The organism is Phocaeicola massiliensis B84634 = Timone 84634 = DSM 17679 = JCM 13223 (assembly GCF_000382445.1).
Lineage (GTDB): Bacteria > Bacteroidota > Bacteroidia > Bacteroidales > Bacteroidaceae > Phocaeicola > Phocaeicola massiliensis.
The window spans coordinates 231,746-287,940 of the sequence record NZ_KB905473.1 but is presented as its reverse complement, the minus strand read 5'-3'; the positions used below and the strand labels follow the sequence as shown (position 1 = coordinate 287,940).

General features: G+C 40.3%; 47 protein-coding genes and 1 pseudogene. 19 read left to right on the top strand and 29 right to left on the bottom strand.

Going from position 1 to position 56,195, the window contains the following annotated elements:
• The first annotated feature begins 99 nt into the window (after window positions 1–99).
• Both HMPREF1534_RS05015 and HMPREF1534_RS05020 read left to right on the top strand, forming a co-directional pair.
• Window positions 100–2,421 (top strand): hybrid sensor histidine kinase/response regulator, encoded by a 2,322-nt coding sequence (locus HMPREF1534_RS05015; RefSeq protein WP_005942698.1) that lies wholly within the window; start codon window positions 100–102, stop codon window positions 2,419–2,421.
• Window positions 2,402–3,721, top strand: coding sequence for a sigma-54-dependent transcriptional regulator (locus tag HMPREF1534_RS05020; RefSeq protein ID WP_005942696.1), 1,320 nt, complete (start codon window positions 2,402–2,404; stop codon window positions 3,719–3,721). Before HMPREF1534_RS05015 ends, HMPREF1534_RS05020 begins: the two co-directional genes overlap by 20 nt.
• Before the next feature lie 186 nt (window positions 3,722–3,907).
• Here HMPREF1534_RS05020 and HMPREF1534_RS05025 read toward each other — a convergent pair whose 3' ends face one another.
• Window positions 3,908–4,255: a hypothetical protein gene (locus HMPREF1534_RS05025; RefSeq protein ID WP_005942693.1), complete on the bottom strand. Its 348-nt coding sequence runs from the start codon at window positions 4,253–4,255 to the stop codon at window positions 3,908–3,910.
• Window positions 4,256–4,350: 95 nt separating this feature from the next.
• On the opposite strand from HMPREF1534_RS05025, the gene HMPREF1534_RS05030 reads away from it, so the two are divergent.
• The 10 genes from HMPREF1534_RS05030 to HMPREF1534_RS05075 all read left to right on the top strand — a co-directional run bounded on the left by HMPREF1534_RS05030 (window position 4,351) and on the right by HMPREF1534_RS05075 (window position 12,986).
• Window positions 4,351–6,183, top strand: a complete 1,833-nt coding sequence (locus HMPREF1534_RS05030) for a DUF3945 domain-containing protein (RefSeq protein WP_005942690.1) — start codon at window positions 4,351–4,353, stop codon at window positions 6,181–6,183.
• 53 nt (window positions 6,184–6,236) lie between these two features.
• Window positions 6,237–6,512, top strand: coding sequence for a DUF4099 domain-containing protein (locus tag HMPREF1534_RS05035; protein ID WP_005942686.1), 276 nt, complete (start codon window positions 6,237–6,239; stop codon window positions 6,510–6,512).
• A gap of 72 nt (window positions 6,513–6,584) precedes the next feature.
• The gene (locus HMPREF1534_RS05040; protein ID WP_005942683.1) at window positions 6,585–8,357 is read left to right on the top strand and encodes a DNA topoisomerase; all 1,773 of its coding nucleotides are present in this window, start codon (window positions 6,585–6,587) and stop codon (window positions 8,355–8,357) included.
• 299 nt (window positions 8,358–8,656) lie between these two features.
• Window positions 8,657–8,869, top strand: a complete 213-nt coding sequence (locus tag HMPREF1534_RS05045; RefSeq protein WP_005942681.1) for a hypothetical protein — start codon at window positions 8,657–8,659, stop codon at window positions 8,867–8,869.
• Between the two features lie 18 nt (window positions 8,870–8,887).
• A complete protein-coding gene (locus HMPREF1534_RS05050; RefSeq protein ID WP_005942679.1) occupies window positions 8,888–9,097 on the top strand; it encodes a hypothetical protein in 210 nt (69 codons plus the stop codon).
• A 19-nt stretch (window positions 9,098–9,116) separates the two neighbouring features.
• Window positions 9,117–10,097 carry a PRTRC system protein E gene (locus HMPREF1534_RS05055; RefSeq protein WP_005942677.1) on the top strand — a complete coding sequence of 327 codons (981 nt, stop codon included), beginning with the start codon at window positions 9,117–9,119 and terminating at the stop codon, window positions 10,095–10,097.
• A gap of 21 nt (window positions 10,098–10,118) precedes the next feature.
• Window positions 10,119–10,340 carry a PRTRC system protein C gene (locus HMPREF1534_RS05060; protein ID WP_005942675.1) on the top strand — a complete coding sequence of 74 codons (222 nt, stop codon included), beginning with the start codon at window positions 10,119–10,121 and terminating at the stop codon, window positions 10,338–10,340.
• Between the two features lie 36 nt (window positions 10,341–10,376).
• Entirely contained in the window at window positions 10,377–11,486 is a 1,110-nt protein-coding gene (locus HMPREF1534_RS05065; RefSeq protein ID WP_005942671.1) for a hypothetical protein, read from the top strand.
• 10 nt (window positions 11,487–11,496) lie between these two features.
• Window positions 11,497–12,198 (top strand): prokaryotic E2 ligase family D protein, encoded by a 702-nt coding sequence (locus tag HMPREF1534_RS05070; RefSeq protein ID WP_005942668.1) that lies wholly within the window; start codon window positions 11,497–11,499, stop codon window positions 12,196–12,198.
• The gene (locus HMPREF1534_RS05075) at window positions 12,195–12,986 is read left to right on the top strand and encodes a PRTRC system ThiF family protein (RefSeq protein WP_005942665.1); all 792 of its coding nucleotides are present in this window, start codon (window positions 12,195–12,197) and stop codon (window positions 12,984–12,986) included. The genes HMPREF1534_RS05070 and HMPREF1534_RS05075 overlap by 4 nt, the downstream gene beginning before the upstream one ends.
• 83 nt (window positions 12,987–13,069) lie before the next feature.
• On the opposite strand, the gene HMPREF1534_RS05080 is transcribed toward HMPREF1534_RS05075, so the two are convergent.
• The 3 genes from HMPREF1534_RS05080 to HMPREF1534_RS05090 form a co-directional block, all read right to left on the bottom strand.
• Entirely contained in the window at window positions 13,070–13,774 is a 705-nt protein-coding gene (locus tag HMPREF1534_RS05080; RefSeq protein WP_005942662.1) for an NYN domain-containing protein, read from the bottom strand.
• Between the two features lie 56 nt (window positions 13,775–13,830).
• On the bottom strand, window positions 13,831–14,124 hold the full coding sequence (locus HMPREF1534_RS05085; protein ID WP_005864565.1) for a helix-turn-helix domain-containing protein: 294 nt from the start codon (window positions 14,122–14,124) through the stop codon (window positions 13,831–13,833).
• 236 nt (window positions 14,125–14,360) lie between these two features.
• Window positions 14,361–15,197 carry a phosphoribosyltransferase gene (locus HMPREF1534_RS05090; protein ID WP_005942659.1) on the bottom strand — a complete coding sequence of 279 codons (837 nt, stop codon included), beginning with the start codon at window positions 15,195–15,197 and terminating at the stop codon, window positions 14,361–14,363.
• Window positions 15,198–15,405: 208 nt separating this feature from the next.
• On the opposite strand from HMPREF1534_RS05090, the gene HMPREF1534_RS05095 reads away from it, so the two are divergent.
• The 3 genes from HMPREF1534_RS05095 to HMPREF1534_RS0119185 all read left to right on the top strand — a co-directional run bounded on the left by HMPREF1534_RS05095 (window position 15,406) and on the right by HMPREF1534_RS0119185 (window position 17,263).
• Complete coding sequence (locus HMPREF1534_RS05095; RefSeq protein WP_005942656.1) at window positions 15,406–15,699, top strand: helix-turn-helix domain-containing protein; 294 nt, start codon at window positions 15,406–15,408, stop codon at window positions 15,697–15,699.
• Entirely contained in the window at window positions 15,696–15,998 is a 303-nt protein-coding gene (locus tag HMPREF1534_RS05100) for a helix-turn-helix domain-containing protein (RefSeq protein WP_005942654.1), read from the top strand. Before HMPREF1534_RS05095 ends, HMPREF1534_RS05100 begins: the two co-directional genes overlap by 4 nt.
• Before the next feature lie 485 nt (window positions 15,999–16,483).
• Window positions 16,484–17,263 carry a DUF4121 family protein gene (locus HMPREF1534_RS0119185; protein WP_026231484.1) on the top strand — a complete coding sequence of 260 codons (780 nt, stop codon included), beginning with the start codon at window positions 16,484–16,486 and terminating at the stop codon, window positions 17,261–17,263.
• 96 nt (window positions 17,264–17,359) lie between these two features.
• On the opposite strand, the gene HMPREF1534_RS05105 is transcribed toward HMPREF1534_RS0119185, so the two are convergent.
• Window positions 17,360–18,223, bottom strand: a complete 864-nt coding sequence (locus HMPREF1534_RS05105) for a toprim domain-containing protein (RefSeq protein ID WP_005942651.1) — start codon at window positions 18,221–18,223, stop codon at window positions 17,360–17,362.
• A 135-nt stretch (window positions 18,224–18,358) separates the two neighbouring features.
• On the bottom strand, window positions 18,359–19,318 hold the full coding sequence (locus tag HMPREF1534_RS05110; protein WP_005942649.1) for a tyrosine-type recombinase/integrase: 960 nt from the start codon (window positions 19,316–19,318) through the stop codon (window positions 18,359–18,361).
• A 2,079-nt stretch (window positions 19,319–21,397) separates the two neighbouring features.
• Between HMPREF1534_RS05110 and HMPREF1534_RS05115 the strand changes: the two genes are divergently transcribed.
• Both HMPREF1534_RS05115 and HMPREF1534_RS05120 read left to right on the top strand, forming a co-directional pair.
• A complete protein-coding gene (locus HMPREF1534_RS05115; RefSeq protein WP_005942646.1) occupies window positions 21,398–22,720 on the top strand; it encodes an AAA family ATPase in 1,323 nt (440 codons plus the stop codon).
• Between the two features lie 18 nt (window positions 22,721–22,738).
• Entirely contained in the window at window positions 22,739–23,614 is an 876-nt protein-coding gene (locus HMPREF1534_RS05120; protein ID WP_005942644.1) for an HNH endonuclease family protein, read from the top strand.
• An 824-nt stretch (window positions 23,615–24,438) separates the two neighbouring features.
• Here HMPREF1534_RS05120 and HMPREF1534_RS05125 read toward each other — a convergent pair.
• The 8 genes from HMPREF1534_RS05125 to HMPREF1534_RS05160 are packed head-to-tail and all read right to left on the bottom strand — an operon-like array spanning window position 24,439 to window position 33,128.
• Entirely contained in the window at window positions 24,439–26,181 is a 1,743-nt protein-coding gene (locus HMPREF1534_RS05125) for an ABC transporter ATP-binding protein (RefSeq protein ID WP_004312237.1), read from the bottom strand.
• Window positions 26,182–26,187: 6 nt separating this feature from the next.
• Window positions 26,188–27,984, bottom strand: a complete 1,797-nt coding sequence (locus tag HMPREF1534_RS05130; RefSeq protein ID WP_004292668.1) for an ABC transporter ATP-binding protein — start codon at window positions 27,982–27,984, stop codon at window positions 26,188–26,190.
• Between the two features lie 7 nt (window positions 27,985–27,991).
• Window positions 27,992–28,687 (bottom strand): methyltransferase family protein, encoded by a 696-nt coding sequence (locus HMPREF1534_RS05135; protein ID WP_005942642.1) that lies wholly within the window; start codon window positions 28,685–28,687, stop codon window positions 27,992–27,994.
• The gene (locus HMPREF1534_RS05140) at window positions 28,684–29,361 is read right to left on the bottom strand and encodes a methyltransferase (protein ID WP_004292663.1); all 678 of its coding nucleotides are present in this window, start codon (window positions 29,359–29,361) and stop codon (window positions 28,684–28,686) included. Before HMPREF1534_RS05140 ends, HMPREF1534_RS05135 begins: the two co-directional genes overlap by 4 nt.
• Window positions 29,358–30,152: a methyltransferase domain-containing protein gene (locus HMPREF1534_RS05145; RefSeq protein ID WP_005942640.1), complete on the bottom strand. Its 795-nt coding sequence runs from the start codon at window positions 30,150–30,152 to the stop codon at window positions 29,358–29,360. The genes HMPREF1534_RS05140 and HMPREF1534_RS05145 overlap by 4 nt, the downstream gene beginning before the upstream one ends.
• Entirely contained in the window at window positions 30,142–30,948 is an 807-nt protein-coding gene (locus HMPREF1534_RS05150; RefSeq protein WP_004292659.1) for a hypothetical protein, read from the bottom strand. Before HMPREF1534_RS05150 ends, HMPREF1534_RS05145 begins: the two co-directional genes overlap by 11 nt.
• Window positions 30,932–32,041 (bottom strand): saccharopine dehydrogenase NADP-binding domain-containing protein, encoded by a 1,110-nt coding sequence (locus HMPREF1534_RS05155; protein ID WP_004292658.1) that lies wholly within the window; start codon window positions 32,039–32,041, stop codon window positions 30,932–30,934. Before HMPREF1534_RS05155 ends, HMPREF1534_RS05150 begins: the two co-directional genes overlap by 17 nt.
• Before the next feature lie 4 nt (window positions 32,042–32,045).
• A complete protein-coding gene (locus tag HMPREF1534_RS05160) occupies window positions 32,046–33,128 on the bottom strand; it encodes a saccharopine dehydrogenase NADP-binding domain-containing protein (RefSeq protein WP_004292655.1) in 1,083 nt (360 codons plus the stop codon).
• A gap of 640 nt (window positions 33,129–33,768) precedes the next feature.
• Here HMPREF1534_RS05160 and HMPREF1534_RS05165 point away from each other — a divergent pair.
• Complete coding sequence (locus HMPREF1534_RS05165) at window positions 33,769–34,983, top strand: transposase (RefSeq protein ID WP_005937638.1); 1,215 nt, start codon at window positions 33,769–33,771, stop codon at window positions 34,981–34,983.
• Between the two features lie 217 nt (window positions 34,984–35,200).
• On the opposite strand, the gene HMPREF1534_RS05170 is transcribed toward HMPREF1534_RS05165, so the two are convergent.
• The 15 genes from HMPREF1534_RS05170 to HMPREF1534_RS20710 form a co-directional block, all read right to left on the bottom strand.
• Window positions 35,201–36,388: a YncE family protein gene (locus HMPREF1534_RS05170; protein ID WP_004292650.1), complete on the bottom strand. Its 1,188-nt coding sequence runs from the start codon at window positions 36,386–36,388 to the stop codon at window positions 35,201–35,203.
• Window positions 36,389–36,426: 38 nt separating this feature from the next.
• Entirely contained in the window at window positions 36,427–38,856 is a 2,430-nt protein-coding gene (locus HMPREF1534_RS05175) for a TonB-dependent receptor (protein ID WP_017140788.1), read from the bottom strand.
• On the bottom strand, window positions 38,838–39,428 hold the full coding sequence (locus tag HMPREF1534_RS05180) for a 4'-phosphopantetheinyl transferase family protein (RefSeq protein WP_004292648.1): 591 nt from the start codon (window positions 39,426–39,428) through the stop codon (window positions 38,838–38,840). Before HMPREF1534_RS05180 ends, HMPREF1534_RS05175 begins: the two co-directional genes overlap by 19 nt.
• Window positions 39,429–39,430: 2 nt before the next feature.
• A complete protein-coding gene (locus HMPREF1534_RS05185; protein WP_005942627.1) occupies window positions 39,431–45,595 on the bottom strand; it encodes a non-ribosomal peptide synthetase in 6,165 nt (2,054 codons plus the stop codon).
• Between the two features lie 464 nt (window positions 45,596–46,059).
• On the bottom strand, window positions 46,060–46,482 hold the full coding sequence (locus HMPREF1534_RS05190) for an integrase (protein ID WP_004312210.1): 423 nt from the start codon (window positions 46,480–46,482) through the stop codon (window positions 46,060–46,062).
• Window positions 46,483–46,509: 27 nt separating this feature from the next.
• Window positions 46,510–47,046, bottom strand: coding sequence for an Ntn hydrolase family protein (locus HMPREF1534_RS05195; RefSeq protein WP_004292644.1), 537 nt, complete (start codon window positions 47,044–47,046; stop codon window positions 46,510–46,512).
• A gap of 6 nt (window positions 47,047–47,052) precedes the next feature.
• Complete coding sequence (locus tag HMPREF1534_RS05200; protein WP_005942623.1) at window positions 47,053–48,285, bottom strand: hypothetical protein; 1,233 nt, start codon at window positions 48,283–48,285, stop codon at window positions 47,053–47,055.
• Window positions 48,282–48,719, bottom strand: a complete 438-nt coding sequence (locus tag HMPREF1534_RS05205) for a plasmid mobilization protein (protein ID WP_004292642.1) — start codon at window positions 48,717–48,719, stop codon at window positions 48,282–48,284. The genes HMPREF1534_RS05200 and HMPREF1534_RS05205 overlap by 4 nt, the downstream gene beginning before the upstream one ends.
• A 141-nt stretch (window positions 48,720–48,860) precedes the next feature.
• Window positions 48,861–49,376 (bottom strand): hypothetical protein, encoded by a 516-nt coding sequence (locus HMPREF1534_RS05210; protein ID WP_005942618.1) that lies wholly within the window; start codon window positions 49,374–49,376, stop codon window positions 48,861–48,863.
• A 111-nt stretch (window positions 49,377–49,487) separates the two neighbouring features.
• Entirely contained in the window at window positions 49,488–49,961 is a 474-nt protein-coding gene (locus tag HMPREF1534_RS05215; RefSeq protein WP_004312208.1) for a hypothetical protein, read from the bottom strand.
• A 30-nt stretch (window positions 49,962–49,991) separates the two neighbouring features.
• Entirely contained in the window at window positions 49,992–50,234 is a 243-nt protein-coding gene (locus HMPREF1534_RS05220; RefSeq protein WP_004292639.1) for a helix-turn-helix domain-containing protein, read from the bottom strand.
• Window positions 50,235–50,352: 118 nt separating this feature from the next.
• Window positions 50,353–51,141 carry an IS21-like element helper ATPase IstB gene (gene istB / locus HMPREF1534_RS05225; RefSeq protein ID WP_005942612.1) on the bottom strand — a complete coding sequence of 263 codons (789 nt, stop codon included), beginning with the start codon at window positions 51,139–51,141 and terminating at the stop codon, window positions 50,353–50,355.
• A gap of 11 nt (window positions 51,142–51,152) precedes the next feature.
• Window positions 51,153–52,718 carry an IS21 family transposase gene (gene istA / locus HMPREF1534_RS05230; protein WP_005942609.1) on the bottom strand — a complete coding sequence of 522 codons (1,566 nt, stop codon included), beginning with the start codon at window positions 52,716–52,718 and terminating at the stop codon, window positions 51,153–51,155.
• A gap of 575 nt (window positions 52,719–53,293) precedes the next feature.
• Window positions 53,294–54,751: a radical SAM/SPASM domain-containing protein gene (locus HMPREF1534_RS05235; RefSeq protein WP_008778690.1), complete on the bottom strand. Its 1,458-nt coding sequence runs from the start codon at window positions 54,749–54,751 to the stop codon at window positions 53,294–53,296.
• An 83-nt stretch (window positions 54,752–54,834) separates the two neighbouring features.
• Window positions 54,835–54,993: a hypothetical protein gene (locus HMPREF1534_RS20710; RefSeq protein WP_005942605.1), complete on the bottom strand. Its 159-nt coding sequence runs from the start codon at window positions 54,991–54,993 to the stop codon at window positions 54,835–54,837.
• 153 nt (window positions 54,994–55,146) lie between these two features.
• Here HMPREF1534_RS20710 and HMPREF1534_RS21035 point away from each other — a divergent pair.
• Window positions 55,147–55,639, top strand: a pseudogene (locus tag HMPREF1534_RS21035) (transposase); the annotation flags it as partial.
• Window positions 55,640–56,195: the final 556 nt, after the last annotated feature.

The window sequence follows — 56,195 nt, the reverse complement described above, 5'->3', positions numbered from 1 at the left end:
TAAAACTAAACTATTTTCTTACGGACATTTTTATTTTATCGGCTGAAAAACAGCCGATAAAATTGTCGTAGCGGAAAATAGAATGGTTACAATAAATTGTTGGGACAATCTTTATGTTCGCAACCTCTTCTCGCCCCAATAGCGGTCGGGTACATCACCAAAATTATAATCATAAGCTGTATTGTATACGCCGGTATCCATGAATGGAAAGAGATGAAGGCCCGGGAAGTGGAAGTCCGGGGAATCAACCGTCAGAAACATGACATGAATGATATATATGTGGAAATGCTTAGCCTTTCTTTATTGTGTGAAACCTTCATGGAATGGAACGAGCAGGATTTTCTTACATTCCGCAAACGGAAACAGCATATTGACAGCTTGTTATATGAATTTAACAACAGCAATCCCAACTCACACATGGACAGTATCCGTACTTTATGGAAAGACAAGGAACTGTATATGCAAAAAATCATATCTCTGGTGCATAAACAGGAAGAGGTCAGTCAGGAAATTGCGGCACAAATTCCGGTTATTGCCAGACAAAGTGAACGGGAAACCAATAAAAGGGGGGGATTGCTGAAGAGGCTGTTCAGAAAACGTGATAAGGCGGATTCCCCCTCCACGGCTTCCATGCTTTATGCACTCAACCAAAAGGTAGTGGGCGAACATCAGGCATATACCCGGGAACTGGCTGAGCAGACGAACTATTTAGCCGGAAAGAACAGAATGTTGAACAGGCAGCTACAGCAGATGATTGTACACATGGACAAGGCGGCAAGAACAGAGCTGAAGAAACGGGAAGATAGGATTGCAAAGGCTGAGAAACAATCATTTGCCGTAGTCATTGGTTTGACGGCATTCATGATACTGTTATTAGTAGGGTCTTATCTGGTTATACACAGGTATATGATACGCATAAACCGCTATAAAAGAAGATTGGAGGATACGGTCCGGCAGTTGAGGCAGACTGTCGTTGAAAACAAGAAGCTGATTGAAGCAAGAAAAAAAATCATGCTGGCGGTGACGCACGATTTACGTTCTCCGCTTGCCACCATCAGCAGCTATGCGGAATTGCTTGCCACGGAGAGGAGGACGTTGAAACGTAAGGAGTATAACCAAAATATACGGCAGGTGGCAGAATATATGGCTTCCATGCTGAATGCCCTGCTGGGATTTTTCCGTTTGGAAAGCGGCAAGGAAAAAGCCAGTCCCGCCCCGTTCAGGTTATGCTCTGTCATTGAAGTATTGGAAACGGATTTCCTGCCGTTGGCGGCAGGAAAGAACTTGTCCTTAAACATGGAAAGTGCCGGGGATGCGGTTGTTGTCGGGGATAAAAAAAGAATAATCCAGATAGGGAGCAACCTGTTGTCAAATGCGATTAAATTTACAGAACAGGGAACGGTGACATTACGTACGCGATTTGAAAAAGGGATATTGGCGCTTACGGTGGAAGATACCGGAACCGGTATGGATGACGAGGAGCAGGCGCGTATTTTTACGGCATTCGAACGGCTTCCCAACGCGATTGCGGAAGAAGGGGTCGGCCTTGGGCTTTCAATAGTCAAAAGCCTGGTCGAGTTGCTGGAAGGCAGGATAGAGCTGACAAGCCGGAAAGGTGTAGGCAGCCGTTTTACTGTCTACTTGCCCTTGCCTGTGGCAGAGGAAAGTGTGAACGGCAACGACAAGGACAGGATTCCCATACAGCCGTTTACGGTTCTGGTATTGGACAATGACACCGTCTTGTTGGCTGCGATCAGGGAAATGTTCGCGCATCATGGAGTCACTTGTACGGTATGTGAGAATACACGTGACTTGATGGAACATGTACGTTGCCAAAGCTATGACCTGTTGATTACGGATTTGAAAATGCCACAGATGAACGGGTTTGAGGTGCTGAAACTCCTGCGCATGGCAAAAGTGGGAAATTCAAGGAGCATTCCGGTCATAGCGGCAACCGCTTCGGGGAGCTGCAAGGCGGAAGACCTGCGTGAGGCGGGGTTTTCGGCTTGTTTGAAAAAACCGTTTTCGGCTGAGGAATTGTTGCAGGTATGCGCAGAATGCTTAGGAAACGAAAGGCAGTTGGAACAAATTGATTTCCATACTCTGTTGGAGCATGGAGACAAAAAGGCGATGCTTGATACCTTGATTGAGGAAACCGCAAAGGATATGGAGGCGGTGGCTGAGAGTGCGGAAAAGAATGATCACGAGGCACTGAAGGAGTGGGTACACCATCTGACATGCTCATGGGAGATTATTCATGCCGGTAAACCGCTACGTGAATTGTTTGCGCTGCTTCAGGGTTCCGGGGAGCTTTCGGTTGAAGAATTGAAACGGACTGTTCAAAAAGTATTGGATAAAGGAAAAGAAATAATTTATTTGGCACAACAGGCAAAGAAAATCTATGAAAGTGATTGTTATTGAGGATAATATCTTGTTCTGTGACTATATCTGTAGTCTTTTGCAAAAGGCGGACTTTAAGACAATGAAGGCACACGGGCTGGCACAGGCAAAAAAAATGATTAGGGGTTCCATCCATGAGGATGATATGGTATTGGCGGATTTAAGGTTGCCGGACGGGGAAAGTACCGCCTTGTTGAAATGGATGAGGGATAACGGGTACATGCATCCGTTCATAATGATGACCAACTATGAGGAGATACATTCTGCCGTCCATGCCATGAAATTAGGTGCGGAGGATTTTATCCTCAAACCACTGGTTGAAGACAAGCTGTTACCCGCCATAAGAAAGATAAAAGCGGCAAACGATACTTTTTCCAAAGTGATTTACGAACGCAGGAGTGCCTCTTTTTGCGAATTGAACCAATATATCCACCTGGTTGCACCAACAGACATGACAGTGTTGATACTGGGGAACACGGGAACCGGAAAAGAACATCTGGCAAATAAGATACACAGGAGGAGTCTCAGAGCCAACAAACCGTATATTAAGGTTGACTGTGGCAGTTTGTCCAAAGATCTGGCCGCTTCCGCCTTTTTCGGCCATGTCAAGGGAGCCTTCACAGGGGCTACCGAGGAAAAGGCGGGGTATTTCCTGGAAGCGCAGGGAGGCACCTTGTTCATGGACGAAGTGGAGAATCTCTCAATAGAGACACAACGGATGTTGTTGCGTGCCATGGAGGAACGGAGCTATCGTCCGGTGGGCGGGAAACAGGACAGGCGGATGGATGTGCGTATCATCGCGGCAACCAACGAGGACTTGTTCCAGGCGGTGGCCGAGAAACGTTTCCGCAAAGACTTGTTGTATCGTTTCCATGACTTTACGATTACCGTACCTGCGCTGCAAAATTGTTTGGAAGACATACTTCCCCTGGCGGATTTTTTCAGGGAACAGTCTTGTGCGGAACTCCGGAAAGAGGTGGTGGGTTTTGACGGACCGGCAAAAGAAATGCTGTTGGGGTATAGCTGGCCGGGAAATGTCAGGCAGTTGAAACAGGTTGTTTATGCGGCGGTATTGATATGCAAAGGAAATTTGATAACTCCCGATTTTTTACGGTTGAAACAGACGGAAACGGATGCTCCGAATTCTGCCAAGAAAAAAAAGATAGACAAATGTTTGCAGAAAGACGAGAAAAGGAACATTGAACAAATCAAGACGGCAATATCCATATCCAAAGGAAACCTGACACAAGCGGCGGCGTTGCTGGGAATAAGCCGCCCCACCCTTTATAAAAAAATGAGCATACATGGTATTAGCAAATAATGTGTTAAGAGGACAGGCGGATGGATATTGCCAGAACAGTTTCCCCCTTCATCAAAGGAAAATCGAATTTGTCTTGCCAGCCGCATTTCCTACACTTTTTTCGTGAAAATTTTCCTTGCGGCTTCGCCGTGGAAAATTTTCACGAAAAAGAATGCGGCGGCAATCCAAATTCGATTTGAGAAACGATTACAGGGGCAAACTGCGACCGACGTGACGCATGGATAAAAAATATCGGATATTGAGGAAGGCATATCTCATACCCCACGAAATCCCACATGTACCGTTCGGGGTATAGGTCTCACAAGAATCTTTTCGCAAAAATAAAAGAAGCCATGAGAAGACAGGGGGCTTCAGCTCCCTCCGCTCTGCATGGTTCCGCATTGTTTGTTCCGCCTGCTCCTTCTCCTGCCATACATACCGCTTCTCTTTTTTCTTGTCGCATATTTCTTTTTGCCCGGCTTTCCCCCTGTTCGCCGACATTCCACCCTCATCTGAAAACCACTTTTTCGGACATCTGATGACATTTGATGACATCTGATGACACCTTTTTGAAAATCAGCGTTTTATTCAAATTTAGCCTATACATTTGAAGCGTCAAAGCAATTTATTAACCCCTAAAAGGAAAATGTATGGCACAGGAAAAGAACCTGAACGAAAAGCCTAAACGGACCCGAAAACCGAAGGCTAAGAATGATGCACTTCCGGTGGAGCAAATCACCGAACTGATGCTGGTCCATAACAAGAGCGACCCGAAAAATGGTGTGCAGGTGGTCAGCGAGATTGATAAGGACGGGAAAGCAAAAACAGTCCCGGCGGACGAGAAGAATGAGAACTCATTCCTGAAATTCGACAAGAATTCGAGCATTCTCGAAAATTTCATCAAGAATTTCTGGAGCCAGCTCAAGGAACCGACCCATTTCCGCCTTCTCCGCATGACCTTCCACGACTACAAGATGAACAAGCAGGCCATCAAGGACCTGGCGGAAGGAAAACAGACGGACGCGGTGAAAGAGTTCCTCAAGCGCTACGAAATCCGTCCGAGAGAAAACAAGAAGGAACAAAGTGCGAACAGACAAGAAGAGACAACAATGGCAAAAAAAGAAACGCAACCGCAGGAGCCCCTGCAACAGAGTGAGGTACAGCAGGCGGCACAGCAGCAACCGCAAGCACAGCAGCAACCGCAGGAGTCGCAAGGACCGCATTACCGGTATAATGAGAACATGGTCAACTGGGAGGAGTTGGAAAAGGTCGGAATCTCAAAGGCTTCGCTGGAACAGCAGGGACTCCTTGATTCCATGCTGAAGGGCTACAAGACCAACAAGCTGGTGCCCCTGACAATCCATCTTTCCGGTTTGCTGACAGCCAAACTGGATGCAAGGCTCTCACTCATCCCGCAACAGGATGGACAGGTGGGACTGGCCATTCACGGCATACGCAAGGAGCCGCAGTTGGAACGCCCTTATTTCGGATTCAACTTCAGCGAGGAGGACAAGAAGAACCTGCGTGAGAGCGGCAACATGGGGCGTGTGGCGGAACTCAACCTGCGTGGCAGTGAATATACCCCCTGCCTGATCTCCATCGACAAGAACACCAACGAGCTGGTCGCTGTCCGCCAGGAGCATGTCTACATCCCGCAGGAAGTGAGCGGGGTAAGGCTTACGGACGAGGAAATCAGGTTGCTGAAGGAGGGACAGCCCGTCAAGGTGGAGGGCATGACCTCCAAGGCGGGAAAGGGGTTCGACGCCACGCTCCAGTACAGCGCCGAGCGCAGGGGGCTGGAGTTCATCTTCCCGAAAAACCAGATTTTCAACGAGCGTTCCATCGGGGGCGTGCCGCTCTCGCCCACCCAGATAAAGATGCTCAGCGAGGGGCATACCATCCTGGTGGAGGACATGAAGTTCAAGAACAGAAACGGGACATTCTCCTCATTTGTCACGATAGACCAGACAACGGGACGCCCGAACTACACCCGCCACAACCCGGAAACGGGGGAGATCTATATCCCCAAGGAAATATGCAATGTGCAGTTGACACCCGAGGACAAGGAAACCCTGCGCAAGGGACAGGCGGTCTATCTGGAAAACATGATCGGACGTACGGGAGAGGAATTCTCCTCGTTTGTCAAACTGGACATGAATACCGGAAGGACGATGTATTCACGCACGCCGGACGGGTTCAACGAGCAGCAGGCGCCACGCATCCCGGCGGAGGTTTACGGTCATGTGTTCACGGCACAGGAAAGGGCGAACCTTCAGGATGGAAAGACCATCCTTGTCGAAGGGCTGAAAAACAACGGGCAGTCCTTCAGCTCCTACCTGAAAGTCAACCCCTATTCAGGACAGTTGCAATATTTCCAGGAGAATCCGGATATCCGCCGGGATACTTCCCGTCGTGCCGCACAGACGGAGACCGCACAGGGGCAGCAGCAGGAACAGAAGAAAGGCGCTTCACAGGCGGTATAACCCGGCCAAAGGGAAACAGAACGAATTACACAAACCTAAAATCCCCGAATCGTATGAATACGAATCAGAATGCCCGCCACATCTATAAGGCGGAAGACATTGACTGGAACGGTCTGGAGGCCGCTGGCATCAGTAAAAAACAACTGGAAACCAGCGGTGACATGGAACTGTTGCTGCAAGGCAAGGAAACGGAAATCGTCCCGTTGAAACTCCGCACACCGGTCATCAGCCTGACGATGGACGCCACGCTGAAGCTGGTACCTGACGGCAACGGCAGACCGGTCATGGAAATAAACGGTCTCCGTCAGAAGGAGACACCGGAAATTTAACCGGGAAACAACAGGTTTAACCCACGTTCCGTGCCGCCAGAAACGGCACGGAACATCAAAAAGAAAAAGAATATGATAGCGATAGTGACTGACAAGCCCAATGTGGGCAGAGAGATAGCAAGAGTTCTGGGAGCAGACAGAAAAGAGAACGGATACATGACCGGAAACGGATACATGGTGACATGGACATACGGCAACATGCTTTCCCTGGCGATGCCGAAAGATTCCGGTACGTCATGGGTGGAGCGGGAGGACTTCCCCCTGCTGCCCCCTCCTTTCCTGACGGTAAGGCACGTCAAGACGGATACGGGATGGAATCCCGATATCAATGCGGTACTCCAGTTGAAGGTGATAGCCAAGGTGTTCGACGCGTGCGACACCATCATTGCGGCAACCGACGCTTCCCGTGAGGGGGAAATGCTGTTCCGGTATCTTTACCGCTTTCTGGGATGCAAGCAACCCTGCCTCCGCCTGTGGATCTCATCCCTGACGGACGAGGCCATCACCAGAGGCATGGAAAACCTCCGCCCATGCGCCCTGTTCGACAACTTGTTCCTGGCGGCAGACAGCCGCAACAAGGCCGACTGGCTTCTGGGGGTCAATTCAAGCTATGCCGTCTGCAAGGCGGTAGGCTTCGGAAACAATTCGCTGGGCAGGGTGCAGACCCCTGTACTGGCGGCCATAAGCGGACGGTACCGGGAGAGGGAGAACCACATTCCCGCTGACAGCTGGCCCGTGTTCATCAGCCTCTGCAAGAACGGGAAAATAATGAAGATGCGCCACGTGGAAGACTTGGGGAACCGCCGGGACGCCCTGGAACTGTACGAGGACTGCAAGGCGGCAGGGTATGCACGTGTCACGGCTGTCGGCAGCCGGACAGAGGAAATCGGCGCGCCGGCCCTTTATAACCTGACCGAGCTTCAGAAAGATGCGAACCGTTACCATAACCTGACGGCCATACGGGTACAGGAAATCACCCAGAGCCTGTACGAGAAAAAACTGATCTCCTGTCCGCGCACTTCCAGCCGCCTGCTGCCCCGGGATGTGTATGACATGTTACCTCCGGTTATGGAGAAGTTGCTGTCCGGCAAGGATTTCCGCCAATATGCCGGTATGGTTAACCTTACGGCAAGGAAAGGTATGACCGGGACACAGGATACGGCGGAGCACCATGCCATTGTCATCACCGGCGTACAGCCCGGCGAGCTGGACAGGGAGGAAAGGCTGGTTTACACGCTCATTGTCGGCAGGATGCTGGAAACGTTCATGCCACCGTGTAAGGTGGAATACACAACGGTTGAAACGGTATGCGCCGCACGCAAGTTCCGAATCCGTACATACCGTATCCTGGAAACGGGATGGCTCGGTGTTTTCCAGAGGGAACACCTTGTTTCAGAAAACGGTGTCCTCTGCCCCGTTCCACCTGAACTTTTGCGGGAGGAGACGCTGCCGGTGGCGGGATGCAGCCTCATACACAGGAAATCCCTGCCTGTTTCCCCCTATACGGACGAGGAATTGACGGACTATATGGACAAGGCCGGACTGGGAACCGTATCCACACGTACGAACATCATCCGTACGCTTCTGGACCGCAAATACATCCGCTATTCGGGCAGGTACATCATCCCGACCCCCAAAGGCCTTCTTTTATATGAGACGGTACGTGGAATGAAAGTGGCGGAAGCCTCCCTCACCTCCGGTTGGGAAACGGAACTGGTACGCATAGAGCGGGGGGAGCTCACGCAGAAGGAGTTTCTGGACGGCGTGCTGGAAACGGTAAATGAGGTGACCGGAGAGATATTCCGGAACCATCCGGAAGAAGCCCGGCCACATGGCTCCATGTAAGCGGTTGCCGACATGTCAGGGTACAAGAGAGGTGCGGACTAGGGTCCGTGCCTCTCTTTTTATATGTGCAAGATACGTTTTCCGCTTTTAAGCGGCAAAGGTCTTGGATTGCCTCGTTTTTGCCACAAGGCGGCCCCCCTTGGGGGCTTGGTTGGCTAAAAGAAAATCATCCTCGCTTCGCTGCGGTATTTTCTTTTGCCAAGCCTTGCGCAAAAAGGCAATCCAAGGGCCGGAGGCCTATAAAATCGGGAAAACATATCCCGATGGGATTATTTATTCATTCTTAAAAAATTAAAGACATGAAACTGCAACTCATCGAAAACATCTGCAAACAAGTGGTCTCACTGGTTCTGCTTGCAGGAATATGCCTGCTCTACAGCAAAGGTATCATTCCCGTGTATCTGCTCGTCCTGTTCCTTTTGTCGGGAACTCTGGTCAGTCTTATCTTCAGGACATTCACCTTCATCCTGAAAACAATCCTTGTCCTGATTGCCATGGGCATGCTTGTATAATCATTAAATGCTGAAGATATGAGAACTTTTACATTTACCCCGTCGGCTCCGGTCATGCCGGCTGCATGGCCCACCACAAACCGTGTGAGACCTGTAAAAAGACGGATTCCCGATACGACGGACGGACCGAAACGTATCGGCTACTATCTGGAGCCCTTGAAAGGCATCGCATCGAATCCGGACAGGCAGAGAATCCTGAAGGATTTTTTCAAGGAAACCCATGTATAACATTTTAAATTTTACCATTATGTTTTTTCAAGCAATCAACCAAATGATTACAGCAGGCACAGACCTGAGCATCAACATCAGACGAGTAAACAACAACCTGACGGTGGCCGTTGTTCCCAGACGGTCAGGAGTAAAGGATGGGGAACGCATCGTTCCGCTCATCCTGAACGGCACGCCGGAAGAGCTGGACACAGGCTTCCTGCAGGCTGTCGGCACACCTTTACAGAAAGCGCAGGGCATCCTTACCAACCTGGAAACATTCGAGAAGCAGGCGGAACAAGCGGCCTCACAAAGCAAAGCCGCCAGGTCTGCGGTGGAGAAAGAGTCCAAAGAGGTCCGCGAGAAACGGGAAAAGATGGAAAAATTGCTTAAGAAGGCGGAGGATGCCATGACCGGCAAACGCTATTCCGAAGCGTTGATATGGCTCAAGCAGGCAAAGGTGCTGGCACTTCCGGACAAGCAAGCGGAAATCGACGATAAAATGGCGGAAGTGCAGAAAAAGGCATCGGAGGGAAGCCTGTTCGGTATGGAACAACCGCCAATGCCCAAGCCACAGCCGGCTCCACAACAAACTGCATCGCAACCGGTGGCAGCCCCGGCACCGCAATACCGGAGCGGAGAGCAAATCCCGATGTTCTTGACCGAGCAGCCGTCTCCGGTTCCGCAACCCGTCTCACAACCGCAAACGCCTCAACCGGCAGTATATCCCGGACAGCCGCAAACGCAGCCCGTACAATACGCGCAGCCTGCACCACAACCGCAAGGTATCCAGTTCCATCAACCGGTACAGATGCCGCAACCGCAGATAGACGGAAAGCAATGGATGCAACCGGCTCCGTCACAGTATGCACCGGTGCAGGAGGCTGTAATGTACAACTTCGACAAGGACTGCGAGGATGACCGGGAAATGCTCAGGGAAGACCCGTACGCGGAATATCCGGACTTCCCGAAGGAATGCCGCATGACGGACATGGCACAAATGGACATGGTATATTGTTGAACCTTATAAAATAGAAAAATTATGGCACTTGAAATCAAAGGATTACAGAGAATTTTCAAATTCAAGAAGGACTCCAAGGAACTGGTATTGAGCGATCCGGACAGCAGCCTGTCCGTAAACGAGGTGATGGACTTCTACTCCATGACCTATCCCGAACTGACAACGGCGACCGTTCACGGGCCGGAATGGGAGGAGGACAAGGCGGTCTACCGCTTCAAGACAACCATCGGAGTGAAAGGATAAGCGTATGGGCAAGAGAAAGAAAAAGGAGGACAAACCATGCAGACTGCTATCAGAATCAGCCAAGGAAAACCTGGCGGAACTCATTATCCGCTCGGCCGGCCCGTCAGACATCCGAAGAGGAACAGCGGGACAAAAAAGGAGGATACTGCCGCCACCGGGAAGCGTCATGATTTTCTGACAGATAAAATTCCTCCCCTCGCACCGGATTTTTGGCATAAAGACGGATATGACGGTTCCCCGGTCAATCTCACGACACCGGAGAATTTTGACTATCTCTACCAATCGGCATCGAACTATGCCGGACTTATGGGTATAAAGCTCCCTTTCCGATACAGGAAAGGGGGCAGCCCCCGTCTGAAAATCACCGAACTGTACAAGGCGATGGACGAGAGCGTGCCGGAGTGTGTCAATCTGGAAGAGAAAGAAGGAAGGCTCCATTTCTGTCTGTTCCGCCATCACGACTGGCCGGAACCCGAGCTGTTCTGGATTCCCATCGACTTTACGGAACGGCTTCCCGTACCATTGAGGAACATTGTCAGGGAGTTCATCCGGCAATTCGTCCGGCATCACGGAGTCTGCAATGTCACCGAGGCGTTTTGCTATGACTTCGCCATAGAGGAACTGGAAGACTGGGAAAACCGGGATTCCGACGCCTCCCCGAAAGAAATCAGGGCGAACAGGCGGCTGGCGGATTCCTACCAGTCAGGAAAACGGGCGAAAGCACTCAAACGGATGTCGGGAAAACCGTTCTGCAACTCTCTGGAAGAGGCTGTACGGAATTACCGGACAAAAAAGGGGAAGGAACAAAAACTGCTGGAATTGATAAGGGAGGGTATGGCACTGATTACCCCGGAAAGCCCGAGCCTCACAGATTACCTGTACGATTGGGCGTATGAGGAGGAGCGTGATTTTTACCCGGTGGGAATGGAAAGCCAGGTCATGCTGGTCTACTCTACCGATGACACGCTGGCTGAATGCATGAAAGGGTTCATGAACTCGGACTACCAGGAGACTTATGCCCTTACCCCGGTCACATACAGGTTCCTGACACCGGAAACGGACTGTCTCTTCCAAATGGACGACTACCCGGAAAGGCTTTCAAAATGGCTGGCACGTTTTACAAGACATATAGCTGACAACTTCTAAAATGAACGATATGAATGAACTGACCAATAAATTGCAACAAGTGATGGTGCCCAAGGCGGCACTGATCGCGTATGAATACCATGAGAACCACTATGGGAGCGGAATGCATTACCTCGAACTGCGTCCCATCAATGACAGGGGCAGGATGGAGGCTGCCATGCCCGTCACCTATGAGTTCATGGACTCCCTGGTGGAATCCTATACGGATGACCGGCGGAACGTGCCGCACGGGAAAATCCCCGCCAACATGCTGTGGTGTGATACCCGAAAGGGGCACGAAAGGTACATCTGGTACAATCCTCCGGGAAAACGGCAGATGTTCTTTGCCGGAAGCCTGAATATTCCTGATGGGACATTCCATGTGCCCGGCGTGATCTACAAGGTTTCCGGTGACAGGCTGGACATTTTCTCCTACAAGGGGGAAAAACCGGCGGAAAACAGCCCGCTTTTCCTCGCCCCTTTCTTCAATGTCACGGGCAGCAGTGTCTGTCTGGGAAACGCCGCGTTGACTCCCCCGGAAGACATGACTTTCTCAAAACTCCTCGAGTATTGGGAAAAACGTTTCTGGCTCAGCGAGTTCTCCCATCTGGGAGGAAACAGGAATCCGACTGAAAGCAACCTGGTCTCGGTAACGGAAAAGGCACGCGCCAATCCGTTTGACGAGAACGAACTGAAACCCATGAACAAACAACTTAAAGACTTACTGGCATGAAAAAGATTCATTATACAGACAGGTACCTGCTCAACCCCTACCATCCCGTGACCGTCTTCGTAATCGGTGCGGGCGGAACAGGCTCACAGGTGGCCACCGGCCTGGCGCGGATGAGCGTGGCATTGCAGGCACTCGGACATCCGGGACTGCACGTGACGGTCTTCGACCCCGATACCGTCACGGAAGCGAACATCGGACGCCAGCTGTTCAGCGGATCGGAACTCGGATTGAACAAGGCTGCGGCACTTGTAACCCGCATCAACCGTTTTTTCGGCTTCTCGTGGGAGGCAAAGGGGCAGCGTTATCCGCTGAAAGCCTCCGCAGACCGGGAAGAACCCGCCCTGGCGAACATCATCGTCACCTGCACCGACAACATCCGCTCCCGGATGAACCTCTGGCGGTTCCTGAAGAAACACCGGGAACACACTTCCAACAACGAGCGGGCGCCCATATACTGGATGGACTTCGGCAATGCCCGGACCACCGGACAGGTTCTGATAGGGAACATCCGTGGCAAGATTCTCCAGCCCGTCTCCAACGAATACCTGCCCGTTCCCCGCATGAATGTCATTACCGAAGAGGTACGCTACTCCACCATCAAGGAAAAGGATTCGGGGCCGAGCTGCTCGCTGGCGGAAGCCTTGCAGAAGCAGGACCTTTTCATCAATTCCATACTGGCACAAACCGGCTGCGACATCCTGTGGCGTATGCTCAGGGAAGGAAGGACATTCTACCGGGGGGCCTATCTCAATCTCGATACACTACGGATAAATCCCATCCCGGTATAGACAACGAACGTCAGTTTCCTTTATGCCATGGCAAGGATGCATAAAAGGAAACTGACGGTTCCTGATTATTCCCGCCGTGCGGTTCAGCCTTTCAGCCGCACGGCACTTGCCACTCCCTTGTCTGTCATGACCAGCTCGTACCGGTCCAGCCTTTCATAAAGTTTGCCCAATGTCTTGCATCCATATCTCCTGACCTTGAATTTGGGCATCATTTTTTTCAATGCGCCGCCGATCAGCGAAAGGGACACCTCCCCTTTGCCGTCAGCCGCTTGCTCAAAAGCCTTGTCAAAATACTCCATGTCCCTTCGGATAAAGAATTCGGGAGTATTGTCCGAAACCTTGTTTTCCTTCCGGTCGGCATACAGGAACACGGAACAGGACCGTACCAGCGATACGGGAGTCTTGCCCTCCCCATATCCCAGCACCTTCAATCCGGCTTCCCGTATCCGTTGGGCAAGCAGGCTGTAGTCACCGTCACTGGCTACCAGACAGAAACAGTCCGCCCGCCCGTCACGAAGGATATCCATCGCGTCTATGACCAGCGCAATATCCGTCGTGTTCTTTCCGGAAGCATGGGAGGAAGCCTGTACAAGCCTGAATCCATGCTCCCGGGCAGTTTCCTTCCACGCGGAAAGCGCTTTCCTCGTCCAGTCTCCATAAATTCGTCTCACGACGGCATCCCCATAACGGGAAACAAAGCCCATTATATCCTCCATCTTCTCAAAGGAGGCGTTATCCCCGTCAATAAGGACCGCAACGGCATATCTGGAATTGGTATTTGTCTTCATAACAATCGTTTATAAGACAAAGTTAGCACAACTTCCGCATATCCACATTCTCCCGTTCAGTTTTTCTTTCCCCGTTTCTGCAAAAAATCCTGTATATCCGAACTCCTGTAGAAATTCTTGCCGTTCTCATCCGTTTGGTAATAGCGGATCAGTCCTTTTTCCCGGTAACGGGCGACTGTCCGCAGCGACACGTTGAGCAGCCTGGCTATGTCATAGTTGTCCAAAAGCTCGTCACCGTTCAAGAACTCTTTCACACGTCCCATCCTGTCCAGTTTCTTCTCTATGCGGTCAAACCCTTCCACTATGGTCATTATCATTTTCTCGAGCACTTCATTGTCTATATACATCATGGCATGTATCTCCTGTATTTTAAAGGTTATTACTGAAATACCCTTTCTTGTGCGCACTCTCAAGAGTATATGCCATCTTTAGTGAAAAATCTATGCCGTACTGTCCGCTTCTGTTTATATGAATATCATATCATTTTGATAATCAAGTCTGTATAATCTCAAAATTATTGTTGGAGGATAACAAGTGTAAATTTTTGAAGTGTAAAACTGTAAAATCCGAATGTAAACTTTACAATTTACAGAAAATACCCCGCCTGTTTTCGCCAAATTCGGGCAAGCAGATGGCGTTTCCATACCAGGCGTTTTACTCTTGCCGGCGAAGGCATCTGAAAGGTCCTGGCAAGAAATACGGCACCCTCCACTTTGGCACCGGCCCTTTCCAGGTTATGGGCGTATTCCAGCAGGCTGGTCCCGCTGGTCAGCAAGTCATCGACAATCACGACCCTCTTCCCATACAGGGCGTTTGACATCATATAGTTGGCGGTATTTATTTCGGAACGTTTTTCTGAAGTATGCTTGCACTCCCTGCTTTCTGTAATACATATCAGGTCCAGTCCTGACCGGGCATAACCATGAGTTTCCAAAAAACCGGCAATGCCGGAAAAACGTCTGTAATAACGGTAGGAAGTGCTGCATGGCATGAACATAGCCGTAACATCCCTGTCGGTGGAAAGAATCCGGAATGCCTGAGAAAAATACTCCGTGCAATCATCTTTCCCATCCTTGAAGTCATACACTTCCTGCACAAATGCAGACTGGTCGTCACAAAGCCAACTTTCAAAACGTTGTGGAAAATAATAACCGGCAAACACGCAGCGGATTTCTCCGAATGCGAACAACCGCAACGGCCGGGCCTTGTCAAACAGTTCCGGATAAGTCAAGGCATACAACAGGGGCGCATAGGGATTCCCGGCTATAATGGCATACCGCATCAGTTTCTCCCTGTCTTCCCGTTCACCGCAGGCCGCCGCATATTGGCAGAGAACCTTGCCGCACGTCTTTCTCCAATATCGCCCGTACATCCAAAGGGCAATACCGACAAAAAGCACCATTACATTGATTATCAATTCCATATCGTTTTACTTGGAATGGCCGGATTGTCCGGTCGGGGATAAATTTAGTGCTTTTTGAGATAAAAATCCGCTGCTTCTTTCTTCTTTTTCGAAAGTCCTCCAATAATCCGCACCTGACATTTGATGACATCTGGTGACTTTTGGTGACAACCTTTTGGCAATGAATTTTCTCTTCCATATTTTCGTATCTGACAAAAAAGTAAAGTTTATGGAGTTTGTTTGTATCGAGGCTAAAACATTCATGGAAATGAATGAGGCTCTGGAAGCCGTTGCCAAAAAAATGTGTGAGACATGCGGGAAAGATACACATGGTATGGACGACTGGATTGACAACCAGGAGGCTTGTATGCTCATGGATGTCTCCCCCGGAAAGATGTTGCAGCTTCGCAGAAGCAGGAGCATCCCTTACAGCTATATAGACCGTAAGGTGTATTACAAGCGTCAGGATATTATCCGTTTTATGGAGAACAACATTCATCAAGTAATCCAAAAAATACAATGATCCAATCCATGCTGACTAAAGAAAACCCTGAGATAGTACGTTTTTTCCGGAACATAGACATCCTGTCCGGAATACTGCACAAGCAGGAGGAGAAATTGCGTCCGGTTCTGAACGGAGAACGTTACATTACGGACTATGAGCTTGCCGAACAGTTGAAACTGACACGCAGGACGCTGGCAGAGTACAGGATAAACGGCAAACTGCCTTACTACAAGATAGGAGGCAAATTACTATATAAGGAGAAGGACATCCTTGCTTTGCTGGAAAGAAACAGGGTGGAGGCGTTTGATGACCGGTAATGTACGTTTGGGGAATATCCTGACTTTAAGTGCTTCCTTATACTGTCCAATGTAAGATATAGTCAAACAGAATTGGTTTGCAAAAATAAATTCAATCCATAGCTGAAATACAGATAGTTGTGGGAAATAGAACTTGCAATGTATTTCCATTTGACTATAAATGGACCAAGGAATCTTTTAAAAACAGATTCTCCTTGGTGGATTTTCTTTGGGGGATATATCCAGGTTGGGGAATAAAGGTTTTCCACCTTGGAATCAAGCAGTGTTCCGCATTTCTATTTCTTACCTGCAAAGGTAGCCTTTTGCCCCTGATCGAGCAAGGCGGTCCTTTGGACCGGTTGGCTGAAAAAATCATCCTCGCTTCGCTGCGGTATTTTTTCGCCAAGCCTTGCACAATCAGGGCAAAAGACAAACGGATGCATATAAGAAAAGAAATACCGGCTTTACCAAAGCCGGGCATGTTTAACCACAAAATGAAAAAGACCATGATCCAAACAAAAAACAAGTATTGCAAGGAAACGTTCATCCGCTTGAACTACTGGTATGACCGGATGCACGGGCTTGTCCGGGAAGACATAGAGAAAGTGAACGCAATGGTGGAACACATCGAAAAGACACGTTCCGACCGGTATCCCCGTACAGGTGACAGCCTGTTCCTTATTTCCGGATACGGTGAACGTTCCCGACCGTTCTTCGTAGATGCCGTGTATGGAGATAACATCGTGCTCCGGAATTTTTCCCGTGTCCCGTTCGTGTCCCGGGATAAAAAGGGCATCAAATGCGATATGCATGGCGGTGAGTGTGTGTTGGTAAAGGCAGGCGATGTAAGGTTCAAGGCATGGACAACCGGCCGTTTCAAGCATTGGGGGCATTACGGGGCATGTGAAAACGGGGAGGTTTACTACGATGCGAAAATAGCCCTGTGGGAGTGTGGCGCACCTGAACAGCCGGAAAGCCGGGAATGGTTCAAAATCCATATCCGCAAAAACACCCGGCCGGGCGGGGACATGTACACCGGAGAAATATCCTGCAAGGATGAGGATGGACTCAGGCAATTTGTCGACGACCATGAAGGTTTCATATTCGCAGAAGAGGATTCCCCGGAAATGGTCATGCTATGTTTCAGGCATTCCGACATGAGGATTTCCCCGGAAGAATGGGAAAAGATGGACTGTCCGGTATCCGTGCGTGAGATATATGGACAGATGCAGGAAGTAAAGATTGTAAAAGACCATAAAACTCATCTGACCACATTCTACTATTAACACAGGATCGCCACATAAAAAATCACCCCGCTTCCTGCCACGTGTGGCAGGAAGGAAACGAGGGCATACCATCAGATAGTCTTTTCAATTCCTCTATTATATATGGAGCCGGTTGTTTTTCCCGCACAGATATTCATTCAGGTCCTTATATCCGGAATATTCATGCGAGAGATCGCATATACGGATTCCGTATTTCTCCTTTAATGCCTGCACCGCATTTTTTCCGGCGGTATCATTGTCCAGACAGCAACAGATGCCGTCATATCGTGCAAGGAAAGAAAAAGCCTTCTGTAAGTTGCTGACAGAATTCAACACTATATAATCCCCCTCTTCCAAGGACGGAAAAGCCCGCCTGAAAGACAGAAAATCCATAAACCCCTCAAAAATATAGCAAATCCCGCTCTCCGGTGAGCTGATGATACGACTGATGTCCTTGGGAGCGATACAAGCCTTGAAATACCTGTTCCTGATTTCGTACCCTCCGGAAATATTAGGGAAAGCGATGGCAAAATAATTTTTCCCGTTCCGATTAAAATGAGCCTCCTTGCATACTTTTCGGGCCGTTTCCGTATCAATGCACCGTTCCTCCAGATAGGCAAGCAGTATCCGGTTGGCAAGAGGAATGATTTTCAAGTCCTGAAAGGCGGGATACGCTTTTTCAAAAGGGCAGGAGACAGTAACCGACTTCAAAACCGTCCTTTTATCCTCAATACACCGTAACACACGGCTTACATCCTGTGTCTGATAAATCTCCTTGGCCAATGTTATAATATCCCCTCCCTTCCCCAGACCGAAGTCATACCATAGTTCCTTATGGAGGTCTACCTTGAAAGAGGCCTCCTTTTCCGTCCTGAAGGGCGATTTGTACCATACGCTGTTCCCACGCTGTATTACCGGTTCATGCCCGAATCCGGCTAAAAAATCAACAAGTCTGATGTTCTTTGCTTCCTGTATGTTCATGACATCTCATTTTCATGGATTTAGGCAAAGAACCGCTTTATATCTGAAACATGAAAAGCAATGGCATCAGATGTCATCAAAAGTCATCAGATGACACCCTGTTTATTAATCAAGGCATGGACATGGCAACAGGCATCACTCCTCCATTTCCATCTTCTTACGTGGATGCTTGGAGGATAAAATTTTCTTTTGTTTATTCATGTTGACATGGGTATATATCTGCGTGGTGGTTATACTGCTATGCCCCAACAAATTCTGGATGTATTTGATATCCACATCCTCTTCCAACAATAATGTGGCAAAAGTGTGGCGGAAAGTATGCGGAGTAATTTTTTTCCCAATCCCTATTTCTTCCCGGCATCGCTTGATTAACAGCCTGACGGATTGTGAGGACAACCTGTTTCCTAACCTATTTATGAAAAAACATTTGGAAGGAGCAAACAGACGTTGATATTGCCTGAGTATTTTTAACACCTCCACCGAACAAATCTGTATGACCCGTTCCTTGCTGCCTTTTCCAAAAACTTTAATAGTTGCCTGCTTTAAGTCAACGGCATCACACGACAACTCGCACAATTCGGAAACGCGGATACCAGTAGCAAATAAAAGTTCTACAACCGCAATATCTCTTGTCTGTGCCTTATAGGCATAACCACCCGTATCAGGATTATCCGCCCTTAATTTGTAAAGATATTTAAGTATCTCTTTCACCTCATTGCACGTCATTACCGTTGGAAGAACATAAGGCTCTTTAAAGCGAATACGCAATTTTCTGAAAGGGTTCAGAAAGTCATCGTGCTCAAAATCATAGTAGTTAAACAGAGCCTTCAGGGATGCCAGTTTTCTCTTCACCGTTTTAGGCTTGTAAGTCGATATATGTTGCAGGTACGTTTTCAGCATATCTTTTGACACCTGCTCAAATACAACCGAAGGATACAACTCATGAATATACCTATTAAACATATACAAGTCAGAACGATAAGCATAAATTGTCTTTTCATTCAAGTTCTTTTCATATTGACAATGGAAAAGAAAATCTGAAATAACCTGCTCTACTGCTGTCTTCCGGCAATAACTCATATCCGATTTCATCATAATTTTATGGATTATAGTTTTTCCTGCGAAGAAACTACATTTCAAATTCAATCACCTATAAATCAGAATGTAATATTTACAATGAATAACTGATAACTTAATATTATCGTCTATGCCCAACAGGAAGTAAATCAGGATTGCATTTCAACGTTTTACAATGCCATTGAAGGAGTTTGGTATTCCTATATACCATGGCTCAAATGTACCAAAGCATACAGAGAGAAAATCGTATACGAATGAACTATTAAATTGGATGATAAAGATCAAGATGCAGTTACCGTTGGAAATCATTTTATTCTATCTTGAATAATATATCATGTTGATAGTATAAGTGATGAATAATAACCTTAACCTCTAAAAACTCATGCTAGTTGAGAGATACTCCTAACAGCCGTAATTACGTTTGACGGCATTCTTCGTGACAGATGTAAGCTTAATTATTATTAATCTCAAGGAGATCTATTCGGAAGGAGTCGAGTATATAAAAAAGGTTGACATTTAATGTTGGGGAATGAATATAGTTTTGCATATGAATACCTGAGAAAGATTGGTTTGCTTGGAAAAGCACGACAAAATAAACCCTTAAAACTAGGCACAGAGGTACGGCAATGACAATACTGTTATATATTTAGCATCGGAATATTAAAACAATATGATTGACAACTTATATCTAATCTCAAAATAAACATATATTCTGTTTGATAGGGTGATTTATTATGATTTGTATATGATTTAGCTTCAAATATTAAATAGTATGTGTTAGTTTATTAAATACAATTAGAAAGTGGAACGTGTAGAAAAGCTTTTGTTTCATGCTTTAAAGAATGATATGTGTTTTATTAAATCATAGGTAGATAGTCTACCTTTTCAAGCGTCAGTTTTAATTCCGATTAATGCTCCTTTACCATTAATGACCATGTCCAAAAACAATTATTTGGTATTAGATGTCCAAAGATTTATGATTGTGAAAACCCTAAACGTTGGTATATATAAAACTATACTTGTTTTGTTAGATATTCCAATTACTCATATAGTTGTTATAGGTGGCATATTACCTAGTGCAATCAATAGAAGACAAAGAGCAAATTATATATTACAAACTATTTCATTAATTACTTCATTAATTACAGGTTTAGCTACCCTTTTCACTTACATTTGGTATTTAAGAAACTAACACATAAAAATTTGCGGTTGAAACCGAAACAATTACTCATCAAAATAAATGAAGCATAAAAAAAGAATATATGTTTAATTTGAGAGTAGAGAAATTTTGTCATTCGTATTGATTTAAAATACCGATTATAAATATATAAGATTAAAGTCTTTGCCTAAGCTCTGTAACTTGATTAAAGCATTTAATTTTTTGTACATCACCTTTATGACCAATTTTTTTCAGGTTTTCCTTTGCTAATCTATATTCACACTTCAATTACGATCGTCAATCACGATTATAAAACCTACTCCATTCGAATTGAGCTGATTGATAAACATAAGAATTAATGTTATTAACTACACGCAAAACACAGTCAAACGTATTTGCTGCTGAAGAGAGATACTCTAAAATAGAATCGTTATATGTTGCTAACTGTTAGTAAGTTTCAGCAGTCCTATCACCATATTATATTTTTCAAGAGAGGATAACATCATATCCTCCAGAACCCGCTTCCTGTACTTTATCAGGATATATATTTTCACATTTGTATTTATTTTTATATCAGTGTGAGTTGGTTTATTAGTGCCTTGGAACGCAAAATTACCAAATTTCTTCAACTTTATTATAGAAAGCTGAATTTCCAACCTGTGTTCTTACATGTTGGGTATCAACCATAATATTAAGTTATCAGTTATTCATGTTGCAAATTTATATAAATGAATATCAGAAACCAAGTAAACCAACATCAATATTTAGACAATGATACGTAAAGCTATGTTGAAGAAGTGTAATGAAATCTGAAACATAAAGCTCTTAAACCTGACTCTCTGATGGTTATCACCTCACGAAGATTACATTATTGAATCCTTTGTTTTCTAATTTTTTATCTCTATATTTGCAATAGTACTCCAAAAACATGAAATTTTATGTTGTATCAAAAACTCTCTATAGACAATTTCTTGTGTTTCGACCATTTCGATATACAGTTTGCACCTAGTGTGTCCATTATTATCGGACGCAATGGTGCTGGAAAGACCACACTCATTAGAGCTATGGTTTACTCGCTTTATTTTATGTTTACGAATGATCGTTCAATGGGGGATGACTTCTTGTCGGCAGGAAATCCTGATTTAAAAATGAAATCCATCAAATATGATGAATTTCATAGAAGAAAAGATTCAGAGGATGTAACTGCTGATGCCAATTTTCATGGACAAATAACTTTTCAAGGAGAAAATATAGAATGGGATATGTATCGCCGTTCAACTAGTGGATCTTCACTTAATCCATCACGCTATAGGCCTGCTTATCAACATCTGATGCAATTGTATAGGAAATACGATGAATTGCCATTACTCGCATATTTTTCGGATTCTTTTCCGCATACACTCACAAATATATCCTCCTTTGCCAAGCAACAGATGGCTGCAAATGGAAAAACATTACGCAACTTTGGCTATTACCAATGGGATAATGAAACAGCATGTGTGGAAATATGGCAACGACGACTATTAAATTCAATGGCTAAACTAAAACAGCTAGATGATGATACAGACACATTCACACGTAATGAAGTTGCATTTGTTACTAAAAAGTTGACGCAGTTTTCTCTAGTACTTAATCGTGATATATGCGATACTGCTTTTGAGATAGATCGTCTTTTCTATTTATTTGATGAAGAACAAAAACCAGAACTGTGGCTTCGTCTAAAATCAGAACAGGAAATCAAATTTGACAGACTTCCAGCCGGATATAAACGGTTATATTCCATTGTCTTAGATCTGGCATACCGGGCTTATTTGTTAAACAGGCGAGTAGATGTAGAACCTACAGGATTAGTTATGATAGACGAAATTGATTTGCACTTACACCCTTCGTTAGAAACAGAAATTGTAAAACGGTTTACACAGACATTCCCAAAATTACAATTCATAATGACTTCCCACTCTCCATTAATAGTAAGCAACTTGTCATCGGACGAGAAACAAAATAAAATATTCAGACTTGTAGCTGGAGAGAAGCAACCGCATGAATTGCCAGACCTTTTTGGTATTGATTACGATGATGTATTACTGGATTGGATGGGAGGAGCTCCTAGAAACGAGGAGATGGAATTTCTACAAATGGCAATAAAAAGAGCTATACAAATGGAAAATACACAACTACTAAACATGAGACGCAAGGAATTAGAAAAAATGGTGGGAGAAAAAAAAGCATCGCAATTAATCAATAAATGGAAGGAAGAATAACCTCGCATCATTAGATATATGTTTTGGATTGATAAGCATAATAAAGGAAGGCGGCGTAAAGGTCACCAAATTGTAAATCGTTTCCTATGTGAAGCGTGGAGTGAACAAGATGGACAATATGTAAATTGCACTTATGCTTCATTTAAGAGAAATCATGAAATGGAGAAATTGCTTTACAGGGAACAGAATGGATTCTGCTGTTATTGCATGAGGCATATGGAAGTAAATCAACACATTTCCTTAGAACATGTGATGCCTCATAACTCTGTAACCAAACAAAACAAGATAGATTTTAAGAAGATTAATTATTATAAACGGCTTAATAAGAATTTTAAACAAAATGTCGTTTACAAACATCTAAACGGTACAAGACGAAAATGGCGCAGCGGACCACCATATCCTCATTTTTGCGCTTATGAAAACCTAGTATTGTCATGCGATGGTAGTCTTTTCATTGATGAAGACAAGGAGAAAAAATTATATCCTTCTAAAATGCATTTATGCTGTAATGAGCATAGAGGAAATAAATTGATTGTCCCATTATTTTTTATTCCTAATATAAACGATTTAATTATATACAATAAAAATGGAACTATTGGCATATCGAAAATAGTCAAGTCCTCCCAGCGTCAGATTGAACTATCCAATACCATTGAGGATTTAGCATTGGAGCATGAACGTTTAAGAATCATTCGACAAACCTGGTATCATATAGCTACGAGCAGTATATACAGTGTAGAGCAAGTAAAGGCTGCTATTAGTGATGAACCTTTACGAAAAAATATTATGATAGACAGTGGTATTCCACTTAATGTCGTAAACCGCATTAAACACCCTATATACTGGTCCTTATTATGTGAATATTTTTGGTTTTATGAATACTTCACACAATAAATATGCAATCTTCTTAATGGTGCAGTTTGCCTCCTTGACGTCACAAAGAACAATCTGAATGGAGATAAAAATAGGAATACAGAAACTATTATCAACCGTATCATTGTCAGATAGAGCTAAAATTGTCGAATCGTTCCAAAATATCCCATTCATGCTATCACCCACAAGCTATCACTCCAGCTGTTTTGAAATGAATCGAAAATATGACACAGACTACCAATAGAGAATGCTCCCGTCTGGCTTTATCCTAGTGGTAGACTAACCTACTAAACACATTATCACATTATAAATAAGCGAATTAATTCTTACTTTATTAGAATGGATAACAAAAAAGCAACAATGATATAATTTATTTGTACGTTGTAGCAAATGCTCTCATTTGAATATAAACAAATGTACGCATTAATGGAGATAATGCAGAAAAACCATGAAGCATATACGACTCACTGCCACTCTCCATTTGTAGATGTGTGAAAGTAACAATCCATTAATGGACAATAGGGTATATAAAGGACAGATTTCCCGTATATTCGTCTCCTTATTCCTGAATTATGAGCGTAAGTCACATAATTATGGAGAGATATCCACCCTTTAATGGGGAGAGCTGTCGGCAAATATTTGATGGAAATGCCCCGAAAATCACAGGAGAATAGCCATACAATGGGCTGATACACAATAATTATTGGATAAACGTGGTCTGCTCCTGCAAACAGCAAGTTGTCTTTTCGTTAAACGAAAACAGGACGGTTTAACGGCGGAAACGCCGCCAAACCGCCTCCCCCCAAAAAGCTCCGGAGTCGGCTTTGATTTTCCTTATGCCATCTCTATACATTTACTTTCCAATTACAGGATTTTTCTTGAATATCCCATAAATGAGCATATAATCCCTCATCTTTTAATAATTGTTCATGTGTCCCTTGTTCTATAATATTTCCACCATCTAAAACAATAATTTTATCAGCATCACTTATTGTTTTTAGTTTATGCGCTATAACTATAACAGTTCTACCTTGTATTAAAGAATTGATTGCATACTGTATTTCCACTTCATTTTCTGGATCTAAAGAAGCTGTTGCTTCATCTAATAAAATTACAGGAGCATCTTTTAATATAGCACGTGCAATTGAGATTCTCTGTTTTTCTCCTCCAGATAAGGTACATCCACCTTCACCTATCATTGTATCATATCCTTGAGGTAAATGTATTATAAAATCATGACATTGAGCTTTTTTAGCCGCCTCTATTATCTCATTATCTGTAGCATTCTCTTTACCAAATCGAATATTATTCTTTATGGTATCCTGAAATAAATATACGTCCTGAAATACCATTGAAATGCGTTGCATAAGTTTCTCAGGATCAATCTCTCGTATATTTTTGTTACCTAATAATATTACACCTTTATCAGGATCATAAAACCGAGCGCAAAGTTTCATCAATGTACTTTTTCCACTTCCAGAAGGCCCAACTATAGCAGTTAAAGAACCTTGTTTCATTGTAACACTTATATCATGTAGGATATATTTATCATTATACCCAAAAGATACATTTCTAAATATAATATCTCCTTGTTCCGGAGCATCTTGTGTTCCTGACATTTCTGGTTCATTTAGTAAATTCAAAATACGTTCACCTGCAATAGAATAATAACGGAATTCTGCAAGATTGATTAGTGCTAATGTTAGTGGGTCAAAAACTCTGGAGCCAACGATAAGGAACATCACAAAAATAGCAACAGAAAGTTTTCCTCCAATTAAAAGGTATGTACCACATAATATCATCAAAGTAAGTCCCATACGAAGAAGGGTTACAGACAACATGACAATAGGTCCAATCAGAGCTTCTGTTTTGATATTCGCACGTTTGAGATCATTAAATGCTTCCTGTAAACGGATGAACTTTATTCCAGTCATATTATATGCTTTGATAACACGTATACCTTGTAAATATTCTTCCATTCTGCTACTGGCACGTATTTTAGCCAGAATTTGAGTTTGCCCTAGTTTCTTTTGAATACTAGAAGTGAAAATAAGTATTAAAAAAGAAATAGGAAGGGATAAAAACATAGCAATAGACATCTGCCAATCTACGAACAATAAACCTAAAAAAGCAAAAATAGGCATGACCAGTGCACCAAGCAATTGAGGAAGATGGTGCGACATCCCTTGTTCTGTCATAGCAAAATCAGTTATTAACATGGAAGATAATTCTCCAGAATCTTTTTTATAAAGAAAACCTAATGACAACTTGCGTAAATGTTCGGCTAAAGCAATACGACCTTCTGCACTAATATTGTATGCTTCCCGGAAATTTGCATTATAGGATTTCTTTTCTCCAAAAATCATAAAAATTATGTATACAAACATTATCACAATCAGCCCCCATAATTTAGATATGTTTAGAGGAGTTCCAGTTCCATCAAAAGCTTTAAAAAGGGTATTTATAACTTCTATTGAAAGACAAAAGGGAACTATATTTATAAAGTTTGCAAGCATTGTATACCCCACAGGCTTGTATAAACGTTTGGTTTGTCCTATAGTAATATGTTTTATAGCCTTTGTAATCATATTATTTCATTTTTTTAGATTTAACTTCCAGTTATGTGCATTTATATAAGCATTCCACATATTTTTATATATGCCTGTAGTAACATGAAGTTCGTCATGTCTTCCTTTTTGAACTAAACATCCTTCCTTAAAAACAAGAATTTGATGAGCAGAGGTGATAGAAGACAATCTATGAGCTATGATAATAACAGTTTTACCTTTTATTAACTTTTGTAAGGCCTGTTGTATTTTATATTCATTTTCTGGGTCAGCAAAAGCTGTTGCTTCATCTAATACTAAAATAGGAGAATTTCGTAAAATAGCCCTAGCTATACAAATTCGTTGTGCCTCTCCTCCAGAAAGAAAAACGCCTCTCTCTCCGACAATCGTATCATATCCTTTAGGAAGACTTCGAATAAAATCATCACATTGGGCAGCTTGAGCAGCTTGTATAACATCCGATAAACTAGCTTGAGTATTTCCTGCTGTAATATTGGCATATATGGTATCATTGAAAAGAAACGTATCTTGGAATACAAAAGACACGATCTCCAATAATTGGGGTGAGGAAATATTTTTTATGTTTATTCCCCCTATTAAAATCTCTCCAGAGGAAACATCCCAAAAGCGAGGAATGAGATTGGCTATTGTTGACTTCCCTGACCCAGAAGGTCCAACCAGAGCTGTTACTTCACCTTGTCGAGCGATAAAAGAGATATCCTTCAGCGCTTCTGTCTTTGTCATATTTTCTCTATCTTCGTAAGCAAAACTTACATTTCTGAATTCAATATCATACGTCTGAGGTATTTGAGGAACAACTGGTTCACATAGTTTTTTTTCCTCAAATATTTTGTCTATACGTTTTACTCCTTCATTAATTTCTACAGTTCCTGAAGCTAAAAATGCGAGTTTATATACAGGGGAAGCTACTCCGGGCCCCATCACGATGAAAAAAAGATAAATTGCAGCTAATGAGATGTTTTTAGGATCAGAGGTCATTATTAATATTCCTACAGGAAGAATAAACGTGACTATTGAATTCAACAGAATAATAAATGCAATTATACCATTTTGATAGTTATTACAGCATTTTAAAGCAAATGTTTTATACGCTTCGATTTCGGCATTGAACTGCCGAAAAGAACGTATACTTTGTCCAAATATCTTTATAATTGGCATACCTCTCACATATTGAACAGCTGAAGCACTCATGCGTTCTTGGACATCAAAATAGATTTTCGTAAGTGCAGTAGCTCTTTTCCCTACAAAATTAGAAAATTGCATTCCTATACTTAAAAGTATGCATAATAGAGCGGTGAATGCCATCCAACCATTTAAAGAAAAAAAGATAATAAACATAAAAGTTATGGTTGCAAACACATTCACCAAATCGGGAATAGTGTGAGCTATAAAATGCTCTATTTTTTCGACATTTTGTTCCATGATTTTCTTTATACAACCGATAGATGTCGAATTTAAATATCCCAAAGACAACTGACCTATATGCTCTGAAAGTTTTATTTTTAACCCATATAAAATACGAAAGGCGGCTATGTGAGATAACATTAATCCCGCATACAAAAATAGTACACCCACAATCAAAGCAATAAAAGCAAGCCACCCCCAACTGATCATTAGCTCAGAATCTATCGTAGATAAATCAGAAGCATGAACAAGCAATTCCTTTAATATTTCATATATAGACCAAAATGGTATAAGTATACATAATGCACTTATAGCGGAAAATAACCCGGAGAAAAGCAATAAACTTTTTTTTTCTCCCGCAATTTCCAGTAACCTAGATAATCCTTCTTTTTTCTTCATTATTTATTTAAATATATATTGTCGTAGTTAGACAAATATTTGTCACAATAATTACCAAGTAAAAAATAGCAAACAGCCATAATTCCTGATTCATATAAGCTGGAGTTTTTTTAGCATATTCTTCATATTCTTTCTTGAAATGTATACATAATGAATATTTATTTTCTATATATACAATTACAAGATTAATACATATATAAATTATATATAAACATAATGTATGTATGGCTCCAAGCAGAAGAATAAAACTTAAATGACAAAATAGATCTCCCATTATCATCGGATTTCTCACTTTTTTATAGGGACCTTCCGTTATTAACTTTGAAGGATGCAAAAACCTATCTTTGGTTGCTTGCAGATTACAATTTACCACTTTAGTACCCCAAATAGACATAAAATATCCAATTAATGCAATAAGGATAATATTGTAAAGAACATTTTCCAACAGTATTACTTTTATGTCAAACAAAGAAAAAATGTTTAGTTTGAAGCGAGGTTGATTTAAGAAGGGCATAATATACCAAAGAATAGATATAAAAAAGCCCGAATAATACATTAATGTATATCTATTATTGCAAGATAAATCTAGTGTTTTAGACATATATTTACGATTCCCAACCTTAAATGCTATATAATAAGGAATCAACCAAAGAAATGAAATTATGGCCAAAATAATTTGGGTGGCCCAGCTAAAATAAATCATATTATTTTTGTATAATTTAAAAAATTACAAATAACCAACAATGCCATAAATAAAACTATAAATAATAGTTTTTGATCAAGGAGAACAGGGGTTTTCTTTCTATAAACTATAAGTTCTGATTTATAATATGGTTCTAAAGAATACTTAACCTGTATTTTTATCATAAAGAGATCTATAAATACATATATAGGGAATAAAATGCAAGTGTAGATTCCACCTGTTAATAACACCAAAGAAAAATGTCCTAATATATCCCCTATGATCATTGGATGTTGAACTCTTGCATATATTCCTTCTGTTAACAATTTACTTGGGGCATAAAATGCACTTTTAGTAGCTTCAATATTTTGAGAAACAGACTTTTTACCCCAAATGCCAAAGAAATATACAAACAACAGAAAAGAAACTGGAATATACAAAACATTAAAAAAAACAAATTCGCCATTTAACCAGTCATATATTCCATGCATCCTTGGTTGCTCTATAAAGGGTAATACATACCATATGAGTGCTGGATAAGTGCTCATAAAATATAACTTTTCCGGAAGCTTTGATTGTTTTTTTAATTGAGAATTATGTTTTTTGTAACCTAGTAGAAATGCGTAATAATAAACAATTAATCCACTTAATGAGATCAAACTAATTACTATGTGAATTATCAACTTTGTATTCATTGCTGTATTTTATTATTTTTATCTGTATTTAAATAAGTATTTTCTTCTATATCATTTTTCGAAGGCATTTTTACAGCTATAATTCCTGCAAAATTGTGCCATTTAATAAAAGTATCCATACATTGAAAACCGACATCAGATAGTAGACTCAAATTCTCTGTAAGACTCAATGGAATCAAAACGCCTCTCAAACTTTGAGCCTTTTTTATAACTTGTTGTTCATTCAAACCATTTTCTTGCTTAAAATCCCAATACAAGTCATTCCATATATCCTCAAACAGTGAATTTTCCGCCCTTATTTTCTCTACAAATATAAAAGCTCCACCTTCTACTAATCCATTATATATCCGTTGTAAGACTTTTTTTCTTTTCCATAAAGGTAAAAACTGTAACGTATACAATGATAAAACTAAATCTATATTAGCAAATTCATTTATTTCCTCTATATGTTGTTGTAGAAATTGAACTAATTCGCTACTACATTTTTTTCTTGCAATCTCTATCATTGGTAAACTTTCTTCGACTCCGATGAATCTCACATTCTTTTTTCTTGAATGCTTTTGTAATAAAAGAGAAATGGTTTCTCCTGTAGAGGAACCTAAATCATATACAACACTATTGTCTCTAATAAACCATTCACTTATTTCGATAACAGCCTTTTGTACTTCCTCGTACAATGGGACACTTTTTCTTACATGAGTGTCGAAATGTTGTGATACTTGTTCATCAAATTTCCATTCTCCTGGAATTGATGTTATCAAATCATCGACTAGCCCTTCTTTATTTCTCATATATCCTCCTTTTAAATATATAATTAATTCCTACAATATTTAAAATCTCAACTAATACTACATATAAAATAAATAGAGGTTTATACAACTCACTAAAGTTTCCCCACACAAAGAAACCTAAGAAATAAAGAAAAGAGAAAATGAGAATCGCTTTAGATAAATTCATAAAAAAAAGAATCCTATTACTGATATAATATATAATAATAGAAGAGAAAGCAGTAAAACCACTTATCATTCCAAATGTATATTTATCATAAGGTGAAACTGTAGAATAAGAAATATTGAACATTATTTCCCAAGTCTGTTCGGGGACTAAAATATTTACAATGTTCAATAGCAATACTCCTGCCTGCACTTGGAATAAACAACTTAAAACGGGAAGTTTTTGTTTCTTTGGTGCTATACCATTAATACTATGATTTAAATAAAATATGAAACTTCCAATTATAAGCCAAATAAAAGGTTCATAATCTGATGATATATGTACAATCCCTGTTTGAAGTTTTAGCAAGTACATAAAACCACCCATAAATGCGACTAAGAAAGAACAGAAGCTAATAAGTCCTTTATATTTTTCGATATTTCTAAGAAAGAGAAAATAAATACAGAAAAAACCGAAGAACAAACATTCTTCTCGAAACAAGACAATTGTCAAGTCTGATGGTATATCATGGATTCCCATGTAAGAGTGAATTACATCCCATGAGAAAAATATCCAGGGAAAACCAGTGAAACATGCTATGGCACATAACCACAACATACACACAAGAATTTTCTTTTTAATTTTTATGTTCATAATATGAATATTTTATTCCGTAAAAGTCTAAATCCGACATAAAAGATTGGCAATTCAAAGAGTCACAAAGACAATTTAATCCTATTTTTGTTTTACCTTCTAAAATGTATTGAGTAGTAATAACAGCAGGTAATGCAGTATATAATAAATTATTTTTTGTATATAAATAGTAAAAGGTATCTATCTTTCTTTCTGGCTCTATTTTAGAAACTTGACAAATTACACTTCCCCACTTATTCTCTTTCTTAACGAGACGTTGATAATCATCTTGCAACATAAGTGTTGCTTTATTTAAATTATGTTTATAAAAGATCTTTATAAACATAAACTTCCCCATTGAGATATAGTCATTTAGCATAATGAATGTTGATATCTTTCTTATTTGTTTTAAAGAAGTAGCCAATTGAGTTAATTGTTCGTCAAATGATGGCATACATATTTTTTTATGTCCAATGAAAGGAAAAAATTTGTGATGTGTATATCGAAAAGGAGACACCTGTATTTCCTTTCCATGAGAATAAACATAGGAACGTGTTTTTCCCATAGATGATGCTGCCAGATCATAAGTTGAACTATATGACCAATTATCAACAGCACCATAATAGATATTAAAATTAGTATTTTCTGGGCTGTTTAAATGAGTCTCTATAATAGTTTTAGAAAATACGCCTGAAATACCAGGCATCCAACCAACACCTATAATAAAGCAAAGTTTCTGAGCTTCAATGCTTTTTTCATATGGTTTTAATAAATCACGCAAAATGCCATATCCTCCTATATCGATGTAGTGGCAATTATTTCTTAATGCATGTAAGGCAATCTTGTCATTTATTTTAAATGAAGGTCCAACAGCATTAATAACCAACAAACATTGAGAACAAAAATTATCCAATTCTACATCATTGTTATAGTTCATTTGGTTATACTTAAGTCGCTCACTATTATAAAATGTAGACATAGATATTTCTTTTATGGATCTCCTACCACCAATTAAAACATGGAAGTGAGTTTGTAGTTGTAATAAATATTTAACTATAATAGAACCAATTGTTCCAGTTCCACCTATTATTCCTATATATTTATTATAAACCATAATACTATTCCTCTATAGATATATTTATGTTGTTGTTTTTTAATATTTCGTTTAACATGTGCAGATTGATATTTATGTCTTCAAAAGTAAAGATGCCAGGCATAATTGGTATACATCCTTTTATTATCGAGAGCACAATTACCGCACAAAATACTCCTGTTAATCTAAATGAGGAATCTGAGTGCAATAAACATTTTACAATAGAATTTTGATTTCTTACATAAGTACATACTATCACAGATTTCTCGTTTTTCTCATTTTTCTCCAATTGCCCCTGTTGTTTATTGACCATTTTACAAATCAATTTTCTAATAAAAGAGCTCTTTCTTAGTAAGGGAACTATGCCCATAGGAAGATTTTGCAGATGAAAAGCACAATCAAAATTTTGTAGTTCTTCAAATCGACTAGCTCGTTGTATAGTCCTTATTTCAGGACTAGAAAAGAATATTAATGGCATATTGGAATGAAAACGATCAAAAGTAAAAGTTCTATCTGAATGATATTTAGTTGGTTTTATTCTTCGGATTTCCCTTTCTGAAAGGAGCATCAGGTCATCTTTAAAACCCTCAAACATATTGATTATTGAAGCTGTTCCAGAAACAACACCTGCTCCAAAATAGATTCTCAATTCGGCTTCTAAAACAGTTTTTTTTAATTGTTCTGCAGCATATTCTAGCATGAAAGTTGTCAACCCTGGACATAATCCCATTCCTGTAAAAATTGTTCCCCGAAAATTTGTTATGTTCTCATTTTTTATTTCTAGTACACGTCCACTATGTCCATAGTCATCATTAATATCAACACATATTACGTGATTTCTTAAACAAATTGTATAAATATCTGTTCCTACACATGAAAAAGGACCAAGTGCCAAAATTATAATATCAAATTGTTTAATAACAGATTCTATATTTTGGGTATCATGTATGTCCATTTTTATGAACTTTACTTTCTTCTCTGATATCTTATGAATACCTCTTGATGCTATAAATAATTCACAAATATCATGATAATGTAGCAAGTAATCTGTAATAAATTGTCCCGCAATCCCTGTGCCACCAATTACTAAAACTTTCTTTTTAGACATAAATTTCTATCTTTTTTTAAGCTTATCCAACAAATTATATAATACAGAGTGATCCCCAAACTAAAAATGCCTGGTAGTAAGCATTCGGTCTTGGGAATTATCCAAGTGACAATAGATAAAATAATTGTTAGTATAACAGGGTTCACAACTATAGACCATCGAGGAACTATAGCTTTGGATGAAAAGTTACTAAATCCAACAATCAGCCAGGTCACTGGAAGTAGAATAAACATAAAGGGGAAAAAAGGTATATTAGATCCTGTTAATAATTGCCAATCTATATTTGTTTGCATTATCATTTTTGATGTACCAATACTATATATTATGGCATAGCTGTAATGATAAAACCCCAACATCAATAAAGAATAAGATATACAGAATGTATTAATAAGCGCAAGCTTTTTATTAACTTTACACATTGTTGTGTATATGAAGTATGTCCCTAATATCCAAAAAGGAAAAGTAAAAATACATCCAAAAGATGATAAATTTAAAATAGTTTCTTCTAAATAATACTTCGTTAAAATTGTAACTAATCCGTTGAAAATAAGCACGCTGATTGATAAAGTTTAGCATAATAAAATAGGTCAAGTGTCTGATTTTCATTATCTTTAATGGTATCCTACCACACATTAAAGCAATGAAAGGAACAGCACTTGACCAATATGAGGAAATCGTAACCGATGCTTTGAAAAGTTATTCAGCGAAGTTACGCAAAAGTTTTAAAACAGCATTCATCCAACTCATGATTTTGTATATGGCACTGCCAAGAAAGATAAATTTCACCCAAATGGGCCGTTACTCGGACAGTTCGGAACAACGTTTCCGGCAGTTGTTTGAACGTGAGTTGGACTGGATGCAGTTCAATCTCTTTCTTATGCGGCAGCGGTTTGGTGAAAATGCTAGAAAAGCCATTGCCATAGACGCGAGCTACATTTCAAAGTCGGGAAAGAAGACTCCTTATATTGGCAAGTTCTGGTCGGGATGCGCTTCTGCTATGAAACGAGGTCTGGAAATTCTCGGTATCGGCATTGTCGACATTGACAGTCGGGACTGTATGACGCTGCGTGCGGAACAGACACCGGACAAGGCGTATCTGGAAAAGCAAGGCGAAGATTACAGCCTTGTGGACTGGTATCTTGACGTGCTCCGCAAATACAAGGATAAGCTGCTGCGCATAACACGTTATGTCGTTGCAGACGCATGGTTCTCAAAGGCAAAGTTCGTGGGTGAAACCTGCCTGATGGGATTCCATGTCATCAGCCGCCTGCGTGATGATGCCGCCTTGTGGTATGCACATGACGGTGTCCGCACGGGCAAGCGGGGACGGCCGCGTATCAAAGGCGAGAAGATTGATTTTGAGAAACTCGACCTTCAGCGTTGTGAAGTTCTCGATATTGAAAGAGGAAAGGCTTACTCAATCAAGGCCTATTCAAAGACAATGAAACGCAACATCAAAGTCGTGGTTCATTATCCGGAATCAGGAGGACATAAAATCTATTTCTCCACCGACCTTGACATGGTGGCCAAAGACATCATCGAATACTACCGTACAAGATTCCAAATTGAGTTTTGCTTTCGGGATTCCAAGCAGTTTACCGGACTCAACGATTGTCAGGCAAGAGACTTGAGGAAACTTGACTTCGCTTTCAATGCTTCACTGGCCTCGGTAAACATCGCAAAGGTCATGCGCCAACGATACTATCCGTCGCTTTCCATCGGACTGCTAAAGGCCTATCTGAGTAATGTTTATATACTCAAAAGAATTTTTAGTAAGTCCGGTCTGAAACCGAACAGAACTTTTAATACTAAACTTATCAAAGAACTCTTTGGCTTTGTGGCGGAAGCCGCTTAGCCGATATGTTGAATTTTTAACGGACTATTATTCTAAAGAAAGTAGTCTTGAAACAAAATAATCTGTTTCAACAGTTTTCATCTGTACTAGATAGTCGCAGGTTGTGATAAATAAACCTGAGATTACACTTATAATGATTATACAGTCATAATTACGATTGTTCATTCCATAAAAATTAAAAAGCTGCCGGAATCTTTTAGCTTCCGGCAGTCTTTATTTATTTTAAATATTGAATTTTGAAGGGATTACCTTCTGTTTTTATCTTTAAAGGTTCATACTTATCTTCTTTATAGTTGTAAAGATAATAACCTGTTCCTTGAGTAGAAGCCATCCCGAACACCATATAGTCTCCTGCTTTACATTGACTACATGACCAACCCGTAGTTCCGTCAAAGTTCATTTTTTTGACAGTTTTATTATAAACATCTATTTCAAATGTTTGCATTGATTTGTCATTTACATAATCAGGTGGATTACTAACATATCCCGGAACATTGAAATATCCATATAGCTTACCATTTCCTGTATATGTTTTGCTATAAATATAATTTGCTTTATTACCCTTTATGTCCGGTATACTAATTGTTTCTATTGGGAAATAGTATGACTGATCAAAGTCTGTTTCTCCTTTCTTTATACGCAAGAAACCTTCTGTACAGTTTGCAAAATATCCGAAGCCTCCTACACAATAAATATAAAGATCGCCTTTTTCATCAATGAAAGGATCACCTGAATACTCATAAGCGGTTGCCATTGTAGCTCTATTATCAGATATCATTTTAATAGGCTTGTCTGTCTTTGTATCAATCAAAAGTACATAAGCTCCAGTATTAGGGTTAAACTGGGACTTATCTTGAGCTAATCCTACATATAAAATACCATCTCTAATAACCGAAGCACCAGGTTCAGGATTTTTATCACCACTTTCTTTCCCAATTGCATATTCAGATAAATCTATTTCACCTGTTTTTTGCATTGTCGTAGGATTTATTATATACAATTTTCCCAATCCTACGCATGATATATAAGCTTTTTCTTCTGAATCAAATGTAAGGAATGCAGGAAGAGAACCGGAAGGGAGAATCATCGTTTCTTTTTCTTGAATTAGCAAACCATTCTCGACTCTGTACTTATATAAACGGGCATTCATCGATTCTAAGACATAAATGTTACCCCCATAAGTAAAAAGAAAAGATTCTTTTGCAAAGACCAAAGAATTTTGTGTACTTGTCTGTTCTACATTTAAATCTTTAAATAGACTAACATAAGCATTATCACCCACCGTGACACTATGAACAAAACTCATATCGTCTTCTTCATCTGTTGGAAACGGATCATCTTTACTACATGAAATAAAACTTAAAAAGGTCGCTAATAGCGACAATAAAAACCATTGATTTTTCATTTTTTTTATTTTTTTAGTTAAAATAATTATTTATAATATTACAAACTCATCGCTCCCCCTGAAGATTCATCACCAAACCAATTAAATCGTAATTTAATTTTAAAAGTACGACCTTGTAAAGGCTTTTTAAATTCCATATAGCTCTCCTTGTTGAATATATTTTCAACTTCAAACCCTAATGATACTTTATTTTTCCAAATAGATTGCTGGAATCCTGCCGTAAAAAGATGACTACGAGGAATTAACCATTTCTTTCGCTGTTCTGGTAAGTTACTCATTTGCCAACTCCAATCAAAATCATGAACGTAAGATGCGTCTATATAGATTCTAGATATTTCATGTTTCCCAAGTAATCCCTCTGTATGATACTCTAAACCATAGTTAAAATAAAAACGAGGAATATTGGGTACCTGTTTATCATAAGTCGGGTTTTTCACACTTTGGTCATTAGTAGTCCATTTTAGCTTATCCCGAATATCTTGATAGGTTAAGTTAAAATAACTATAAAGCTGTGGAGTCACATCTATTTTTAAATCAAAATCTCCCCCCATGATCTGAGTCTTACCCAAATTCGTATAAATCATTCGTATATCAGCAGGAAATAAACTTATCATATCTGTTATATACATATAATATAAATTTGTCTCTAACTGAAAACGACTTAACCCCATAAAATTACTTTTATCCATGATTAACCCTAAATTTATATTATTACTTATTTCGGGATTTAAATCAACTGAAGGCTTTACTGTCACTCCGTCTCCAAACAATTCTTCCGTATCAGGAAGCCTCACGTTATGTGATAAGGAAAATTTACCTCTCACCCCTTTGAAAAATTCATAACTGATTCCTTCACTTATTCCATAGTAAAAATTGTTTATTTTTGTTTTTTTCGGTTCTTTCTTAACACTTTCAGATTCATCTACAATTTTATCACTTGTTCTATATATTCCAGAATTTAAATAGTATAGACTGAACATTAAAGAGTTTTGAAGTTTGTTATTACGTGAAGAATACTCATGTGCTAACCCCAAAGTATTTCCCTTCATATTACTGGGAAAACCACTAGGGTCAAAACCAACATATTCTGCTGTATAATCATCCTTAGGTCTATACCTTGAATATGTGAATTGATTGTTAAGATTAAAGGTATGTTGCTTTAACTTGTATTTTAAATTCAATTTATGTCTGATTTCAAATTGTTTGTCATCTGAATAGTTTAATAAATTATCATCAGTTTCTCCCATTGTATTTGTTATGGTTCCATCCCATTGCCGTTTTGTTCTAGCGGTATCAACCAAATGCGTATGAATGATTGGAGTTACTAGACCTGACTTGAATTCAAGGTTTTTAAATAAGAAATTCTTCTTCTCTAAAGTTAAAGTAGGCATAATGTTTGTCCCATGTGTATGAGAAAAACGTGAATCAAAATCTAAGGCCTGAATTCCCTTTTTATTGTTATAAAAAGCACATTCTAATTCAATCTTATCAAACCAGAATTTTGTAAATGTTAAACCTACATTATACATTGTGGACCTATAATAATCATTATTTCTTATTACTTCTTGGTAGGCACTTGAAGGTAAATTTGTTTCAAAAACAGGATAAGTCATTTTATAATTATTATCCGATTTATTATGAAAAAAACCTCCTCCAATTTGAATCCCTGGTTTTTCAAACATTTTTTTTACACTGACTAACGTTTTGGAAGTACCAAATGAAGCAAACTCCTGAGTAAAGCCTACCAAGTCACACTCGTCCTCTCTTGTAACAACATTAATCGCTCCTCCCAGACCATCACTGCCATATTCAGCAGGAACTATTCCTTTATATATCTCAATATATTTAATGGCATCAATAGGTATGTCGTTTATATCAAATGAACCATCGGGGCTATTTAAAGGAAAACCATCTATATAAATAGCTACTCTTTTTCCTTCCAGACCATGTATGGACATTTTAGAAGAGCTACCCAAACCTCCGGATTTTCTAACTTTGATTCCAGAAGTACGAGTAAGTACTTCTTCAATTCCAGTTGAACGACCTCTTAATTTTGCTCCATCAACAACCGTTACAGCCATAGGACTTTTACGTATATGATTTATTTCTGCCTGCTGTGAGGATGCTTTTACCACGACCTCATTCAACACTTCTGTACTTTCTTCCAAAAAGAAATTTTTAGTTGTATTTCTATTTACAGTAACAGACTGTTTTATTGTTTTGTATCCGATAAAAGAAACCTCTACAAGATACGTTCCGTTTTGAGGTAATTTTATTCTGTATAACCCATTATCATTTGCATTATCTCCAACCTGATTTTTTCGTATATATACAGAAGCTCCTACAACAGGTTCATTTGTCTTTTTATCTACGATTCGACCAGAAAGAAAAACTTGTGCCCAAGATATCATAGGGAAACAACATATTCCCATAATGACTAAAATTGTTTTTACTTTTCTACACAACATAGGTTTATAATAAAATTTTTTTTTAACATGCATATTATAGTTACATTGGAAGCTTTAGATACATTTATCGTGTCAATATCAATCCAATTGCATAATTTACTATATGCTGTATAATATGCCTTTAGAATAGCTTCTTTACGTGAAAAAATGTCAATAGGAGAAAATTCTTTCTTATCTATACACGCTATCTCTTGGGGTGTACAAAAAAGAGAATATTCCTTTTTTGATAATATCGTCGTTTGATCTTCAATATCTACTCCAATACCCTTATACCTCTTTTTCTTTCCAACAGCAGCAACTGCTATTGCATCTTTATGAGATATAGAACCAACTATGTCAAATGGCCATATTGGTTCACCATCTCTTCCTTTTAAAATGGGAACTATTTCCTTTTGTAAAGTCTGTAAGGCACGATGTGCGGCACAACGTCCCAAAATATAAGTTTTAAGACGTATTTCAGACCATTCTCTTTTAATGAATATTTTTTCCTCATTAAAGAGATTATCTGAAGTAGCAAAAGGACTATCTTCCACAATTTCTACTGCTATATCGGAAAAGGGTAATACAAGCATATTTATACATGCAATTCTATATAATTCATTATCAACTTAGCTAATTCCGCATGATATTTTGTAATAAGAACATGCCCTCCTGGCAATTGGTGGAAAGAAACTTTCTGAAAGTAATTATTCCATAGATGTTGATTGTTTCGAATTGTAGGCTCATCCTCTCTACCGACGATGGAACATAATGGGGTTTTCAATTTACAATCAAGAAACTTGTAATTTACCATTGCTACAGTATTCATTCTCAACTCATGCAAATATTCATGTTTTTCTTCATCTGATAAAGTTGCGATCAATTCTTCATTCAACAGATCTTTTGCACGTGAATAATCCAAAAGGGCATTATCGTCATTTGAAAAGAATTGCATTAAGTCATCACGCAATGTAGGAGGAGTTCCACCAATCATTATAATACCCTGTATCGGAATATTTTCTTGTTCAAATCGTTTACAGATATCATAAGCAATATAGCAACTGTAAGAATATCCCATGATAAACAAAGGAATCTCTTTATCAGCCTCTTTCAGTTCATTGGCTAATAGCGCACCAACTTCTTCTACAGAGGACTTTATCTCACGTCCATCTCCATGTCCCGGATATTGTACTGTATATAAGTTGATTTCTCCGGTAAAATCCCCAGAAAATGTACTATACATACCAGGGGTTCCTGCTGCATATGGAAGACATATAAGTTTTGCATATGGAGTAGAAACCTTTTTCATACAAATGAGATTCTCAACTTTATTATTCTCTATTTCTTGTTCAAGCAGTTCGGCTATCGTAGGTTTATCGAATAAATCTTTTAATTTGATGTTGGTTAATCCGACCTCCTTTAATTCTTTTATTAACCTTACAGATCGGATAGAGTCGCCTCCTATATCCCAGAAATTATCAAATACACCTACCTCTGGTATCCCTAATACCTTTTCCCAGATTAAGGTTATTTGTTTTTCCCTTTCATTCCTTGGACCTACAATATCCCTTTTAACAAAATTTTGTTTCTGATTCGCAATATTGGGTAATTGCTTCTTGTCTGTTTTTCCATTGGCAGAAATTGGAATCTGCTCTATTCTAGCCATTGCGGAAGGTAACATATAGTGAGGTATCTTCATTTGCAGAACAGACATTATATCCTTGTATTCTAAATCACAATTATTTGCTGTAACATAAAAAGCTACAACTACAGGCTGTTTGTTTACATCATATTGAATCTCTGCACAAGCCTCTGTAATACCTGATACTTTTAATAAAGCATTCTCTATTTCTCCTAATTCAATTCTATACCCTCTGACATTTACTTGAAAATCTTTACGTCCTACAAATACAATATCGCCAGTTACAGTCATCTTTACAACGTCTCCTGTATTATATACAATTCCTTCATGAGTAATAGGATTATTGATAAATACAGATTTCGTTTTCTCTTCTTTATTCAAATAACCACATGACACTCCCTCGCCTCCAATATAAAGGATACCAGGAACTTCTGGTAGTGTATATTCTAAATTATCATTTAATACATATACTTGTGTATTATAAATCGGTTTCCCTATTGGAACTATATTTAAATGACATTTGCCGTCTTCTTCAATCGGGATAGGATAAAAAGTGGAAGCCACCGTTGTTTCTGTAGGGCCGTATTCATTAATAAATTTGTGCAAAGGATAATTTTCTAACCACCTGTTTATATCCGAAACATTGATAATTTCAGCACCCAGCATAATAGTCATATTGGGTGATAGGTTTACAGGTCTCTCCAAAAATCCCAACGTATTTACCAACATTGAAAAATGAGAGGGAGTTACATTCAAAAAATTGATTTTTTCTTCATCTATAAAATACAGAAGTTTCTCTATATCTTTAGTTGCATTATCGGAAAGAATGTGTAAAGAAGCTCCGGCAATGAAAGGTAGCCAATTAGAAGTAACAGTCATATCAAAGGAATACGATGTTATTAAAGCAAACCTGTTATTACAGTTTACATTAAACGCTTCTTTCTCATAATTCAAAAAATTGGATACATTTCTATGCCTAAGCATTGTACCTTTAGGTTGTCCTGTTGAACCAGAAGTATAAATCATATAAATCAAATCATCAGGAGTATTACAAGGTACTATATTATCCATAGATTGACTATTTATATCATTTACGGTGTATCGACGATATGTATCAGGTAAAGGAATAGAATCATCATCAAGTAACACACAATGTTTAATGTTGGGGGTATATGAACTATTAATATTGTCTACATGTATTCCTTGAGTTACAAGAACTTCTGCTCCACAGTCATTTATCATATACTGTATTCTATCCGAAGGATAAGAAGGGTCAATTGGCACATACGCCCCACCTGCTAAAAGAATTCCAAGTTGTACTATAGGCAAATCAAGCGTTCTGTTCAGTAATAAAGCAACCTTAGAATTTCGTACCACTCCAAGAGAACGTAAGAAATGCGCCATCTGATTAGCTTTTTTCCAAAACTCTGTATAAGTTAAAGAAACTCCTTGATAAGAGATCGCCTCTCTATTAGGATACAAATCTACAGTATTACTGATCTGTTCATATATTGTTTTAAGAGGATAAGCATGTTCTGTTTTATTTGTTTGCTCCAATAATTTTATATAGAAGAGAGGGAGTATATTTGAACATGAACGCTCTTCGTATCCCTTAGTGTTTGTATCATCTACCAATTGGTTAAGCATAGACGTGAATTGTTCAGAAAGTAGTTGTATGTATTCCGCATCAAATAGCTCACGAACATAATTCCAATCAAAACACCATTTATTTTCCCATGTATACATAACAAGGTCTATATAAGTACCAGGTGCACCTGTCTGTACTTTAGGCGCACCAATTGTCAAATATCTAGATGAATGACTGATACCTTTGGGAAGCATATTGATAGAATTACTAAAAATAATTGCACTCAAAGAGCTTTGTTTTAAGCCTTCCTGTTCTGCGATTTTTCTGGACAATTCTATTGAAGATATTGGATACTCAAGCATGGTTCGTACAAATTGTTCTATCTTACGTGCAATAGAAACAATCGGTTCTTGTGGAGATGTTTGGATACGGACAGGGAAAATATCAAGAAAACTACCTATTATATTTTTTGCATTAGGTAAATGCTGTTCCCTGTTAAATACAGGCATGTTGATAATGAGATCATTTTGTCCAGACCACAAATTCATCAGTTTAAAATAGCATGCCATAAGTAAGGAATTAAGGCATATACCAGAAGTATGAGAACTGATTTCAAGAACTTTATTCATCAATAAAGAATCCAATTCCGTATGTAAGGTATTAAAATGGACTTTATTTATTAAAGATGGCTGACATTTCGTGGGAATAGATATTTTCTCTGGTAAATCTTTAAACACCTTTAGGGCAAAATCCATTGCATTCTGATATCGCTTTGTTTGCCTTCTGAATCTCTCCACAAAAACATAGTCAGAAAAAGTTAGACCTTTTTCTTGTTCAACAGTTATTTCTTTACCAGCGATAAACTGATCATAAGTTGATGTTAATTCTTGAAGGAATTGAAAAAAGCTGAAACCATCAATTATCTGGTGATCAATATGTATAATTAATTCATGTTCATCTTCCCCTGTTTTATAAATATTACAATAGAATAAAGGATACTCTTTAAGGTCAAATCTGTGATCATGATCTTTTTCGTCCTTTTGTAAAAAGAATGTTTCCTGTTGTTCTTTGTTCATTGAAGTTATATCTTCATAAGAACTTTTAAATGTCGGATATTCAGGAAGAGTTATCATCTCAGGTTTATCCGACTCTTCGGAAAGAATAGAATGTAACAATGGATGACAGTTAATAATGTGATTTAACGTCTTGTCCCAACATGCTGGATCAAAAAAACCTTTCAATTGTGTCCGACAAATGATATAACAACTTAATCCTGTCGGTTCATTACGGATAAAACTTTTACTGTGATAGAATAATGTTTCTTGGAAATCCATTAACGGAAAAGAATACCCCTCTGGAGTTACATAGCGTTCCTTAATGGTTTGTGCTATATCTCGTATACAAGTTTTATCTTTTATATCATCTAATGTTATTTTATCAAAAACTTCAGTTAAGCGCTTCATCATTTGATATACAGCGGCAAAAGAAGTCACTTTAGTTATAATATTTTCTGTATATTGTATTTCTAAAGAGGGAATTCCTATTTCTTCGCTGATAAACTCTCGAACTAACAGTTCATATTCATTTAAAGGAGATTGAAGTTCTTTTAATAAATATTGTTCAAGATAATGTTTTTGAGAGACTAAGGTCGGATATTTATAGAAGAAACTATTTTCTAATTTAATATTTAACAGTTCTTCAAGTTTAGAAACAGCCATCATACTGCGTATTGAGTCTCCTCCTAAAGAAAAGAAGTTATCTTCTATATGAATGAGGTTTGTTTTTAAAACTTCTGACCATATTTTTTTGAGAACCAATAAATAATCCATATTATGAGATTCTTTGTTTAGTTTTACAATTGATTTATTATACTGTCCTTGCTCAAAATACTTTGCCATAGATCGACGTTTTATTTTAGAGCTAGAAGTTCTGAGTATTTCTCCTTTTTTTATCTTTATAGAGTATTCTGGAGCAAATCCAACTTTGTCTGCTAGAAATGCGTTACATTCATTTATTAATTGTCTTATTTGTTCTTCCGACATTTTTCTTGATAATACAAAGAAATGAAGTACAATTTCACGATTTTCTGTAGAAGAATAAAAAGATGTAAATACAGTTTTTTCAATTGAAAGACCAAATTTCTCTAAGACACAATTTTCTAAATCAAAAGGATGAAAGTTTTGTCCATTTACTATAATTGTTTCCTTTTTTCGACCTACTATATAAAGAATATTGTTATAATCAAAAAAGCCCAAATCTCCTGTACTTAACCAACCGTCTTTTAATACTTCATCTGTTGATTGTATGTCATTATAATAACCAGACATGACACAAGCGCCTTTTACTTGAATCTCTCCTAAATTTAAATTATTTTGAGGAATACCGTCTTTAACAATGCGTACTTGTAAGCCTGGTAATATTCTACCTGCACTAACAAATTCACAAAAATCTTGTTGTTTATCGACTAATTTGATAATCCCTTCATAGAACGCCTCTCTATTTATTCTTATATTTTTATTTCCATAACCCGGTAAACAGGAAGAAACAATCAATGTTGTTTCAGCCATTCCATATGAAGGGCGGAATGCATTTCGATTAAACCCAAGTTGAAAAAGGGGGGATAATCGGACGTATAAATTAGATGGAACCATTTCTGCTCCAATTGAAAGAGTCTTCACTTGAGATAAATCCAATTCTTTTATGTCATTAGATTGTTCTAACTTTTGAATTAACAAATCCAATCCTGAAGGTGTCGTACCGCCACAAATACTTACTTGATATTCGGAAATTTTCTTTAGAAAAATCAAAGGATCTCTTAAAAAGGAAAAAGGCTCTATTTTTATTTCTGTAATTTGGTTATACAAACAAACCAAATGATTTCCAAATAGACCATAATCATGAAAATATGGCATCCAGTGAATCAAAGTATCTTCAGTTGTAATTTCATCCGCAAGAGTTTTTATTTTCAAATTAGTTAAAATATTGTTAAAACTAAGCATGACTCCTTTGGGTGCCCCTGTACTTCCTGATGAAAACTGAATAACACATAAATCTTTACTATCTCTTTTAGGTATGTGTAAAGAATAATCTTGCAACAAATCCAATTGTTTCATAATATCTTCAACACACACAGCTTTATGAAATGAAGATTTATAATATTCAAATAGATTAATATCATTTGTTATAAGTGTAACTACACCTAATATATCAATTGCATTCTTTAGGCGTTCAAAAGCAATAGAGTTCTTATTACTGAATTGTACAGAAGGCATTAAAACGGGTATACAACCTGCCATAACACATCCCCAAAATAATAATATAAAATTTTCGGATTTTTCAACAGAGATTATTATCTTACTGACAGGCTTTACTTGATAGTAAGATTTTAAAATAAAAGCTATTTTTCTAGATTTTTCTCGTAACTCTGAATAAGTTAGAAAAAGATCACATTGACTATTATTTACAATAACAATTCCTTTTGTCGGCACTTTATGTGCTGCTTCTTCCAACAATTCATATAGGTTTTCCATCTTGCTTTATTTTTTGCCCGCAAAGTTCGTTTGTTTAGCTAAATCCATCAATACCAATTATTAGGTATTTTTAATAAATTGTTGTATGCATATAATATTACTTAAATTATATATTTCTATTTATTGTGTGTAGCTATCGTATTAGTAGTCAGTTGATATTAATTTATATTAGATTGTTATACATAATCATTTATGATAAGGAAATATTACCTACAAAGGGGTATTATATGTATTTTTACCTTCCTATTTTTTGTAAAATGATAAGTTCTTTATATCTCATAAATAACTATTGCTTCTTTATTAAGACCTAGAAATCATCACATTTAATATATTACTGATACGCAATGCTCTAAAAATATTTAGTTATTTACTATAACAGTCAATGTATATTTCAGGTATACCTGATAATCTTCCATTATCATCTGGTCTATTACTGCCAACGGAACGTCCTTGTTATCCCGGAATCATTTGAAGCTGCCGAGTGCGGTATGGTAGTTCTTGGCCGTACCGATGTGATTTAATTGGCAGAGTCGCTCGATGAGATTCTCCATGAATATAAAAAGGGTATTTTCTTTTTCGGTGCACCGGAACTCCATAATTATATCTTCAGATGAATAACCTCGTCGTAGCAGATCGAATCTTTCAATAATCCTGTTCAGCTTTTCCAAATTCTCCTCCAGTTTTCGGATTATTGTCTGAATAACGGTTATCCGTTCGCCAGCCGGTGCCGAAACAGGTCTTGACTGTTTATCATCCCATTCATGAGAGAACACCTTATAACCGGTTGTGATTTGCCTGACGACACGGCGGTGAGTTACAAAATAAACGATAGTGCCCGGACGGCCTTCGACTGTTGACGGGCGGAATTTCACCTTTACTGTTGTCATACTTATATTTATTTAATTGGTAATGTTTCATTCTCGTCTTAACTTGCGGCATATAAAAATGGTCAACGTGACACAGACAACGAGAAAAGCAGCGGTACAGCCGAGTACTTCCCACAGCAATATGCTATGTATAAGACGAGCGTTCGCGGCGCAGGTACAAACGAAAGCCGCCGCGAGGGAGATGATTGCCTCTACCATACACCAGAAAGCGGTTGCGGAGATAAGCACACGGTCATTCGCCGAGAGGCGTCCGGCTAGCCTTGCGCATTCCCGTTCCATCCTGTCGGCCATCTTCCGGCAGATTTTCTCTCCCTCCTGTTCAAGCGTCTTTCTCGCTTCCTCGCCGAGTGTGACCGTGCTTGCCCCACGCAGGGAAGAAACAGCCCCGTCCATTTTGGGCAGGGCTTCCGAAAGTCTGTTTTCGAGCTTTTCCACGTTGGCACTAAGAATGCGGACAGCTTCATAATTGTTTTTCAGCGCATCGATTATGCGGTCTTGCTCCTGCATTTTTTCGGCAGTCGGAAGTGCCCCGTCTATTTCCGAGAAATCGAATTTTTTATTCATAGGCTGTTATCTTTTTCGTCCTGTCTTCGGTTTCTTTCCGATTACCCTTGCCGCTTCACGGGCGCACCGGCGTGCCCATTCCCGTTCGTCCTCGTCCTCGCGTCTTCCCCAAGGCAGGTCGTTGGAACTGCCGCCACCACCTCCCGAAGGAACCGCCGGAGTATCGAGCATCCCGACGAAAAGTGCCGCAGCCATGTCCGTGAGGTCACGGCTGTTGGCTGTCTCCCGGTAGTCGAACTCGTCATTGAATACGTCCAACGCTTCATCGGGAATGAAGAACCGGCGGCTTTCCCCGTCGATGTCGATATGGTACGGGCTGGTACCGGGACGATAGCCGGTGTATTGCGGAACCGGTGTCGTTCCTTGTGCGTGAACCGGAATCGTCCGGGGTGTAGTCGGTATAGATTTCCCTGCGGCGGGCTGTGTCGAAACAGTCCTTGTCTTGGGAGCCGCGTGCAGCTTTTTCCACGTGCTTTCAAGTTTGGTCGCCATGAGGTTGCGCCCCCTGCCGAGTTCGGAAGCCTTGTATCTGGCGTTGCCTTTCTTCAGCACGTAACCGCGCAATATCTTCTTGTTGTCGCGCAGCTCCCAAAACTCATATCCCTTGCTCCGGAGTCTGGCCACGTACTCGTCCCATGACCAGCTTTCCATGGATTGCAGGGTTTCCATGCAGTCCCGGTTCACCTGCCCGATGTTCGTCTCACGTACTTCGGCGGCAGTCGTCCAGCCCCGTTTCAGGGCCACACGCTCGGCTGCCCGCTGTGCCCGCAGGTGTATGTCATGGTCGTTGTTGATATTCCCCCGTTCGTCGATACGGCAGAACGCACCGTGAAGGTGGGGAATGCCGCTCTTGGATTCCAGATGCAGCCACACCGTGCCCTTGCTGCCTTTGAGGGCGGTTTTCGGGGAATAGGTCTTGCCGTTCTTGTCAAGCAGTTCGATGTTGTCGAACTCATCCGTGAAGTCGTCCCACAACCTTTGCCAGTCGTCGATGGTAAAGTCTTTGGTGTGTTCCGGCGCAGGGCTGACCTCGATGCGGATGACGGAATTTTTGACCCGTTTGGACTTCTCCAGCGTCAGCCGCATAGAATCCCATATACCCGTGACATCCAGACCGGGCGGCAGCAGATTGTCCCCCACGTGGAAGATGCGTTCGGGATGTTTCTTGTTCCTCGATTCTCCCGTGATGTACCTGATGTCATTTATCCCGTGGGAGATGGATTTCGCTTTCCCTATCATGGCTCGTCCTCCCTGTCTTCACCGTTCCTTGTCCCGTCGGGCAGGCGGTTGGAAAACCGTACCTTGTCGAGCACGTCCGTGACACGCTCGGCCAGCCTGCCGAGTTCCTTGAGCCATTCGAGCATGAAAGGGTAACTGTTAAACATCTGTCTGCGCTTTTCGGGGTTCATGCCACGGAGCGCGGACGTGTAGTTCACGAGGTCGCTGCGGCATCCTATAAGGGTCTCCATGACCGCCTCCTGCCTTGCCGTCAGCCTCGCTTTCGGCCTGTAGTTGAAAGCTCTTGCCAGCACGTAGCTGCTGACGGTCATGCCGCACTCGGCGGCAAGGCGGCGGATGTACTGTTTCTGTTCCACGGTGACTTTGGCTCCGATGTATTCGGTGCGGCTGCCGCCGGACGGAAATGATGTGTCTTGCTTATTGTCTTCTGTCATAACTGTTGTTTTATAAGGGTTAAGCGGTGCGAGCCTGCGAGCGCCGCCACCGGCGAACTGCCAGTGAGCCGCGAGAGCGCCAAGGGATGACTGACCGAAGGGAGGTGATACCTTGGCATATCTCGAAACTGAAAGACGTTTTCACCTCTCCTGCGGCGTGCCTCCGCTGCCGGATAAAATGCCATTCAAAGGCCGTTCAGATGCCGTTCGAATACCATTCAGGGCGGGATTGCAAAGGTTTACGACGTGGAAGTTCTGAAAGTCCGTCCATTCCTCGACACAGGTCATGGAAGCGACGGAAGCGGTTTTGGAAGCGTCCACCGCTATCATGCCCAGCTTTTCCATCGTTGCAAGGAGATTGCGGATTCTTTTTCTCCCTATGTTCCATTCCTCCGCGAGTCTGGTTTCCGAGAACTGGAACTGTCCGGGCTGCAATTCCTGCGGCCTGCGGAATGAATCGCCCCTGCCGGGGGACAGTCGCATCCGTGAGAGCAGGTCATAAAAAAGAGTATGGTTGCCGATTGTATTGCCGTCGTCATCTTTCGTTGTCCCTCCGAGCCATTCGATTGCCTCTGCGGTAAAGTGGATGCGGACTGTACGGAAGCCCTGCGGCTTTTTGAAAAGGGATGTTTCCTTGTTCCTCTTGTTTTCTTGCATAATTCAATAAAAAATAAGGGAATGGAGTATCGGAAAACCTACAACAGTTTCAATGAGATAGTGCGTGCGGGAGTTTCCTTGTCCGTCCGATACCCCGTTCCGGTTTTGACATCAGTTCCGGTTCACGTTGGCGGCGGGTTGGGATTGCAGGTGTCCCCGTGCGTCCTCCACCGCCTTGAAGTCGGAAGAGATTTTCATCAGCACGATGCTGACGCGGCAGAGCTGGCCGATGTCAACGAAATCCTTGACGGCTTCCAACAGTTTTTGCGCACGTTCCTGACGGTGTTTCATCACGGCCTCGTTACTTGTTCCGTTTTCTTTGGCAAGCCCGTGATTGAGAAAGCGGTTGACAGCCAACATGTCCGTCGCCTCAATCGTTGCGGTATCGCCGTTGCCCGTCCCGTAACCGACCATTACCCGTATGGAATCGGCCTCGTAGGGGGAACAGCCGCGAAGAAAGTCCAGAATGGTCTGTACCTTCGCGCTGATTACGGGTCTGCTCTCTTTCTTTCTCTGTTCCTTGTTCGGGGATTCCTGAACCGTGGCATTCCTGATACCCGGTTCCATGTTCTTTGAATTGTCCATAACTGCATTGTTCTAAAAAAGGTTGATGAATCATTTGTTTTTCTCATGTGTTACCAGATAGTGGGATGCCTCGCTGTCGATCTCGACCTGCGATTTCACCCGTACCCGTTTCAGCCATGCGTCGAGGTCTTCCTTGGCGAAGAAGCACAGCTTGCCGCCCGGCTTGTAGTAAGGGATTGCGCGGCGCATCATCATCTTGTAGAGATAGCTTGGCTTCAGTCCGAGGTAACGGGCTGCTTCCGTGGTGGTCATCAAATTACGTTCACTTTCCATATATGGAAAAGCCACTCAACTTTGACCCTTTTGGCCACGCAAGATTTGCCCACCTTTTTGTACTATATGATTGACCCTTTAAAGTCCTGGTGTTGGGGGGCAATATTATTTTACCCTTTTAAAAATTCTCGTTTTTCTTAGATTTTAATTTTCGCATACTTTCACCATATAATTCTATAGTATGGGCCGTATGTATGATGCGGTCAAGGATTGCATCGGCTATTGTTGGATCACCTACCATGTCATACCAGTTGGAAGATGGATACTGCGATGTGATGATGACAGATTTCCGTTCATGCCTATCCTCAATAATTTCAAGCAGTATGGGACGCTCTTTGGCGTCAAGTGGTACAATAAACAAGTCGTCAAGAATGAGTAGCTGGCAACGCTCAATCTTCTTGAGTTCCGCTTCAAGTGTACCTTTTACTTTGGCGACTTTCAGCGCACCGAGCAGTTTCGGAGCATTGGCATAGAAGGTACGGAATCCCCTTTTGCATGCTTCGTGTCCAAGGGCACAGGCCAAATAGCTTTTTCCCGTTCCGGAAGAACCAGTAATGAAAAGGTTCTGTGCCTTATGCACAAAATCAAGGGTGGCGAGACGTTCCATCTGATTGCGGTCCAGTCCCCGGTTCGTGGCATAGTCAATCTGCTCAATATAAGCCTTGTAGCGGAATGCCGCATTTTTGGTGAGCCGTGCAATGGCAGCCTGGGAGCGATAGTCCCATTCGCGTGCAAGGAGCATGGAAAGGAACGTGTCCGCAGTCATGGATTGCGGAGTGGTGCCGGCAAGACTTTCCCTGAAAGCCTCTGCCATACCATGCAATTTCATACGGTTCATTAAATCCAGTGATATGGTATTCTGGTCTTGTTGTCCCGTAACGGGAGCTGTTTTATTGTTTACTTCCATAAATAATAGTTTTATTGTTTGTCTTTTTTGTAATATTCACGTCCACGTATATTTTTGTGGGTCAATGGAATCTGGGAAGTCACGTTGGACTGTACTTTTCCGTCCTCATCAGGAAGGAAATCCACATCTTCTCCCAGTTCAAGCACCTCGCGCAAGGCTTGGTATCCGTATTGCAATTTCTGATCCGCACATGCGCAAGCCGCAACTAGACGGTCACGGCCGTATTTCTTCTCCAGTGTCATGATGCCACGGCATGACCTGAACGCTTTGGGTGGATATTGCATGACACGCTCCACTTCCTGAAGATAGTTCAATACGATGTTGTCTATTTCCGAGGCACGTTGAAAGAGTTCCTCCAAGTCCTTGTCATAGGGACCATAATGACCAGGCAGGTTGTGCTCCTTTTTCCAAGAATAAGTGTAAGGAATGTCACAGCGGTCGTGGGTGGCGACAAGGTTCATTCCACAATAGATTTCCACCGTGTCGGCATCATAGAGAATCGTCATGCGCCTGCCTACATACTCTTTCGGAACACTGTAATGGTGCTTGAACAAGGAAACGTAAGAGTTCTTTCCCACGGTCATCAGTTTCCTTTCTTTCATTACGTAGCGTTTCACGGGAAGCGGACGAAGATAATCCTTCTCTCCATGAAGGAATATTTCCTTGCGTGACATCTCCCGTCCGGCCATCACCTTTTCATTGAAATCAAGCAAGGAAATATGGATGGCGGTATTGAGTTCCTCCAAACTGGAAAATGTCATTCCCTCTATATCAAGGTAAATGGAACGGTAGAGGAGCTTTACGGCATTTTCTACCAAAGCCTTGTCCTTGGGGTGACGCACACGAGCAGGATAGACCACACAGCCGTAATATTCGGCAAAAGCGGCGAAATCATCATTGATGACAGGTTCGTTGCGGTCGCTTCGTGTGACGGCAGCCTTCAGATTGTCGGGGACGATAGCCGCAGGAACACCTTCAAAATATTGAATGGCATTCTCGCATGCCTTTATCAGGTCTTCCTTGCGTTGCGACCATACGGCTTCGCAGTAGGTATAATGGCTGAACGGAAGGATGGCAACAAATACCTCGGCTTTCTTCGTCTCGCCCGTCATTTCATCAACAACTTCAAGTCTGTCACCGGCAAAGTCAATATACATCTGCTCTGCGGCATAGTGCTCTACATGACCGACAACCTTAATGTGAAACCTGTATTCGCTGACAATCCGTTTGAAGGAAGACAACTGATAGCCGTCCGGATATTCGGTATGGTACTCCTTGAACAGTTTTCGGACACTCATACCTTTGCGTGACAGACGAGATACATATCCGGGAAGCAAGGCCTCCAATTCAATCCTTTTGGATGAAGGCTCCCGATGCCGGGTATCCGTGCAGCCGAACAGTTCATCCAACTGTCCATTGGGCAGGGAAAGAAGCTGTTCAATACTCTTGCCGCTTGAAAGGAATAAGCGGACATATTTGCGGACTGTATTACGGGAAATATGAAACGTAGATGCCGTTTCCTTGATTCCTATGCCAGCCGCATAACATCTTAAAATGTTTTTGATTCGTTTATTCATTTGTATAGATTTTATTTTCTCCCCCGTTACACCAGGACAAGGGTACTCAAATCTACACAAAAAAACTATAATTATAGGTGAAGCAAGTGGGCAACACTATTTTAGCCAAAGGGGTCAATCATATTTTAGCCAAAAGGGATAATTCTGCGTGGCCAAAAGGGTCAAAGTTGAGTGGCTTTTCCAGTATATCAATGATTTATATCCATATACAAAGGTAACAAATAATCCGGATATAAGTATCGTTTTAGGTAACAAAAATGTCGAATAATAGAGATTTTTAAGGAATACAACAGAAATCATCATTAGTTAATAATACATTGATAATCAGTATTTATATAGATTTTATCTGTTTTTATTTTCCCTTCGTTTCAATACATTGGCTAATGGACTACAGTCTATTATTGGGATATTCAGTAAATGTGCCTCCTAATAAGATATCATATTCAATGATTTCAAAACAGCTTCTCAATTGTATGCAGAAAAATAGATAGTGAAAAAGTTATATGAGTTTTTTCAAGATATATCCTATCTTCTATAAGCATCCGATAAAGCACCTGTATAAATTATAGAACCATTCATTGAAACCGCTCTTTGTACTCTTTATGTAGTCTTTTGGTAAGGAATGCAACTTCACAGAAGTGTTTGCTTATTTTAAACATATCACCATTGTTTTCATTGAAATTTCGTTGAATACACATAGAACAATAATTCCTTGCTTCACATTTTAAGCATTGTGGAAAATCGCCATGTGTGATATTCCTTAATTTTGAAAAGGCTTCAGATTCATTCCAAATTTGTTTTAAAGGCTGTTGGTTTACATTACCAATAATCATAGATTGCCATCCGGGACAAGGATAAATGTCTCCATTCTCAGCAATGCAAAAACTATTTAAACCAACGCCACATAAAGGTTGTTTAGCATATTTCTCAATATCTAAGTTTTCAAGATAAGGACGTTGTTTTTTTACCCATTCTGAGTAATCAATATCAAATTCTATGATATCTCTAATAACCTGTTCTGTTTCTTTGATGGAAAGTCTGTTTTGAAGATTTTTAGTATTAAAATCAGCTTCAGCCATCATTATATAGTCAGTGAAAGCCTTTATTTGTAGAGAGTGAGCATATTTTAAGATTTCCTTGTATCCATCTTTATTTGCTTTCATCAATGGACAGGATATTTGAACTGGAATGTCAGCAGCAACAAGTTTTTCAATGGCCTCTCTTGTTTTCTTATGTGAACCTTTTAAAGTTGTAATTTTATCATGAATTTCAGGATTCATGCTATACAAAGATGCTTGTATATATGAAACATTTGCAGCTTTTATGAAAGGAATTTGTACATCTTTTAATGCCACAAGATTTGAGAGTATACAAATTTGAAGGTCTTTTTTTCTACAATACTGTAATATTCTTATAATATCTTTATGCAAAAAGACTTCTCCTCCACTTAATGTTACGTGTAGCCCACCCATATCAGAAAATTGGTCAATGATATGACATGCTTGTTCATATGTCATATCACTTCCATTATTTTTTTTAGCGTTAGGAATATAGCAATGTATACATCGTTCATTACATCGACTTGTTAATTCAAACTGTATTGATTTAAGATGCGGCTTCTTTTTATCAGCAGCAAGTATATAATCTTGAGTTGTTTCTGGAACCTCATCCTCGGTAACTTGGGTAAAATCACTCACTTTATTTTTCATATTACCTAGAGAATATGAAAACTCAATATCTTTGCTGTCACATTCTACCGCTGTTAAACCAGTAATTAGAAATAAATGTTTTTCTAGATCAAGTATAAACTTCAAGAAATCGTTTCTGAGTTTTTCTTTCGTAACACTGTCATCATATATTTGAGAAAGATGTTCGATTATCTCATCAACTTCTTTTGCTTCACGTGAAATCATTCTTAAGAAATCAGCACCAGTTTCGTTATACAATCGATCTTTTCTGGTCATTTGATTTGTTATATATCCTTTATTATCAAAGAATCTTATAAATGTATTTTTGCTTTGCCTAACTAACATAGTTACTTTGTTTGGTATTTACAATAACAAAAGCCGATGTGCACATAAATAGCACATCGACCTTAAGATTTTTGATTAATTAATCAACCTCCATAATCACAAATGTAACAATTTTCACCATCAGGATCACCATAATTACTTGGACATCCTGCTGCATAGGAACCTTTTGGAGAATTCTTTGCTTCAATTTTCACCTCTTGGTACACTTTCTTAACAATTGTTCCTGATTCTTTTTCTTCCATAGAAATTATTTGATAAATAGTGTTGTATTTATGAATTTAAGTATTCAAATATATAATGAATCATTAAGAAAATCAAGTTTTTGAAAGATTTTATTGCTGACACATGTTTTTTATCATTTGAATCAAATCTATCGATCTCGATGCGGGGGCGATAGATTTTCTAACTTGGAAGTGTTTGCTCTCAATATAGCTTCTGAATCCATTGGCATTGACAGCGAATCCCTTTTATTTGTTGAGTTAAGAGAGTATCAATCAGAGATTCTGCACTTGATATCCTGTAGGCAATACGAAAATTCACAGCCTCTCTTGATGCTGCCATTCGTAAAAAGATAACAGAAACTATGAATGGTAGTGAAGACCACTTCTGTGTAGATTCAAAATCGATAGAAATCTGTCGTTCAGTTCGTGCCAGACGATGTCTATGGGCACAAAAATATAGAAAAAACTCCATCGATTGGACATTGTACATTACAAGAGGGTTATTATTAGGGTTATAAGTTACATGCCGTGTGTGAGTTGAGTGATGTTATTTACTCCTTTGGCTTGACAAAAGCAAGCGTACATGATATTCATTGTCAAAAATATAGGAAAACTGACATTGGCATGCTTTGCCAAAGCAAGAAAAAGAATAGAAACTTTATTCTCTTAGTTTTGTAATCTGTTTATGATTGAACGAAATTATGCGAAAGACATAGAAGGATTGTTTACTCTATTTCTTTATTGACAATTAGTATAAAAAATGATGAAAATATTTGTAGAAATCAAACCTTCTATCTATCTTTGCATCGTCAAAAAGATAATGATTGTCGAATTGATAAAGAAAAGCGATGAATTTAGTGTAAAGCTAATTCGATGGTTTTCATAAGATATAAAGCTAAAAGATGCTGTCAATTAGGGAATTAGGATAAGCCAAATCAAAAGGTTCGATTCCTGGTGGCACCACTTTGAAGAAAAGCAAAAGACAGTAAAATCCTGATTTCCAAACGGAATCAGGATTTTTTGTTTTCCCCAGGCATGCAAAAAAACGACAAGAATAGGGTCAGTCCGAAAATCCTGTAGGCAGGGCTCAGTTGTAATTCTTGGGGGGATTAACATTTGTTAATTTCCCTTTATGCATACACCTTTGCTAATCTATACAGAAAGAACCTCTTATCTACTACTCCACGAAATGAAGCCCTAAATGCTTTAATTTTTGCATTAAA

Bases quoted from the DNA above. Each gene is read 5' to 3' on its own strand.
- HMPREF1534_RS05080 (WP_005942662.1), bottom strand. From the start codon at position 13,774: ATGAAGACAAATACCAATTCCAGATATGCCGTTGCGGTCCTTATTGAC.
- HMPREF1534_RS05170 (WP_004292650.1), bottom strand. From the start codon at position 36,388: ATGAAAAATCAATGGTTTTTATTGTCGCTATTAGCGACCTTTTTAAGT.
- HMPREF1534_RS05065 (WP_005942671.1), top strand. From the start codon at position 10,377: ATGCAGACTGCTATCAGAATCAGCCAAGGAAAACCTGGCGGAACTCAT.
- HMPREF1534_RS05220 (WP_004292639.1), bottom strand. From the start codon at position 50,234: ATGGAAAGTGAACGTAATTTGATGACCACCACGGAAGCAGCCCGTTAC.
- HMPREF1534_RS05150 (WP_004292659.1), bottom strand. From the start codon at position 30,948: ATGAACATAAAAATTAAAAAGAAAATTCTTGTGTGTATGTTGTGGTTA.
- HMPREF1534_RS05155 (WP_004292658.1), bottom strand. From the start codon at position 32,041: ATGGTTTATAATAAATATATAGGAATAATAGGTGGAACTGGAACAATT.
- HMPREF1534_RS05140 (WP_004292663.1), bottom strand. From the start codon at position 29,361: ATGAATACAAAGTTGATAATTCACATAGTAATTAGTTTGATCTCATTA.
- HMPREF1534_RS05135 (WP_005942642.1), bottom strand. From the start codon at position 28,687: ATGATTTATTTTAGCTGGGCCACCCAAATTATTTTGGCCATAATTTCA.
- HMPREF1534_RS05025 (WP_005942693.1), bottom strand. From the start codon at position 4,255: ATGTCATCAAATGTCATCAGATGTCCGAAAAAGTGGTTTTCAGATGAG.
- HMPREF1534_RS05085 (WP_005864565.1), bottom strand. From the start codon at position 14,124: ATGATGTATATAGACAATGAAGTGCTCGAGAAAATGATAATGACCATA.
- istA (WP_005942609.1), bottom strand. From the start codon at position 52,718: ATGAATAAACGAATCAAAAACATTTTAAGATGTTATGCGGCTGGCATA.
- HMPREF1534_RS05195 (WP_004292644.1), bottom strand. From the start codon at position 47,046: ATGAATAAAAAATTCGATTTCTCGGAAATAGACGGGGCACTTCCGACT.
- istB (WP_005942612.1), bottom strand. From the start codon at position 51,141: ATGGAAGTAAACAATAAAACAGCTCCCGTTACGGGACAACAAGACCAG.
- HMPREF1534_RS05205 (WP_004292642.1), bottom strand. From the start codon at position 48,719: ATGACAGAAGACAATAAGCAAGACACATCATTTCCGTCCGGCGGCAGC.
- HMPREF1534_RS20710 (WP_005942605.1), bottom strand. From the start codon at position 54,993: ATGGAAGAAAAAGAATCAGGAACAATTGTTAAGAAAGTGTACCAAGAG.
- HMPREF1534_RS05060 (WP_005942675.1), top strand. From the start codon at position 10,119: ATGGCACTTGAAATCAAAGGATTACAGAGAATTTTCAAATTCAAGAAG.
- HMPREF1534_RS05045 (WP_005942681.1), top strand. From the start codon at position 8,657: ATGAAACTGCAACTCATCGAAAACATCTGCAAACAAGTGGTCTCACTG.
- HMPREF1534_RS05105 (WP_005942651.1), bottom strand. From the start codon at position 18,223: ATGAACATACAGGAAGCAAAGAACATCAGACTTGTTGATTTTTTAGCC.
- HMPREF1534_RS05165 (WP_005937638.1), top strand. From the start codon at position 33,769: ATGAAAGGAACAGCACTTGACCAATATGAGGAAATCGTAACCGATGCT.
- HMPREF1534_RS05145 (WP_005942640.1), bottom strand. From the start codon at position 30,152: ATGAGAAATAAAGAAGGGCTAGTCGATGATTTGATAACATCAATTCCA.
- HMPREF1534_RS05075 (WP_005942665.1), top strand. From the start codon at position 12,195: ATGAAAAAGATTCATTATACAGACAGGTACCTGCTCAACCCCTACCAT.
- HMPREF1534_RS05055 (WP_005942677.1), top strand. From the start codon at position 9,117: ATGTTTTTTCAAGCAATCAACCAAATGATTACAGCAGGCACAGACCTG.
- HMPREF1534_RS05020 (WP_005942696.1), top strand. From the start codon at position 2,402: ATGAAAGTGATTGTTATTGAGGATAATATCTTGTTCTGTGACTATATC.
- HMPREF1534_RS05100 (WP_005942654.1), top strand. From the start codon at position 15,696: ATGATCCAATCCATGCTGACTAAAGAAAACCCTGAGATAGTACGTTTT.
- HMPREF1534_RS05120 (WP_005942644.1), top strand. From the start codon at position 22,739: ATGTTTTGGATTGATAAGCATAATAAAGGAAGGCGGCGTAAAGGTCAC.
- HMPREF1534_RS05160 (WP_004292655.1), bottom strand. From the start codon at position 33,128: ATGTCTAAAAAGAAAGTTTTAGTAATTGGTGGCACAGGGATTGCGGGA.
- HMPREF1534_RS05050 (WP_005942679.1), top strand. From the start codon at position 8,888: ATGAGAACTTTTACATTTACCCCGTCGGCTCCGGTCATGCCGGCTGCA.
- HMPREF1534_RS05200 (WP_005942623.1), bottom strand. From the start codon at position 48,285: ATGATAGGGAAAGCGAAATCCATCTCCCACGGGATAAATGACATCAGG.
- HMPREF1534_RS05125 (WP_004312237.1), bottom strand. From the start codon at position 26,181: ATGATTACAAAGGCTATAAAACATATTACTATAGGACAAACCAAACGT.
- HMPREF1534_RS05070 (WP_005942668.1), top strand. From the start codon at position 11,497: ATGAATGAACTGACCAATAAATTGCAACAAGTGATGGTGCCCAAGGCG.
- HMPREF1534_RS05130 (WP_004292668.1), bottom strand. From the start codon at position 27,984: ATGAAGAAAAAAGAAGGATTATCTAGGTTACTGGAAATTGCGGGAGAA.
- HMPREF1534_RS05175 (WP_017140788.1), bottom strand. From the start codon at position 38,856: ATGTTGTGTAGAAAAGTAAAAACAATTTTAGTCATTATGGGAATATGT.
- HMPREF1534_RS05210 (WP_005942618.1), bottom strand. From the start codon at position 49,376: ATGCAAGAAAACAAGAGGAACAAGGAAACATCCCTTTTCAAAAAGCCG.
- HMPREF1534_RS05035 (WP_005942686.1), top strand. From the start codon at position 6,237: ATGAATACGAATCAGAATGCCCGCCACATCTATAAGGCGGAAGACATT.
- HMPREF1534_RS05185 (WP_005942627.1), bottom strand. From the start codon at position 45,595: ATGGAAAACCTATATGAATTGTTGGAAGAAGCAGCACATAAAGTGCCG.
- HMPREF1534_RS05030 (WP_005942690.1), top strand. From the start codon at position 4,351: ATGGCACAGGAAAAGAACCTGAACGAAAAGCCTAAACGGACCCGAAAA.
- HMPREF1534_RS05110 (WP_005942649.1), bottom strand. From the start codon at position 19,318: ATGATGAAATCGGATATGAGTTATTGCCGGAAGACAGCAGTAGAGCAG.
- HMPREF1534_RS05040 (WP_005942683.1), top strand. From the start codon at position 6,585: ATGATAGCGATAGTGACTGACAAGCCCAATGTGGGCAGAGAGATAGCA.
- HMPREF1534_RS05190 (WP_004312210.1), bottom strand. From the start codon at position 46,482: ATGACAACAGTAAAGGTGAAATTCCGCCCGTCAACAGTCGAAGGCCGT.
- HMPREF1534_RS05235 (WP_008778690.1), bottom strand. From the start codon at position 54,751: ATGTTAGTTAGGCAAAGCAAAAATACATTTATAAGATTCTTTGATAAT.
- HMPREF1534_RS05215 (WP_004312208.1), bottom strand. From the start codon at position 49,961: ATGGACAATTCAAAGAACATGGAACCGGGTATCAGGAATGCCACGGTT.
- HMPREF1534_RS05095 (WP_005942656.1), top strand. From the start codon at position 15,406: ATGGAGTTTGTTTGTATCGAGGCTAAAACATTCATGGAAATGAATGAG.
- HMPREF1534_RS05115 (WP_005942646.1), top strand. From the start codon at position 21,398: ATGTTGTATCAAAAACTCTCTATAGACAATTTCTTGTGTTTCGACCAT.
- HMPREF1534_RS05090 (WP_005942659.1), bottom strand. From the start codon at position 15,197: ATGGAATTGATAATCAATGTAATGGTGCTTTTTGTCGGTATTGCCCTT.
- HMPREF1534_RS05180 (WP_004292648.1), bottom strand. From the start codon at position 39,428: ATGCTTGTATTACCCTTTTCCGATATAGCAGTAGAAATTGTGGAAGAT.
- HMPREF1534_RS0119185 (WP_026231484.1), top strand. From the start codon at position 16,484: ATGATCCAAACAAAAAACAAGTATTGCAAGGAAACGTTCATCCGCTTG.